The sequence below is a fragment of the Nostoc sp. CmiVER01 genome, from assembly GCF_034531135.2.
Taxonomy (GTDB): Bacteria; Cyanobacteriota; Cyanobacteriia; order Cyanobacteriales; family Nostocaceae; genus Nostoc.
Genome location: NZ_JAVRBU020000002.1, coordinates 345,096 through 391,062 on the forward strand (window position 1 = coordinate 345,096; position 45,967 = coordinate 391,062).

The 45,967-nt window shown below is 41.7% G+C and carries 34 protein-coding genes; 11 read left to right on the forward strand and 23 right to left on the reverse strand.

The genetic code is table 11. The features are described from left to right. Positions 1-294 precede the first annotated feature (294 nt). The gene (locus RMZ43_RS04220; RefSeq protein ID WP_322654554.1) at positions 295-3,870 is read left to right on the forward strand and encodes an NB-ARC domain-containing protein; all 3,576 of its coding nucleotides are present in this window, start codon (positions 295-297) and stop codon (positions 3,868-3,870) included. 46 nt (positions 3,871-3,916) lie between these two features. Here the strand turns inward: RMZ43_RS04220 and RMZ43_RS04225 are convergent, their stop codons facing one another. From RMZ43_RS04225 to RMZ43_RS04240, 4 genes are read right to left on the reverse strand one after another with little or no spacing between them, the layout of a single operon-like run. Further along, positions 3,917-4,600 (reverse strand): class I SAM-dependent methyltransferase, encoded by a 684-nt coding sequence (locus tag RMZ43_RS04225; RefSeq protein WP_322654553.1) that lies wholly within the window; start codon positions 4,598-4,600, stop codon positions 3,917-3,919. Positions 4,601-4,630: 30 nt separating this feature from the next. Further along, complete coding sequence (locus tag RMZ43_RS04230; protein ID WP_322654552.1) at positions 4,631-5,683, reverse strand: SGNH/GDSL hydrolase family protein; 1,053 nt, start codon at positions 5,681-5,683, stop codon at positions 4,631-4,633. Between the two features lie 41 nt (positions 5,684-5,724). Further along, the gene (locus RMZ43_RS04235; RefSeq protein ID WP_322654551.1) at positions 5,725-6,873 is read right to left on the reverse strand and encodes a 3-oxoacyl-ACP synthase III family protein; all 1,149 of its coding nucleotides are present in this window, start codon (positions 6,871-6,873) and stop codon (positions 5,725-5,727) included. Positions 6,874-6,899: 26 nt separating this feature from the next. Then, entirely contained in the window at positions 6,900-8,663 is a 1,764-nt protein-coding gene (locus RMZ43_RS04240) for a ScyA-related TPP-binding enzyme (protein ID WP_322654550.1), read from the reverse strand. Positions 8,664-9,037: 374 nt separating this feature from the next. Here RMZ43_RS04240 and RMZ43_RS04245 point away from each other — a divergent pair, with 374 nt between their 5' ends. After that, positions 9,038-9,736: a haloacid dehalogenase type II gene (locus RMZ43_RS04245; RefSeq protein ID WP_322654549.1), complete on the forward strand. Its 699-nt coding sequence runs from the start codon at positions 9,038-9,040 to the stop codon at positions 9,734-9,736. A gap of 247 nt (positions 9,737-9,983) precedes the next feature. After that, complete coding sequence (locus tag RMZ43_RS04250; protein WP_322654741.1) at positions 9,984-10,853, forward strand: DUF5895 domain-containing protein; 870 nt, start codon at positions 9,984-9,986, stop codon at positions 10,851-10,853. Between the two features lie 57 nt (positions 10,854-10,910). Here the strand turns inward: RMZ43_RS04250 and RMZ43_RS04255 are convergent, their stop codons facing one another. Together RMZ43_RS04255 and RMZ43_RS04260 are read right to left on the reverse strand one after the other, a co-directional pair. Beyond that, a complete protein-coding gene (locus RMZ43_RS04255; protein ID WP_322654740.1) occupies positions 10,911-12,170 on the reverse strand; it encodes a murein transglycosylase A in 1,260 nt (419 codons plus the stop codon). A 3-nt stretch (positions 12,171-12,173) separates the two neighbouring features. Continuing rightward, complete coding sequence (locus RMZ43_RS04260; protein WP_109010830.1) at positions 12,174-12,428, reverse strand: hypothetical protein; 255 nt, start codon at positions 12,426-12,428, stop codon at positions 12,174-12,176. Positions 12,429-12,711: 283 nt separating this feature from the next. Here RMZ43_RS04260 and RMZ43_RS04265 point away from each other — a divergent pair, with 283 nt between their 5' ends. After that, positions 12,712-14,091 (forward strand): serine/threonine-protein kinase, encoded by a 1,380-nt coding sequence (locus RMZ43_RS04265; protein WP_322654548.1) that lies wholly within the window; start codon positions 12,712-12,714, stop codon positions 14,089-14,091. Positions 14,092-14,154: 63 nt separating this feature from the next. Here the strand turns inward: RMZ43_RS04265 and RMZ43_RS04270 are convergent, their stop codons facing one another. Continuing rightward, positions 14,155-15,069 carry a Tll0287-like domain-containing protein gene (locus RMZ43_RS04270; RefSeq protein WP_322647566.1) on the reverse strand — a complete coding sequence of 305 codons (915 nt, stop codon included), beginning with the start codon at positions 15,067-15,069 and terminating at the stop codon, positions 14,155-14,157. A gap of 178 nt (positions 15,070-15,247) precedes the next feature. On the opposite strand from RMZ43_RS04270, the gene RMZ43_RS04275 reads away from it, so the two are divergent. Continuing rightward, positions 15,248-16,102, forward strand: a complete 855-nt coding sequence (locus tag RMZ43_RS04275) for a phosphate/phosphite/phosphonate ABC transporter substrate-binding protein (RefSeq protein ID WP_322647567.1) — start codon at positions 15,248-15,250, stop codon at positions 16,100-16,102. Between the two features lie 32 nt (positions 16,103-16,134). Here RMZ43_RS04275 and RMZ43_RS04280 read toward each other — a convergent pair whose 3' ends face one another. From RMZ43_RS04280 to RMZ43_RS04295, 4 genes are all read right to left on the reverse strand, one after another. After that, positions 16,135-16,905: a hypothetical protein gene (locus tag RMZ43_RS04280; RefSeq protein WP_322654547.1), complete on the reverse strand. Its 771-nt coding sequence runs from the start codon at positions 16,903-16,905 to the stop codon at positions 16,135-16,137. Between the two features lie 513 nt (positions 16,906-17,418). After that, the gene (locus RMZ43_RS04285; protein ID WP_322654546.1) at positions 17,419-20,136 is read right to left on the reverse strand and encodes a GAF domain-containing sensor histidine kinase; all 2,718 of its coding nucleotides are present in this window, start codon (positions 20,134-20,136) and stop codon (positions 17,419-17,421) included. A 569-nt stretch (positions 20,137-20,705) separates the two neighbouring features. Then, complete coding sequence (locus RMZ43_RS04290) at positions 20,706-21,170, reverse strand: NADAR family protein (protein ID WP_322647570.1); 465 nt, start codon at positions 21,168-21,170, stop codon at positions 20,706-20,708. A gap of 421 nt (positions 21,171-21,591) precedes the next feature. Then, positions 21,592-23,109 carry an ATP-binding protein gene (locus RMZ43_RS04295; RefSeq protein ID WP_322654545.1) on the reverse strand — a complete coding sequence of 506 codons (1,518 nt, stop codon included), beginning with the start codon at positions 23,107-23,109 and terminating at the stop codon, positions 21,592-21,594. A gap of 444 nt (positions 23,110-23,553) precedes the next feature. Between RMZ43_RS04295 and RMZ43_RS04300 the strand changes: the two genes are divergently transcribed. After that, the gene (locus RMZ43_RS04300) at positions 23,554-24,303 is read left to right on the forward strand and encodes a fatty acid desaturase (protein ID WP_322647572.1); all 750 of its coding nucleotides are present in this window, start codon (positions 23,554-23,556) and stop codon (positions 24,301-24,303) included. A 202-nt stretch (positions 24,304-24,505) separates the two neighbouring features. Here RMZ43_RS04300 and RMZ43_RS04305 read toward each other — a convergent pair whose 3' ends face one another. Beyond that, positions 24,506-25,192, reverse strand: a complete 687-nt coding sequence (locus RMZ43_RS04305) for a response regulator transcription factor (RefSeq protein WP_322647573.1) — start codon at positions 25,190-25,192, stop codon at positions 24,506-24,508. Positions 25,193-25,342: 150 nt separating this feature from the next. Between RMZ43_RS04305 and RMZ43_RS04310 the strand changes: the two genes are divergently transcribed. Further along, a complete protein-coding gene (locus RMZ43_RS04310; protein ID WP_322654544.1) occupies positions 25,343-25,855 on the forward strand; it encodes a hypothetical protein in 513 nt (170 codons plus the stop codon). A 310-nt stretch (positions 25,856-26,165) separates the two neighbouring features. On the opposite strand, the gene RMZ43_RS04315 is transcribed toward RMZ43_RS04310, so the two are convergent. The 4 genes from RMZ43_RS04315 to RMZ43_RS04330 all read right to left on the reverse strand — a co-directional run bounded on the left by RMZ43_RS04315 (position 26,166) and on the right by RMZ43_RS04330 (position 28,544). Then, on the reverse strand, positions 26,166-27,077 hold the full coding sequence (locus RMZ43_RS04315) for a metallophosphoesterase family protein (protein ID WP_322654543.1): 912 nt from the start codon (positions 27,075-27,077) through the stop codon (positions 26,166-26,168). A gap of 14 nt (positions 27,078-27,091) precedes the next feature. Then, the gene (locus RMZ43_RS04320; protein WP_322654542.1) at positions 27,092-27,511 is read right to left on the reverse strand and encodes a cupredoxin domain-containing protein; all 420 of its coding nucleotides are present in this window, start codon (positions 27,509-27,511) and stop codon (positions 27,092-27,094) included. After that, the gene (locus tag RMZ43_RS04325; protein ID WP_322654541.1) at positions 27,508-27,792 is read right to left on the reverse strand and encodes a peptidase; all 285 of its coding nucleotides are present in this window, start codon (positions 27,790-27,792) and stop codon (positions 27,508-27,510) included. The genes RMZ43_RS04320 and RMZ43_RS04325 overlap by 4 nt, the downstream gene beginning before the upstream one ends. A 395-nt stretch (positions 27,793-28,187) precedes the next feature. After that, entirely contained in the window at positions 28,188-28,544 is a 357-nt protein-coding gene (locus tag RMZ43_RS04330; RefSeq protein WP_322647577.1) for a hypothetical protein, read from the reverse strand. A gap of 513 nt (positions 28,545-29,057) precedes the next feature. Here RMZ43_RS04330 and RMZ43_RS04335 point away from each other — a divergent pair. Next, positions 29,058-29,732, forward strand: a complete 675-nt coding sequence (locus RMZ43_RS04335) for a sigma-70 family RNA polymerase sigma factor (protein ID WP_322654540.1) — start codon at positions 29,058-29,060, stop codon at positions 29,730-29,732. A 4-nt stretch (positions 29,733-29,736) separates the two neighbouring features. Beyond that, entirely contained in the window at positions 29,737-30,468 is a 732-nt protein-coding gene (locus tag RMZ43_RS04340) for an anti-sigma factor (RefSeq protein ID WP_322654539.1), read from the forward strand. 26 nt (positions 30,469-30,494) lie between these two features. Here RMZ43_RS04340 and RMZ43_RS04345 read toward each other — a convergent pair whose 3' ends face one another. From RMZ43_RS04345 to RMZ43_RS04375, 7 genes are all read right to left on the reverse strand, one after another. Continuing rightward, a complete protein-coding gene (locus tag RMZ43_RS04345; RefSeq protein WP_322654538.1) occupies positions 30,495-32,108 on the reverse strand; it encodes an iron uptake porin in 1,614 nt (537 codons plus the stop codon). Between the two features lie 396 nt (positions 32,109-32,504). Beyond that, positions 32,505-33,905 (reverse strand): sugar porter family MFS transporter, encoded by a 1,401-nt coding sequence (locus tag RMZ43_RS04350; RefSeq protein WP_322654537.1) that lies wholly within the window; start codon positions 33,903-33,905, stop codon positions 32,505-32,507. Positions 33,906-34,249: 344 nt separating this feature from the next. Next, positions 34,250-35,248: an ABC transporter permease subunit gene (locus tag RMZ43_RS04355; protein WP_322647582.1), complete on the reverse strand. Its 999-nt coding sequence runs from the start codon at positions 35,246-35,248 to the stop codon at positions 34,250-34,252. Further along, positions 35,245-36,801, reverse strand: coding sequence for a sugar ABC transporter ATP-binding protein (locus RMZ43_RS04360; protein ID WP_322647583.1), 1,557 nt, complete (start codon positions 36,799-36,801; stop codon positions 35,245-35,247). The genes RMZ43_RS04355 and RMZ43_RS04360 overlap by 4 nt, the downstream gene beginning before the upstream one ends. A gap of 275 nt (positions 36,802-37,076) precedes the next feature. After that, a complete protein-coding gene (locus tag RMZ43_RS04365; RefSeq protein ID WP_322647584.1) occupies positions 37,077-38,087 on the reverse strand; it encodes an ABC transporter substrate-binding protein in 1,011 nt (336 codons plus the stop codon). A 670-nt stretch (positions 38,088-38,757) separates the two neighbouring features. Next, positions 38,758-39,081 carry a DUF1815 family protein gene (locus RMZ43_RS04370; RefSeq protein WP_322654536.1) on the reverse strand — a complete coding sequence of 108 codons (324 nt, stop codon included), beginning with the start codon at positions 39,079-39,081 and terminating at the stop codon, positions 38,758-38,760. Positions 39,082-39,219: 138 nt separating this feature from the next. After that, the gene (locus RMZ43_RS04375) at positions 39,220-39,705 is read right to left on the reverse strand and encodes a gluconokinase (protein ID WP_322654739.1); all 486 of its coding nucleotides are present in this window, start codon (positions 39,703-39,705) and stop codon (positions 39,220-39,222) included. Between the two features lie 905 nt (positions 39,706-40,610). Between RMZ43_RS04375 and RMZ43_RS04380 the strand changes: the two genes are divergently transcribed. Beyond that, the gene (locus RMZ43_RS04380) at positions 40,611-41,048 is read left to right on the forward strand and encodes a response regulator (protein WP_322654535.1); all 438 of its coding nucleotides are present in this window, start codon (positions 40,611-40,613) and stop codon (positions 41,046-41,048) included. A gap of 356 nt (positions 41,049-41,404) precedes the next feature. Next, complete coding sequence (locus RMZ43_RS04385) at positions 41,405-45,640, forward strand: chemotaxis protein CheB (protein WP_322654534.1); 4,236 nt, start codon at positions 41,405-41,407, stop codon at positions 45,638-45,640. Positions 45,641-45,967: the final 327 nt, after the last annotated feature.

Here is a 45,967-nt window from a genome sequence, read left to right on the forward strand (position 1 = left end):
TAATACCACACGTAATGAATCTACCATTACCAAGTACAAGATCCTTTTAGCTCAAGAGATGATGTCAGCAATGTCCTACAAGCCAGATTGTCTGTTGAGCAAGCGGTGTTGAATTACCGAGACAAGTGGATCGCCAAAAGTGGCTTTATTAGTGAATATTTTGGTAATATACCTGTTTTAATTCTTCTGCAACATAAAATTATTCGTTTGTTATAGTTATCACCTCATATCTATAGCAACCTAGTAAATAATTCCTTTTAATCAAAGGTGATTACACCAACAGTGAGTTAATACATGACTTTACAGAATTCGAGACGCAAGCGTGGCGTTGCACTTACTAACAAGGGGTTACAGAAAATTAAGGAAGCAAGGCATCAGTCAGAAGCAAAGGAAAATTTTGGAAACAGGTATACTCTTGAAGAAATAAGTGCGCGTTCTGGGTTATATTCAGCTACTATCTCGAAAGTATTGAATCGGGAAGGAGGAGTTGATAAACAGACTATTGAGAAGCTTTTTTCAGCTTTTAAGTTAAAAATAGATAAAGGTGACTATTCAAGCTCAAATACTCATCTAGATTTGGGAGAAGCTATCTTTAACTCAGTTTTTTATGGACGTATAGAAGAACTTAATACGCTAGAGCAATGGATTCTTAATGAACACTGTCAATTAGTCGCATTATTGGGAATAGGAGGGATTGGGAAAACAACCCTTTCTGTAAAATTTGCTCAACAGATTCAGGAAAACTTTGAGTATGTAATCTGGCGATCGCTACGAGAAGCTCCACCTGCTAAAATTATTCTAAGTAACTTAATCCAATTTCTATCTGACGAACAAGAAACAGAAGGTAATTTACCAGAAAGTTTTAGTGAGAGGGTATCGCGGCTACTCTATTATTTACAAAATCATCGCTGTTTGGTAATACTTGATAATGCAGAGTCAATTCTCCGCAGTGGTAGCCGCGCTGGACTTTATCGAGAAGGATATGAGGAATATGGTGAGCTTTTAAGACGGGTAGGAGAAGCAACTCATCAAAGCTGCTTAGTGCTGACTAGTCGTGAAAAACCTAGAGAAGTGGCATTATTGGAAGGACAAGCACTACCTGTTCGCTCATTACGGCTGAGTGGCTTGAAGGTTGCGGAAGGGCAAGAAATCTTAAAACTCAAAGGGCTATATGCGGCAGAGGACGAATGGAAAGTAATAATTGAACGCTATGCAGGCAATCCATTAGCGTTGAAGATAGTTGCCACGAACGTTCAAGATGTTTTTGATGGTAATGTCACTGGATTTTTGCAACAAGACACATTTGTTTTTGGTGACCTTAGTGATGTTTTAGAGCAGCAATTTCGGCGCTTGTCACCTTTAGAAAAGGATATCATGTACTGGCTAGCGATTAATCGTGAGCCGATTACGCTCTTAGGATTGCGAGAGGATATTGTATCACCAGTATCACAAGCAAAATTAATAGAGGCTGTGGAATCTTTAGGAAGGCGATCGCTAATCGAGAAAGCTACGCCTATGCTCATTGAAAAAACTGAATCACTTTTTACCCTCCAGCCTGTGGTTATGGAGTATGTGACTAGTAGCTTGATAGAACTTGTCTGTGAGGAGATTGTCATTCAGAATATTGATTTATTTAGATGTCATGCTCTCATGAAGGCGACAGGTAAAGACTATATCAAAGAGACTCAAATTCGCCTCATAATCAAACCAGTTATAGATCAATTGCTTAATGTTTTAAGAAGTAAAAGAAACATTCAAAATCAATTAACTCAAGTTCTTACAAAACTCAGAGAGACATCGCCGTTAGAACCAGGATATACAGCTGGCAATATTCTCAATCTTCTTTCTTATTTAGAAACAGATTTGAGTGGCTATGATTTTTCTTATCTGACTGTTTGGCAAGCAGATATGCGAAGTATCAATTTACATGATACAAATTTTGCTCATGCTGATCTAGCTAAGTGTGTTTTTGCTGAAACCCTCGGTGGTATTTTTTCGGTAGCCTTTAGCCCCGATGGCAAACTTCTAGCTACGGGCGATACTAATAATGAGATTCGCCTGTACCAGGTTATAGATGGACAACAGATGCTCACTTGCAGGGGTCACACTGCTTGGGTTCGATCCGTTACCTTCAGTCCTAATGGAGATATTATTGCTAGCGGAAGTGACGATCAAACAGTGAGGTTATGGAATGTTAGCACTGGTCAGTGTATTGCAAATTTGCAAGGGCATAGCAGTGGTATCCAATCTATCGCCTTCAGCACGAATGGTCACATACTGGCGAGTAGCAGTGAGGATAAAACTGTAAAGTTTTGGGATATCAATACTGGTCTGTGTTTTAAGACTTTATCAGTAGATGATTATAGTGTATGGTCAATTGCTTTCAGTCCCGATGGTGACACAGTGGTAACTGGAAACGACAATCACACCCTCAATCTATGGGATATCAACACTGATCAATGTATTAAAATATTGAAAGGACATACCAATAGAGTACATTCCGTTAGCTTCAGTGCAGATGGTCGCATTTTGGCTAGCGCTAGTCATGATCACACAGTGAAGCTATGGAATGTTGACACAGGACAATGCTATTTAACACTGCAAGGTCATACTGACTCAGTACATTCTGTTACCTTCAGTTTGGATGGATATATTATTGCTAGCGGTAGTGATGATCAAACGGTGAGAGTCTGGGATGTTGCCACAGGTAAATGTATTAGAACTTTGAGAGGACACAGCAGCCGAATATGGACAGTTGCACTCAGTTCCGACAAAGATAGCTACGTTTTGGCCAGTGGCAGTGATGACCAAAAGGTTATGCTGTGGGATGTAAGTACTGGTGGTTGTATCAGGATTTTTCAGGGTTATTGTGATGGAGTTTGGTCTGTCGCCTTCAGCCCAAACGGTTATATGTTGGCTAGCAGTGGGTCTAACAAAATTGTAAGGCTTTGGGATGCTACCATTGGTACTTGCCTTCAAACCTTGCGGGGACACAATAATCGGGTTACATCAGTTTCTCTTAGTCCAGATGGTCGCATTTTAGCTAGTGGTAGTGAAGACCAAACGGTAAAATTGTGGGATGTCAACACTGGTCAATGTTTCACAACCTTAAATGGGCACAGTAACCGTATATTAGCTGTTACCTTCAGCCCAAATGGTCTGATTTTGGCAAGTAGCAGCGACGATCGCACAATCAAGCTATGGGATACCAGTACAGGTAAATGCATTAATACCTTGAATAGACAAAGCCATCGGGTCTGGTCTATCGCCTTCAGCCCGGACGGTCAGATACTAGCTAGTGGTTGTCATGACCAAACAGTAAAGTTGTGGGATATCAACACTGGTCGATGCCTTAAATCCCTTCAAGGACATACTGATTGGCTGTGGTCAGTTAGCTTTAGTGCTGATGGGCAGCTTTTAGCAAGTGGCAGTAGCGATCAAACAGTGAAGTTATGGGATGCGAAAACAGGTAAACACCTTAAAACTCTACAAGGTCATACCAGTTCTGTCTACTCAGTCAGCTTTAGTGCGGATGGACGCCTTCTAGCGAGTGGGAGTGGCGACCAAATGGTGAAGTTATGGGATGTCAGTAATGGACAATGCCTCAAAACTTTGTCAGGACATACCAAGTGGGTTTGGTCACTTGCCTTCAGTGCCCATGATCAAACTCTAGCTAGTAGTAGCCAAGATGATACGATTAGAATATGGGATGTGAAGACTGGAGAGTGTCTAAAAATTTTGACGAATGATAGGCCCTATAAAGGCATGGACACCACAGGCATTACAGGTATAACTGAAGCTCAAAAAACCTCTCTGAAAGCTTTAGGGGCAGTTATTTATGGAGAAAATAATCATACAGTTATAAGCTGAAAAAACTTGAATGATCATAGAAAAAACTAAATCATTTTTTCAAGACTTAGCTTTTGGATATACTCAAGAACTTGTCTCCACTCTTCTGAAATTCATAGGATGCTTGTCTCATTTCTACTTTATATCCCTGCTTGAGCAGTTGGTTGACAGCTGGGAGTAAAAATGGAGATAGCTTCCCAGATGTGTCTAGCAATGGAAAAATGCGTGTCTCTATAGCAACGCGACACATTTCTACAATAGAAGCAAGATGGAACTCTTCAGATAGGTGTTCAGAATAAACAAATAAAAAATGAGAGCATAAGGCTAAATCAAATTGCCGATCAGCAAATGGTAAAGTAGGCAGTTCACCTATAACATAACGTTTTTCCTGAATTCCTAAAGAAAGGTCTTCAATGAATTCCTGCATTGCGGATCTTCTAATGTTTAGTAATTGGTTTGGCGATTGAATATCCTGCCAAACAAAATTATCTGGATTTCCTTGCACCGCATTCATGACTTCACGATTAGCTTCTTGGATGCGTTGAGCAATCTCAGTTTTACTGAATTTATAAATGGGGTCGCAAGAGACAACATTGCCTCCTCTACGGGTCATCTCAACATTAAAGCTTGCAGGCCCACCTGCACAGTCAATAATTTTCAGTTTGTTATCTTCAAGATTTAAACCAAACATTTTGGTGTATTCTTCAGCAGAACGTCCCCATATAAGGATTTTCTCAAACTTAATCCCCATAACTTTTATCCTAAGAGTTACATTATTAATTCATGACTCTGAACTTTGGCTACCGAGAACTTCAAAAACAGGCATCAGTAGAATTTTTACCCTAACTTTACGCTCATTTTTGTATCTTTCAACCGCGTACCTAACTGTACCTAAAACACCAAGTGCTAACATTCCTAATACAGTAGAAGGTTCCGATACAAGTATTGGCTTCACGGCTGAGAAAGCTAATTCTCCAATTAGTTTGTGAGCGGAAGTTGTAGGATGAACTTGATCCCAGAATAAAAACTTATCTGGTTCACAAACAACTGGCTGCTTGGGAACATTAATAGGCACTACCGATAAGTCTCCAATACAAGATTCGGTAACATTTGCAAAACCGAATTCTTTTGGAGCCGCGATGATTCTATTGAATAGAGAATTAACATCAAGAGGAATAATATTGATATCAGGGCTGAGTTGCTGGCTCAAAAAGCTGAGATTTTTAGTCAAACTGGAGTTGTGTGCATTGATAAAAGTGCTTAGTAAGCTAGAATCTTGATTATTGCCGCCTGTAACTGGAAACTTTCCTAAATCTGGTAAGTTAACTATTACAAAATTTTTAGCACCAACAGCAGCAAGTGATGTCACTGCCATTGATAAGTTGTTGATTGCTTGGGTAGGATTAGGAATAGCATCAAAAAAGTAATCTAAATAATCATTCGTACCAGCCCAGACAACGTAGAGGGCGTTAGGGTTTGCAGAAGGATTTGCTAATGTAAAGCTATTAATCTGTTGCTGCAATCCTGGTAAACTAGCAATACCGATATTCTTAGACCCTGTGGTTGCGCCACCATAGGCAAAGTTAGTGTTTGGATTCAACTTTAATCCTAAATCTAAGGCGAGATATTCCACCCAAATTGGACCATTGGAAAAACGTCCATTAAAGTAAGTTGGACTTGGAGGAATGATTTTGCCTGTGGCGTTGAATACATTGCCTATATCAGAGAGGCTATCACCAAACACATAAATCTCGTCATTATTCTGCGCTGAAACCTTAAGCGGAAAAATGAGAGATAAAATGAAAATTCCGATTGCAAGAATTTGTTTCTTCACAGCCAACTACTTAGGTAAACTTTAAATTTTAGTAAACACCCTTAAAAAGAAAAAGCTTTGTTTCTGTTTTTAGAACTTGTCACCGCTAAGTCAGATTCTATTTTATGAATAGGAGCAGAACCTAGTGCTACTTTGCCCCAACGCATCACACTTGCAGAGGCAGCACCTGCTGCACCAAATCCATAAACAAGAACTAAGTCGTTTTCGCTAATTTTTTCTAACTGTACAGCATGGTACATATTAACTACAGTAAGTACTGGCCCAATATTTGCATATTGTGGATAGAGGTCGATTGTACGTTCTGGATCAATACCAAGTACGCGCGTACAAAAGCGTGCGAACCAAGCTGTGGGTGTGTTGAAAATAAAAAAGTCTATTTGCTCAAGGGTCACACCTGCTGCATTAATAGCACCTTCACAACAAGTACGGAGAAACCCTACAGCCGTTTCGCGAGTTAATCTGTTTGCATCCTTGCTGACCTGCATACGAACCTGCAAGTTGCCGTGTATATCCTTGGCGATCGCAGGGTAAATTAGATCGCACAGCGCACCAGCATGAACAGTCTTAATACCAAGAATACCCTGATTTGGTTTAAGTTTACTTACTACAAAAGCTCCAGCACCATCGCTAAGAAACCATGAGGCAGTATCATGTTCGGGGACAAAGTGAGAATAAGAACATGAAATAACTACTAGTACATTGTGATACTGTTCTGCCGAAACCAAAGCATAAGCAGTCTGCAACGCAATTAGAGTGCTACCACAGCTTGCATCAATATTCCAAGCTGCACCCTGGAAACTTAGTTCGCGCGCCAGAAAGGCAGCATCACCAAATCCCATTTGTTCAGGCCAGGTCGAGGCAACAAGTATCAGATCGACATCTTCTAGAGAAAGCTTTGCAGCCGCAAGGGTATCTTTTACAGCGCGGCATTGTAGCATCAGTGGTGACTCATTTGCACTGAGTACCCATCGTTCGACAGTCCCCCGAAAGGGATCTGATAAATAGGGCACCATCTCTAAGTCAAACTCATTTCTAGGGATGGAGCCATCTAGAGAGAACCACTTTCCTAAACTTTTTTGCTCTGCTTGAGCAACCAATTCGGGGTATTTTTCTCTGTAGTAATCGTTGTTATGTCTAATGCTGGGTAAACTCACCGCCAGTGAGCGAATACCTACTGCGTGTTGTGCCATAAATAACTTCTTCTACTTTCAATAAGTTAACAGTAATAATTTGTACTGCTCTGGCTAATCAAATTCCGAATACGACTTTCAATTGGTGCAGGCTGAGTAGCGTCAATGACTACATCAATCACGAACGGAGCGATCGCCACCATTGCTTTTTCTAGAGCAGCCTTGATGTCAGTCTCTCTCTCGACACGGATACCATCAGCTCCCATCCCGTAAGCAATATTGACAAAGTTGGTTTGTGGAATTTCTGCATCTACATCCTGGAAGCCCAACATTGTCATCCCCCGATCGCACATATTGTAGTGTCCGTCATTAAGTACTATCCAGACAACTGGAATTTGGTACTTCACAGCTGTGCTGATCTCATTATTCATTAGCATGGCACCGTCACCAACAATGGCGATCGCTTTACTATCAAGAGCTAGTGCCGCACCGACAACGCCAGTAGTAATATGCCCCATAGACGCGAAACCGCTACAGTTTCGGTAACGATGTGGCTTGGCAAACCGCAGCATATAATTTCCCCAAGCAGAAGAACTGCTTGATTCGGTCATCACCAATACATCACTTCCCTCAACAATCAGTCTTTGAATAGCATCCATAAGCACTACGGGACGCACTTTCCCGTGTGTACGTGAATTGATTGTACTGTGTTCATATCTAGGTAGCATCGGATTTGCCAGATGAGCAGAATGCTGTAAAAAATGTTTCAACAAAGCTTTCACAAACACTTTGATGTCAGAGAGAATGGCAAAAGTCTCAGCAGATGGATATGCAGTTCCTGGAACTTCTGGGTCTATGTCAACATGTAAAAAGCCTCGCAAGGGTACCATTACGGGGAGCAGGAGTGATGTGCGTTCGCCTAAGCGTGTTCCCAGAACTAAAGTGCGTAAGGGTCGGTACTCCTGTATATACCTAAAAACAGACTCATGCCCACCGAAGCCGGTGACGCCGATAAACTGAGGATGATTTTCAGGAAAAATACCTTTAGCCCGTGGTGAACACATCACCACAGCCCCTGTTTTCTCGGCAAGCTGGCGAATTTCTTTTGCAGCACCCCGTGCCCCGAAACCAACCCAGATGGCAAAGGGCCCCTCAGACAGTAACCGGACACATTCTGCGATTGTTTCTTCACTTGCTGTTGCCAGACTCTGAGAGAGCGTAATTTGTGGCAACGAAGTTTTTAGTGAACTTGTCTGGATATTTGTTGGAATACTTATATGAGCTACGAACCCTCCTGGTTGTCCTAGCCCAAGGGCAAGCCTTCGAGAAACCTCTGTGAGTTCATGACTGGATTCGAGAGTAGTTGCATAATGGAATATTTGCCCGGAAGTAAAAATACCTGTGCTAGGCATTGTATAGGTGCTAGTTTCTTGGCAAGCCCAACGTCCTCGTTGTGGCACTGATGTTGAAGCTGACACCAGAATCACCTTAGCACCCTCCCAACGGGCAGCTAACAGTCCTGTTAAAGCGTTAGTAATCCCTGGCCCGGTGGTAGTGAATACCACAACCGGGCGATCGCTAGCAAAATACGCTTCAATGGCTGCAAAAGCTGCTCCGGCTTCGTGCCGAAAGTGCAGTACCTGGATGGGACTTTGATGTAATGCAGCCCACACTGGGGCGATCGCGCCTCCTGAAACACCAAAGGCATATTGCACTCCCATATCTTTCAGGATTTTTACCATTGCCTGTGCTACTGAAAAAGTTACGGATAACTTGCTATCAAATAGCTGTTTAGTTAAATTTAATGGTTCAGTAGTATTCGATTGTGTATCCTGAAATTTAAAATTCATAGAGAATATACTTAGAAATAATTTCCTCTGGGGATAATATTATCCCACAGCCAAAGTAGGTCAGCGTAAATATTTGTCGTTCTAATAAGCTAGTAAACAGTTATGCTAAAAGGAAGAGATGGAAGGGTTTGAGCCTACTTTATCTCTATTAAGAGAGTTTAGTTTTATTGTGCTGATATATTTGTTTATCTTCAGACAACTCGGTCTTTTCTTGTCTACCTACTTAAACTCTACTTAGATGAATAAATGTTAATAAAGTTTAAGAGTGGCAAATGTAGCAATGCCTGCGGCAGGCTACGCCAACGCAGATGGATGAACCCATCTTTTAGTTTGTGAAAACTGAACACTATTAATCAAGCTCTAGAGTATAAAAAATGATTGACTTCAATCAGTACAAGGCTTTAACTTTCGATTGTTATGGAACCCTAATTGATTGGGAGAACGGTATCTTAGGGGTGCTAAAGCCACTTCTGCTAGCACATAACATTAATTTGGATGACGAGCAAATTCTGGAACTGTTTGCTCAATTTGAAGCAGAACTAGAAAAAGGAGATCATATCAAATATCGGGAAGTATTGGAGAGAGTAGTCCAGAAATTTGGTGAACGATTTGGCTTTGAGCCAACTGCTGACGAACTAAATTCACTCGCTGATTCGATTCAGCATTGGCTGCCTTTCCCTGATACAATTGAGGCACTTAAAAGCCTCAAGCAAAAGTTTAAGCTGGTAATTATCTCAAATGTAGATGACGATCTCTTTGCTTTCTCGGCAAAGCACTTGCAGGTGGAATTTGACCAAATAATCACAGCAGAACAGGCAAAAAGCTACAAACCCTCCTTAAACAACTTCAGACTAGCTATTGAAAGAATCGATTTGCCACTAGAGCAGATATTACACGTTGCTGCTAGTGTATATCACGACATTGTTACAGCCAAATCTCTGGGACTATCAACAGTCTGGGTAAACCGTCGAGCAGACCAAAAAAGATTTGACGCTACAGGTTCAGCAATCAGTCAAGCTGATTTAGAAGTGCCGGATTTAAAGAGTCTTGCTGCTTTAAGTCTAGCGAAATAATACCGGAGAATAGGTACTCAGTGCCTAGCACTGTTTCGACGAGGATCTGTTGTTACAAAACGAAACAGGGATTGCAACATAGATTGATTCTGTCTTAATCTGGAAAAACTACTACTCCAGTTTGACGCAACATTCACCCTTGTTTTTAGGGCGACGCGCAAGGGACGAGTAAAGCTCGTAACAACCCTCTGATTCTGGCTCTTCAGGATCAGCTTGTTCAAGAAAACATTTTGATATGCCTAAAACGATGAAAGCATCTGCTAATTTCGACTTTGAAGACGAGAAATTTAATGCACCGCCTTCTCAAGTCCTTCCCTGGTGTCAGATGATTAATCCTCGATATGGCACAGATGGTATGCAATCCCACGGTTTGGCAATTAAGCTGGATAATGCTAATGCTGTCGGCTTTGTGCCAGATGATAATTGGCAGCAAGTGGAGCATGAATTTACCTCTGGAGTTGAAACGGTCTTTATTACCACTACTCCACACGTGGTTATAGTGCGTCGGGGGCCATTGTCTGTTAAAGACCGGGAAAGTGGTTTAAAATTGGGTACGCTCAAAGAGAATTATGATGCTTTTTTAGCCGACAAACTTAAATTTAAAACCTTTACTCGCTATCTAATTTTTATAGTGGGAGAGAATAAAAAGTTTTTACATGAATCACCACTACAACTAACTCTTAATGGTGCGGCCGGAGCAAGTTTCAGCAAAACTTACTGCGAATATCAACAAGGCAAAGTAGTTAGTGGATTCGTCGCTGAACTAGAAAAGGCTTATGCTGTTTACCGCAAGCAACCCTTGACACCAAAAGGGCCATTGTTCCATGCTCACGGGATTTTTTGTCCGATAATTGAGTGTGAAGAAAGAGGTATTGAACCAAATACAGTTCTGGTAGCTTCAACTGTAGACTACAAACATCCCACAGTAGGGACTTTAACAGAATACTTAATTGCTTCCGATTCTCTTGAGTCTAGAATGATTTGTAAGACTTTTGAAGAATACAAAGATTTTGGGAGGGAACCTGTAAAATCAGAAACGCCTAAATTGGCAATGGCAGGAGTTTCTAACTCTTATGTTTATGCTGATGAAGATGATTTTGCTTATCCGCCATATTAGGTGGGAGTGGGGAGTGGGGACTAGGAAAACTATTCCCTATTCCCTATTCCCTATTCCCTATTCTTTGAGCAGCAAATAATATAGTGAACCATTACCGCCTGTGATGCCAGCGCGATCGCCTGCTAGTTTACCAGACCCCATGAAATAATCCACCCGGCCCGGGCCTTTGATGGCGCTTCCTGTATCTTGGTCAAGCACAAAGCGGCTGACAGTACGCCTCTCTAGTTTGCCACCACCAGCAGGGTAGGGAAATGAGTTGTAAATTAGCGCTAGCGCTCCCGGTGGCATGAGAGACTTATCTGTAGCAATGGAACGTTCTGCTGTTACCGGCACATGAATACTACCAGTAGCTGGTCTACCGCCTGTTTCTTGGAAGAAAATAAATCGTTCCCAGCGTGGCAGATAATTATTCAACTCCTGAGGCTTTTGTCGGAAGTAACTAACCATTCGTGGCATTGTCAATCCTGATAGTGGAAGTTTGCCATCTTTTGCTAGTTCTTTGCCGATGCTAGTCCAAGGGTAATCAGTTCCACCTGCATAGCCAACTGACGTTGTTTTGCCATTAGTTAACTTAATTTGGGCAGAACCTTGGATATGTACCATGTATGCGTCTAAGCGATCGCGGAACCAAAGTAATTCTAAACCGTGCAATTTACTCTTATTCCCTTTTAAACCATCCTTCCCTTCCAAATCAATTCGTTTTGGGTGGGGTTTTGGCCATTGGCTGAAATTAGGTGGTAGCCGATAAAGAGGATATTTATATATTGCAGTCCTGACACGGCTGGCGATGTAAACAGGTTCGTAGTAAGCAGTGAACTTAACAGTACCTCTGCCATCGTTACCCACAGACTGGTAAAAGACAAACTCTCGGCTGACAGCAGCTTGTAATTGCTCTGCTGACTTAGAACTGATAACTAGTTGGCGAAAGCGTAGCAAACTCCTCTGGACGCGATCAAGGGTAATTTCCTTCATCGGATAATTTTGATATGCTGCGATCGCCTCTTTCTTAGTTAAATAAAGCAAACTGTTATCAATGGAAGCCAACAGCGCGTTGCGATCGCCTATCTTACCCCTTTGACCCCAAATTTGGTCATCTAAACCCAAGCAAGTCTGTTGGAACGTACAATTGCTTCCGATAGCAATTGGTTTTAGCGGTGGCGTTATCTCAGGAGTAATTGGTATTGGCTGAGGTGGAAGATCGGGAGTTATGGGTACTGGCAACGGCAGGAAGTTAGGAACCTGAGCAACAGCCGACCAGAGAGGGTTTACAAGGGCAATTCCCAGACTTAAGGAAAGCAAAGCAAAGGTTTTTCTCATCATTTAGTTGAATCTTTCAACACTGGAACTAAAAACGGGTTCTACCCGGATTGCCACAACTCGGGAAGGTCTTACTACCATATATTCCCCTTGAATATTTTTTATCGGCACGCTAATAAAGTCATTTGAAGCAGATTTTGGCACAAGTTCGCCGCTATACCACTTCTGAAACTCTTGAATAGTAGGAAAACGTACTTCTTCTCGGTGGCCGCTTTCCAGTAGGAGGTATACGGCATATTCATTTGGAGTTCTAGCCATAAGAGTTGAATTATTTAAAAAACATTCAACCCATTGTTAACCACGTAACCCCCGAATGCAAAGGGTAAGCATACGGGAGGTTGGAAGTAAAGGGGGCAGGGGAGGATAACCAATGCCTAATGCCTAATCCACAATAACTCTTCAGTGTAGACGGCTAATCCTTTAACCAGTTCCTGAAAAGTAGTAAAGTTACGCACTACCTAGCTACTTTCTATCTCAAGAAACCTTCCTAAAGCTGGTAGTTGTGCCAAGATTAACTTGAGGACTTAAGGCTTGTGACACAATGTTAGGACAATTATTAGACGGACGTTACCAAGTTCTCCAGGTCTTAGGTAAAGGTGGATTCGGTCAAACCTATATAGCACAGGACACCCACCGACCAGGATTCCCGAAATGTGTTGTCAAACACCTTAAGCCCGTCACTCGTAACCCTGAATTTCTTGAAACTGCTAGACGGCTATTTACCAGTGAAGCAGAAACACTAGAACAACTGGGTATTCATGACCAGATACCTCGGCTTTTAGCTTATTTTGAACACAACCAAGAGTTCTTCTTGGTGCAAGAGTTCATTGAAGGACATACTCTAAAAGCAGAACTGTCTCCCAATCAAGCTTGGACAGAAGAGAAAGTAATTCAATTTCTCCAACAGATGTTGGAAATTCTGCAATTTCTTCACAGCCGCAACGTTATCCATCGAGATATCAAGCCGGACAATATAATCAGGCGGCGACAAGACGGCCAGTTAGTGCTGATTGACTTTGGCGCAGTCAAACAAATCCAAACTCAACTGCTTACACTTTCAGGGCGCACGGAGGCTACTATTGCCATTGGCACCCCAGGATATATGTCTACAGAACAGGGTCAAGGTAAGCCGCGCCCCAACAGCGATATTTATTCCTTGGGCATTATCGCTATTCAATCGCTGACGGGGTTGAATCCAATAAACTTTGAGGAAGACCCAGATACTGGAGAAATTTCTTGGCAGCATCAAGCTAACGTTAGTTCTGGGTTGACATTTGTGCTATCTAAGATGGTGCTACACCACTTCAAACAGCGCTATCAGTCTGCGGCTGAAGTTCTACAAGTGCTTAAGTATCTCGATACTAAAATAGAAGCGCAATCATTTCAAGAATCATTTTTTACACAACCGCCTGAAGCTTCGTTTTCTCAAAAAAACTCAACCAAAGATCCGCATACTTCTATCTTGTCACCGGAAAGTTACAGTCGCTTGGAAACAATTCTTTTGGAATTTGTCGGCCCCGTTGCCTCAAGATTACTACGACAAGTTGCAGCATCAGCGCCCAACTGTGAAGAATTAATTACTCAATTGGGCGTTCATCTTCGAGGAAATCAACAAATTGATTTTAAGAATAAAACAAGGTTTTTACTAGATAAACGTACTTCACAACAGGAACTTACTGCTCAATCTGAATTTAAAGCAAATAATTTACCAAAGCAAGAACCTCAAGTAATCAGCGATAGCTTTGTGCATCAGTGCGAACGAGAATTGGCTGATTTAATTGGGCCAATAGCTAGTTTCTTAGTCCAAAAAGCTGTTAGGTCTTCTGGGCAAAGTTCTCGTGCAGAATTTGTGAATGTTTTAGCATCACAAATTCCCGAACCTCAAAAAGCTTTGCAATTTCAGCAACGCCTACTTTCTTAATTTTTTAACCATTCCATTTTTATCTCTGTAAATTACGAATTACGAATTACGAACTACGAATTATTAACTCTGGTTATTCAGCATTTCCATAGCTATTTTTAAGCTAGCTTTCATCCGATTAAATGCTTCTGCTAATCCACCAATTTCATCTTTAGAGCTTTCTTCAAAATCAGCATTCATATCACCAATGCTAACTTTTTGAGCTATTTGCTCTATTCTTCTGATGCGCTTAATCACATATTTTTTGATTAAAAAGTTAATTACAAAAACTACGATCGCAAAAATTGCAATTAAAAGCCCCATTATCAATATCCAAGTTCGTTTGGCATTGGCAAAAATCTCTTCTGAAGGAACAGAGACTATTTGGGCAGTAACAATATCATTTAGCTGCCAGCCAAAACCATTTTCAGAGCCATAAGTTGCCAACTGACTCTTAGGAGCCTGATTTGGTGTAGAATGACACCGCAGACATTGCTGCTGTGTAATCTTAAGTGGTTGTGCAATATAAAATACTTCGCCTTCTGACAAGGTGCGAAAGCCGGTAATTTCTAGAGTATTGGGTTCGTTGCGAAAACGCTCTACAAGTTGAGTTTCAAAATTATCGGCTTTATCTGCTAAATTAGTTGGATTAAGTGTTGCATCTTTATGAAAAAAGTTGCTATATTGCGGGTTTTTACGAAAATTTTCAAAAACCTCTTTAGCAGAAAAAGTCGGTACTACTTCAGGGGTAAAGGTTGAATTTAATTCTACTCTCGGTTCCAAAAGTGGAACTATATGATTTTGTGTATAGTTTCTAACTGCGTTTACCATTTGGATGAGAATCTCCGCTTGGGAAACTACTTCATTTTGCGCCCTTGTTTGAAGTAAACTAGATAAAGCAACGCCACTACCCAAAATACTGATAATGAAAACTAATATTAAAAGTAAGTTAAATTTAGCACCTATTTTTAAGTTTTTTAACGTAATTTTCTTTAACATAACCTAACCAACTAAGGCGATATCTGAGTTTGTCTAATATTTATTTATACCTGTTAGAAATTATTTCAACAATATTTAAATAAATATTAATTTTTTGTTGAAATATAACCTGTTTAGCCAGCAATCAAACTTATCCAAATTAGTCTTGACCAAGTTATTTCCTGAAGCATAATTAGTGATGTTTTTGCGATTTCCCCGTCGTTTATTTCTATTTAATCTGCTAGGTTTAACATTTGCCGCTTGTCAATCACCACGAGAGTTTGAGGGCACATTAACTATTGGTGTTATCAACTATGGTGGAGGCGAGCAAATAATTAACCAATATGCGAAATTTAATAATTACTTGGGCGAGAAGACAAATTCATTAATTCAGCTAGAGCCTGCTTTCAATGAAAACAGAGCGGTTGAGCGGCTTGAGGCTCGTGCTTGGTCGTTGGTATTTGCTCCACCAGGTTTAGCAGCGATCGCGATCGCACGTCACCAATATGTTCCCCTGTTTCCTTTAATAGGTATTAGTAATTTGCGTTCAATCTTTGTTGTTCGCAAAGACAATCCAATATCTGACTTAAAACAGCTAAAAGGTCAAACAATCGCTTTAGGTCAGTTAGGTTCGGCAACAGGATATTATTTCCCACTTTACAATCTTTTTGGTACAACACTAGCACAGATTCTATTTGCACCTACGCCCAAAGCCGCGTTGGAATTGGTCGCTGAGGGAAAAGCGATCGCCTGTGCTGTCTCGGAAGCTGAATTGAGTCTCTACGGTTCACAGTTGGGGTCAACCCAATTCCGCATCCTATTTAAAGACCCTCACTATGTACCCTTGGGTGTAGTCTTAATTGGGCCTAATGTCGAACGTAACCGTCAAGAGTTCATCCGTAAAGTAATGAGCGATGCGCCTTCAGGTTTAGCTGAAGAAGTAGGTTATATACCCAATGGACAAGTACCAGATTACAAGTACATGATTTCTGTGGTTGATCGGGTGAGTTCCATTACTTCCAAGCTGCAAAATAAGCCTGTTCGTTTATTTTAAATACTCATTCAAGGAGATTTTTATAAAATTGCTCAATAAAATAATTTAAATCGTGCTAGCTGATTTTGAAGCGTTCCTGTGAGGATTTTACTTAATTCTGTGGTGTCTTGGAATTGCAAAATTTGCTGTGTGGGTAAATCGAAAGGAAATTGCCCATCAAAATCGGGACGTTGCATCTGCGCTAGTAAAATCTGTTCAGACCGCTTACTTTGGATAGCATAGCCAATTTCAATACAGACATTAGGGCTAGGAATTACTTGGGGAGCTTCTTTACCATCAATACTAGCAATGGGCGTTGTGTCAGCGATAAATAACAAACTTTTACGGATTTTTCGCATAATTGTGCGGTTAATCCGTACAGTAGCATCACTGGGGCGAGAGGATTCTACTAATGTTAAGGGAAGGCGCGATCGCTTGTTTAAACTGTCCAAACTTTTTCGCAGTTCTTCTCTTAAAACATTTGTGGCTTCGGCATACTCTGTTTGATACGATAAAAAAATCGTTGGCTCTAACTGAGCCAATAGCGCCTGTTTAGTAAAATAGATTTCATGACTAATTAAGTCAATGTTAGCGACGCAATAGCCACCACTACCTTCAATATAAAATTCAATATCTTCTCCTTCCAGATAGCGTCCAAACCAAGTTGATTTTCTAACTTCGTCGCTTTCTTCTAAAAAATCTGCTCGCAATGCTGATCTCAGCAGGCTTTTTTTGCTTAAGCGAATGTCTGGCGGACGTTTTTCCAGTTCTAGAATCGGCTCGTAATCTTGTAGATACCACGCTCTGAGCGCAATAATTGACATAAGGCGCTATTTAAACTATTTTTCACTATTTAACTTCGTATAATCTTACACCAAGAGGAGTCCTGATCTCAGACTTCTCTTTTAACACGACAACACCCAAACCTCTACTCGCTGAACTATCTCCTCTCATTGTTTATCATAGCCAGGGATGTACTAACTTTCATCGCTTGTGTAAACAAGTTATAAAAACTAGTTACAGTGCCCCCTAATATTCCATCTTTGAGGAAATAGCAGTTTTCGCGTTGGGTGTTGCTGTGTTTTGACGAGACAGATTTAAGTTAAACAGCGTCTTTTACCTCTTATTACATTCCAAATGCAGCTGTTATATCTGCCAGGGAGGCTTTATTAGCTTCAATTATTAGATTATCACTTCTTAAATGAGAAAATTTTTTTTGCAACTAAACTTTACTTTTGTCATTTGTCTCAGTCAGGGTTTAAATCTCCGTCTAAAATGTCTTTAATTTAGAATTTTAAATTGTTAACGATTTCTCTAAGTTTAGCAATCTATTTTGACTAAAGGCTGACGGGAATTTCAATCCAGAACTCTGTACCTTTGCCAAGTTCTGAGATGCACTCCATTATTCCACCATGTTTTTCGACAATAATTTGATAGCTGATTGCCAATCCCAATCCTGTACCCTTACCTACAGGTTTGGTAGTGTAAAACGGATCAAAAATCCGCTTTTTCACCTCTTCAGTCATACCAGCTCCATTGTCGCTAATACGAATTAATAGACGAGAATTGTCTGCTGAGACTCTAGTGGAAATGTGGATAGTAGGCACTGGGTATTGGGCAATCTTTTTGTCGTCCCTCTTACTTCGATTCTCCATTTCTAGCGCATCTATAGCATTGCTGATAATATTCATAAATACCTGATTCATTTGACCGGCATAGCATTCTACCATTGGTATGTTGCCATAGTCTTTAATGACCTCAATGCCACGGAATTCACCATTACCTTTGAGCCGATGTTGCAAAATCAATAAGGTGTTTTCAATGCCTTCATGCAGGTCAACGCGCTTGTTTTCAGCCTCATCCAAGCGAGAAAAACTGCGTAACGACAGCACTATTGAACGGATGCGATCGCTTCCTACTTGCATTGAGGTGATGATTTTCGGGAGGTCTTCTACCAAAAATTCAAAATCTATCGCTTTGATCGCTGTCTTAATTTCGCTATGAGGTTGGGGATAGTATAACTGATAGAGGCGTAAAATTTCTAACAGTTGTTCAGTATAATCACTAGCGTGGCAGAGGTTCCCGTAAATAAAGTTAACAGGGTTGTTGATTTCGTGGGCGACACCCGCCACTAACTGTCCTAAACCAGACATTTTTTCGGTGTGAATCAATTTTGTCTGTGTTTCTTGGAGTTTATGTAGGGTATGCTCTAACTGGGCAGCTTGATTTCTGGCTTCAGCTTCGGCATTACAGGTTTGTTCATAGAGTTGCGCTTGTTGAATAGCGATCGCAGCCTGATCTCCTAGCTGTTGCAATAAATCAATTTCTGCATCCTCCCAATTTCTAGGAGTCTCACACTCATGGGCTATTAGTAACCCCCATACTTCCATACCTATATTAATCGGAACTATTAAGGTTGCTTGTATTTGCAAACTCTGCAAAAACTCTCGATGACAATTATTTAAAGAAGCTATCGAAACGTTGTTAATTACCCGTACTCTGCCCTGACTATATAGATGGGTATACTCATCAGGAAAGCAATCGGCTGGTGCATTCATTCCCAAAACTGACTGCCAATTGCCATTAATCTCTTCGACAATCACCGATTTACTCTTCAGTTCAAAAATCACCACGCGGTCTGAGTTTAGCAGGGCACGGACTTCCCGAACGATGGATTGCAGAGTTGTCTGCAAGTCTAATGTGCGGCGAATATGCTCTGTGACTTGCTTGAGTACCTTGGTAAATAGTAATGATTTTTCGAGTTCATAAGTTTGCTCTTGCACCCGCAGTTCTAAATTGCCATTCAGGGTTTGTACCTGTTTAAACATCTGTTGCTGCTGAATTGCCATTGAGAAATGATCGTACAAGGCTTGCGCTAATGAGATGTCTTCTGGTTTCCACTCAACTGATTGCCCCTTTTTTTGCTCTCGCCAAAGCTCAAAGGAAAGCTGGGGTAATAGTTGCCGCCGATTTTGTTCACATCGTCCCGCCCACAAGATTTCCGTTTCAAATTCACAGCGAAAAATGCTTAATACACCAATAAATTTTTCCCGATAATGTAGGGGAATTACCATAAGTCCGCGAATTGGAGTTGAACGGAATGCTAAAGCCAAAACTCGCAAATGGGGTTCTTTATACAGGTCAGATGTTGCCCAAACATTACCTTGTTTAAATTCAGCCATCCAGTTTTGCCATAAGGGATGCTGTTCGATGATATCGTTGTCTAACTCGTAGGCGAGTGTCGGTTGTTCGCCCCAGGTGTATAGTTCCTGACTCTGTTCAATGTAAAGCCTGCCACCTGTTCCATTGAAGGCTGTAATAACTTCTTCTAGCGCCCCCTGTAATTGGACTGTCGGCAGTTTATGTAATAGTGTGGTTACTCGGTTAATAGTAGCTTCTCGCTCTTGCTTGGTACGAGCTACCGTGAGTAGATTACTTTGAGCGATCGCGATCGCTACTTGGTCAGCTACTTGCTGCAATACTTTTAGTTCCCGCTTCAAAATTTTTCGCGGTTCACTTTGGTGAGATACTAACAATCCCCACAATTTAGGCTTTGCTGATTGTTCTTGTGGATCGCAATCTAAAATTGGCACTACCAACGAAGACTGCACGCCCATTGCCTTTAAGTATTGAATATGGCACGGGTCTACCTGCCGATAGTGGATATTAGTTTCTAGACGTTTGCCAGTTTCTTTTGACTGTAGAGGCGATAGCCCGATCTGACCGTTTGCCACATCCACAATCGAACGTTGCCCCACTAACAAAAACATCTCCCTAGCTTCTTGTGGAATATCATTAGCAGGGAAGCGCTGCCCCAATAAGGATGGCAGACGTTGCTCATGGATAGATTCAGCAATAACTTCACCGCTACCATCGGTATCAAAACGATACATTTTTACCCGATCTGCACTCAAAAATAAACGCACCTGGCTAACGGTAGTTGTTAATATTTCCTGGAGGTCGAGCGAGCGCCTGATCTGGTTGATCATCTGGTGCAGTAAACTTTCTTGATCTAAGCTTTGCTGCAACCCTTTTGGTTTATCGGTAAATGTCATTGCTTACATACACCATGACTGAAGTATAATTTTTTTTATAATTGATTGTCGCTGTTCAGAGTTTTAAACTTAACAATGCCTTGATCTTCGTTCCATTTCTAAAAATTCTTGCTACAAATGTGTTGCTTGGGGCGTACATCTGGTGCAAATATTTTTGAAAATGGATTTAGAGGATATTTGAAAAGGATCAGATATTTTGCTTGTTCTCTCGAACCCTTCTAAAGTGGATTTAGGTAGATATAAAACTATTTGCTTGTATTATTAGATACTGTCCAAACATCCTTTCAAGGCTAAAGTTAAGAAAATCTTAATCATTAACATCTATTAATTTTATATTCTCAATGATTAAACTATTTCAGTAATTTTACTTAATTTATTGACTAAAAAACTGCGTTAAATTAAAAATATTTTTTCACCCTTTTTACTCATTAATGCAATTAATTAAAATTTTTTCAAAGAATAACTAAATTATTGGCAACTGTTTCAAAGATTTTTGGCTGGGGAATTTTACTATTCCCCGTCGAATTACTGATTTTATGTTGAATGTAACTATTTTGATTAAATTATTCCTAAATTATCGTTAAAGATAGTAAGTTACGGATTTCTTCACGTACACTCATGAGAGTTTTACCGAGATGGTTTTGACCGGTTCTATTAGCACCACAGCCCCAAAAAGAATCGGTTGGAGAGTTTTCAACCAAAATCTCATCACCTGTTTTTAGGAGAACTTCTCTAATATCAGTATGAGTGATAAACTTTTTGAGGAGAGCTTCTCGCATAATTTCAGTTTTGACCAAATCCCAGTCTCGACGGAGTTGGCGAGTGCTACATCTTCCCAACGCGGCAGCTTCTTCCGGGGTTGCGGCAGCATGGATGACGGGTATGATTCCCGCATCTGTGCTGCCAACAAACTTTTGAGCTTGATAATAATGCTCAACCGTTGGCCAATAAATACCCTGAATATGGATTCCGTGGGGAGAAAAGTTAGAAAAACAGCCATAAGGCTGCCAAACCTTATAAAAGTAAATGGTCATTTGAAAATTGCTCTTTTATATATTCAATTTCAGGGTAGCTGAAAGATCGCACCCGCAACCCAAAATCGTTATCAGACAGATTTTCTCTCGGTTCATATCATTAGGGATTCTTCCCAACGGCTTAACGAAGAAGCAGGGGGCAGGGGGCAGGGGGAAAAAGGCTTTTGGGATTTTTGCACAGATACGGTAATCATAAGTGATTCACCGGACTTGATATGATTTCCCCACTTCTACTAAGTGGTTCTCGAATTGATGGGGTCAAATCCAATACGCTTGGGTTAAGGAACGAAACCCAATATTATCAAGGCTTTGTTGGGTAACACTAAAGTTCAAGCCAACTTAGTTTTATTTTTTAGCTTTAACTGAACCGTATTGGAAAATCCCCATTCTTTTCCATCCCCCCTGCTCCCTTGCCTCTTCTTCAATTCTGTAACTTCATTGGTAAGGTGAGGGTGAATGCTGTTTGACCAAAAGATGTTGAGTCAAGGGTAAGATTGCCATGATGGGCCCTGGCAATTTCACGGGCTAGGCCCAGTCCCAGTCCGATGCCTTCTACCTTGCGGGTTCGAGCCGGATCGCCGCGATAAAAGCGGTCAAAAATGCGATTACGATCGCTCAGGGGAATATCTTTGGATGCGTTGGCAATGGTGATATGGAGAGTTGTTTGAATTTGATGGGCGCGAATTTGTATCCAGCCGTTAGCGAGATTGTATTTGATGGCATTACTGAATAGGTTTTGCAAAACTTGAATGAGAAGATCGCGATCGCCCTGTACCCGTAGCCCGTCAGTGAAATCAGTTTGTACACTCAAGTGGGGAGCTAACATTTCCACATCTTCTAACATCTCCATCAGTAACTCAGACATATCCACCTCAACCAAATACAAACTCATTTTTCCCGCATCTGCTAGAGATAGCAGCAAGAGTTTTCGCATAATTCCACTCAGGCGGCGCACCTCATCCAACAGGTTACTTAAGCGTTGTTGTACTTCACTTCCAGGATCGACCTGTTGCAGGGTTCGTTCCAGTTCGCCTTGCAAAATAGTCAGTGGCGTTTTCAGTTCATGAGCCGCATCACCACTAAAACGGGAAGCTTGGGTAAAACTGCGTTCCAAGCGTTCCAGCATTTGGTTAAATACCTGAATTAGTTCGACAAATTCCACATCAGTTGTCCCAATGGGAATCCGTTGATCTAGCCCTTTGACAGTCACCTGTTGAATCACGCCTGTTAATTGCCGGATAGGACGCAAAACACTACCAGAAACCAACCATGCACCGATCGCAACCAGCAAAAGCCCTCCCGGAATTGAAATCAGAAAGATATTCTGAATCGTTGCCATTTCTTGATCGACGGCTTGGAGATTAACAGCAATGGCAATCTGAACATTAGGAAATTTAGCTGCCCCAATCCGCCAAGCTGCTGTTTTTGTCTGCTCAGTGACTAATTGAGTTGGACGAGGACGAAGAAAAGGTGGTGGCTGAACGGATGGATTTGTATTGGGGGGTGGCGGTGGTTCTCGCTGCAAAAGTGGTGGTATAGGTATCAACTGAAGACGCTTAAGCAGCAAACGATTCATCTCAACGTCGCTAGTTAGAGAGTTGGATTGATAAAGTATCTTGTTGTTTGCATCAAGCACCAGTAGGGCAATGGGAGTTTTTGTATTGGTTCTATAGGCATAAGATAATGAATCTTCGTAAAGCTGCCATCGTGAGCGCTCGGATGAGAGTTGACTTCCTTTGCTGAGAAATTCGGGAGGTTCTTGGCGTGGAGGCAAGTTTGGAGTTGGCCGCATCAAATAATTTAATAGTTCTGCATCAAGACGGCTAATTTTTGCATTGTAAATCTGAAACCAGGAGATTGCGCCAAAGCCTACTAATGTGGTTCCAGCTAGAGCCGCAGACAACAGGGCAATTCGGAGGCGAAACGAAGAGAGTTTCATGAGCTAGAATCCATCCATGAGAGGTTAAGATGAAGCGTATTTTGCCAATTAGTTAAAATACTCAAAATAGTCTTAAGAAAAATGATAATCTTGCGTGGGCGAGGCTGAAGTTTCGACTTCACCCGTCTCAAAGGAAAGAAAAATGGTCGAATGTTGCGATCGCTGCTAGATGTGCCGCGCCAAGAGCCAAGATAGAGAAAAGAGAAACTCAATCGGGCAAGGATTGTGAGCAGTAATCCTGGGTTTAAGCTTTTGAGAGAATATTGGAATGATGATTCTGCTAAAGCAGATTCTGATCGAGAAGGTGAATCGATTGTTTGAGCCAGCTAAGAAACAGAAAATTCTGCTGATCTCTGAAATTCAGCCTGGTGTAAAATGCCAAAAGCATAACTGCATTTCAGAGATACAATGCTCAAAAACACCAAAAAATGTCCAATAGAGTACATGACTACCGATGATGATGCCAGTCAATATCTCCGTCATTGTGCTGTAGCTGCTCTAATCCTAGTAGGGGCTTATGGTTTATTTGTAGCTGATTTTATTTCTAGTTGGATTTTATTTGCGATTGTTGCTGTTACACTGCCTCGCTGGATTATTAGCGTACATGAACTTATTCATGTAAAAAGCGACAAACAGATAAACAGGATAATTAGTTGTTTGGCTATTAGTCCTATTCCTCTTTCTATTTTGACACTAAGTTACCTACAAATCTGTGAAATTCATCTATCTCATCATCGGAGTCCAACAACAGAATCTGATTTAGATGCTTATCATATTCGAGGAAATTTATTTGTGGTTATTTTAAACGCCTTGAGTACGCCAGAACAAAGTTTTATTCGTTCAATTCAATTGAATGGATTTAATCTTCAACTAGGGTTAGATTTGCTCATAAAACTATTGATTTTAGGGATATTGATATTCTTTGGTAAAGAAAAGTTTTTTTTGTTTTGGTTATTTCTGCGAATTGTGTATGGGCTAGGAGATATAGTGTTTTTTCGTCTTGTACATCACCAAAAAGGGAAATACGGGACATTTGAGATTAAACTTCCCAGTATTCTTGAAACATTAGGAGAACTAATTTTTGGTAAAACGGTGATTCAAGCAACAATTAATCATGATGTACATCATCAAAATCCTGGGATTGCCGCACATAATTTAGCAATGGCGAGACCCTACATTAATGAAAGTTTGTAACACTTAAGACTTACACACTTTACAAACTGAATATCATGTGGATATTAAGCTTATTAACATAAAAGTCTTGCCCTACCTCCTTCCTGGGCTGCTGCCTGGGAATGTGATACTTGGAGGCAGAGCCTCCCTGAATAGCATTACAAGGCTCTGCCTTGTAACGAGAACTAATGCACATTGATATTATTGCAATTAGCTTAACCTCTCACGGATGGCTAGAATCTGGCTTGCGAAATCGGTATCCAACCCCTCGAATGCTTTCAATCCAGACTGCTTGATCGATGGGGTCAATTTTTTTACGAATTCGCTGGATACAAACATCTACAACGTTGGTGTTGGGGTTAAAGTCGTAGCCCCAAACGTGTTCTAAGATTTGAGTACGGGTGAAAACTCTTCCGGGAGAGCGCATGAGATACTCTAGAAGATTAAACTCGCGGCTAGTGAGTTCTATCGCTTGGCGATCGCAAGTAACTTCCCTGGTGATGCGATCGAGTTTGATAGGGCCTACGCAAAGCAGATTTTGGCGCTCGCTCACACTCCGGCGGACAACGGCATGAATTCGAGCCGCTAACTCTTCCACAAAAAACGGTTTAGCGATATAATCATCGGCTCCTAAATTTAGTCCTTCTAAGCGATCATCTAGTTCATTCCGAGCCGTCAACAAAATTACCGGAGCATTTCGACCTTGCCGCCGCAAGAGTTTCAGAATCGATAGTCCATCCTTTCCCGGCACCATAATGTCGAGTACGATCGCATCATATTCATTTTCTAATGCCCGCAGATATCCTTCATCACCGTTGTCGCAGTAGTCTACAACAAATCCCTGCTCCTTCAGTCCAGCCCGGACAAAGTTAGCAATTTTTGCCTCATCTTCGACAAACAGAACGTTCACAAGCCTTCACTACTTTACTTACTGTTTCAGTATAAGTTCTTCATCTTTGTGCTTAAATTACAAAACTGTAATTTAGAAAGCAGGTGGACTGTAATTTTAAGTTGGCTTAATTAGAAATATCAACACCCTACCTTTTGAAGGTTGATTTTTATGAATATTCGTCGAGTACTAGTTGTAAGTGCGATTCCGGTTCTGGTTGGCACATTTGGTTTTATTTCACTCAATCAAGCAAATGCCGCTAGTAAATTCTCTCAAATTGCACAAGCGCAACTACCGCCCAACCAAGCACCGGATGAACAGGGACGACCACCTCGACCTGATTTTGCAGCAGCTGCGGCGAAGCTAGGAGTTACAGAAGCTAAGTTAAAAGATGCGTTGGGAGTTCCTGCTAATCCTCCCAATCCAGGCGATCGCAATCAACGCCCACCTCGACCTGATTTTAAGGCGGCGGCGGCAAAGTTAGGAGTTAGTGAACAACAGTTAAAGGATGCATTGGGAGTTCCTGCTAATCCTCCCAATCCAGGCGATCGCAATCAACGTCCACCTCGACCTGATTTTAAGGCGGCGGCGGCAAAGTTAGGAGTTAGTGAACAACAGTTAAAGGATGCACTAGGCGTTCCTCCTCATCCTCCTGGTGTTGATCGCCCTAATCCACCACAATAGCTAATTATCTAGATTCAGTGTTTACTGTTAACTGTTCATTGATTTAAAAAGGGGAATTTCTATCTCTTAAAAATTAATAGTTCCTAGAATTCAGTTAACTCACGCGATGTGCAGCTTATTTCTTGGGAACCAATGGTTTTTAGAATTCAGATAACTCACACGATGTGCAGCTTATCTGTTGAAAACCAATGGTTCCTAGAATCAAGATAATTCTCGGTTGTGCAGAAAATCAAGTTTCAACTTATACCAAATACCCGCTCGAAAAATTATTCCTTTGTCTAACAGAGCATAATGTTGTTAAACCATATTTCTACAAGAGAGTATGTTGGTCAACTCTAGTATCTTTAAGAGAAACTATTTCAACTGTGCGGAATCCGAGTACCGCTAAGAGATTATTTTCGGGCAGTTTGACGGGAGCAGGCTGATCGCCGTGACCTGGAGCAGGGAGGGGATAAGCAGTCGCCGCAGCAGTGTGGAAGCGAATATTGCCTTCGCTATGCTCAATCACTTGATGGATATGTCCCGTTAACACTGTTACCGATGCAAAACGAGATAGCAGTGAAAGCAACTTTGACGAATCGGCAGTTGCCCATCCCCATTTGGGATAAAGGTCATACAGGGGAATATGGCTGAAAACAACTAGAGGCTTATCCTGTTTTTGCGCTGCTAAATCTTTTGCTAGGTAGTCCAATTGCGCCTGACCCAGTTTACCCGTACCGGTTGCCCCAAAGTCTAGGACATTAGTTAAGGAGACAAAGTGTATTCCCGCCTGATCCCAAACCTGTAAGCCTTCTTTGACATCCTTTCGGTTAAAGGCTTCTTCATAGGCTTTGCCGCGATCGCCAATTGTATCGTGTTCCCCTGGTAGGGTAAACAGTGGGACTTTCAATTGAGAAAGCAGTTGTTTGGCTTGATCAAATTCTTCTGGTTTAGACAAATGAGAGATGTCTCCGGTGTGAATTACAAAGGCGGGTGGAGTGGGTAAAGCATTGATTGCATTGATCGTTTTCTGGAGCGTATCGGTTACATGTTCATTTGCAGGTTTTTTGAAACCGATGTGCGTATCGCTAATTTGAACGAAGGAAAACGGTAAAGTCGTGGATGATTTTTGAGCATTTGGTTCTCCTACCTGACAGGCAGTCAATAAGCCATTTCCGCCAACAGTCCACATAATGCCGAGTCCTGTCCAACCTACATGTTCAATAAATTTTCTGCGTTGCATTGGTATTCCTCTGGTTATTTCTTTTGTGTTACCGTCAACGTCCCTTTCATAAAGGGATGAACTGAGCAAATATAGGGATAGACACCTGGTTTAGTAGCGGTGTAGTTCCAGGTTTGATTGGTATCTAGTGCTTTAGAGTTGAAAGTACCATCCGTAGACGTAGCCGTGTGGGGTTCTTCATCGACATTGAGAAATTGAACAGTTTTACCAACAGCGATCGCCAAATTCGCTGGCTCAAATTTGAAATTACGAATTTTGACCGTAGCATCGGCAGTTTGTTGGCTAGTTTGGGGTTGGAACTTGGCTTGTTTCATCACCATTGGTTGGCTATGGCTAGTCATTGCCTTATGGTTCGGACTACAGGATGACAACGACAACACGATGACCAAGAAGGCACTAGCGATCGGTATGAAAAAATAAGAAATGTATTTCATGAGCGTCCTCCCATTCGCTTTGGTTGATGACGAAACAGTCCTGTCATCGAGAGTCCGGTAGCCACTAAGCCAATCAGACCTAGCCCATTCAAAACTGGCACAATGGCATCGAGTTTGAAGATTTGCAAGGTGTGAACAGTGATTAAAAATGCAGCAAGCTCTTCTTGATGCAACCATGTGTCGGCGATAGCAACAAAGCAGCCAGTCACAGCAGTAAAGAGTAACGGCAAACAAAAGAGTGTGGCAATTAGCCGATGGTACTTGCGAAGTGTGTTTTTCATCGTTTGAGTATTCTTGTAAGGATGTTCATCAACATTTAATCGGTAGAGGTAAAGCATTAGGTAATCAAGTGCTGGAAAGGACGCTAAAATGAATGTCCGAATGCTTTCCTATAGGATTTGAATTGCGGCGTTGTTTCACATCTGAGTCAAAGAAGAGGAAAAGGGGCAGGGGGCAGGGAGCGGCGGGGAAACCCCATAAATAAATGTAGGGCTGCTGAAACAAGGACGTATTATTTCTCGTGCTATGCATCGACGCTCGATGACTCGCTAACGCTGCGCTATCGAAATAAATATTTTTGCTGGGGATTAAAACCCTTTTTGCAGGGGAATTTCAATATCTTTCTACCCTGCCCCCCTGCCTCTTCGGTCATGAATGATTCAGTAATGCCAGTTTTTTAGTCTGCTGTAAATCCTTTCAGTTGCTCTTCAAGGTTATGGCGATAGCCTTGATCGTTTAGCGTTTGCTTAGGTAGTCGATTCGTTTTGACAGCAGCTTGAATAATATCTTGAGCCGTAATTGATCCAGATGCGATCGCGTCAATCAGGACACCATTGCTGGGAATGCCTTGGTCTTTTAAGTAACCTTGATAAGCCAGATAAGCCAGATTAAAAGGTCTGATCTGGTTTGCTCTATGTTGATTTGCTGCATAAAGATTAAGGCTGATTGGTGCGGTTTGGGACTGCGCCGCAGCAGGCAAAATGGCAGCGCAAAGAAGCAGTGTTGTTAACATCGTAGAAATAGAGCGTCGCATAGAATTACCTCTGGGATTGGTTATTTAACTACAGCAGTTTTACTGACCTTCAATGCTTGGATGCAGCACAAACTTTCAGGCAAATTGGTTGAATCCAAACTGCCAAAGGTGCAAAATTATGACAAGCTAAAGAAGAACTTTGCGGGTTGACGATATAAATTTCGTCGGGACATTGCAGTGCAATGCCCAGTTTTAAAAGCTGTAGGAGTGGGCAGGTAAGCAATTAGCGTGATTTCAGAAATTCAGTTGCAACTTCTGCCTGAAAAGAATGCTAATTGGGTTACTTACTTGTCTCTACTTTTAAGACGATTGAGAACCAATTTTGGATTTAAATTCTTCAAATGCTCTCGCTGGCTGATGTTTACGGTTCGCTTGGTTTATGGTGCGAGCTAATCTTAAGAAATCAAAACAAAATAACCCACTTCGACAAAATTTTGAGGCTACGCTCATCCAATTAGCTTCACCAATCGTTTAAGAGATGAAAGTAAGTTTGCTCTATACTCAAAAGAAGTTGTGAAATCAGGATTGGCACTCACGTTGCAAGATGCATTAGGCATTTTTGCAGAGAAATTAGCCCCGGTCTATTCACCTGAATCTATGGATCTAAGTTCTCCCGATCGCCGTTCATCGGAACCGTCATCCAAGAGTGATGCCGCACTCTTGGATGACTTGAAGGCACATCTTCCAGCGGCCTTAGGGTGTCTCTACGATCGCTATGGCAGCGTGGTGTATGGAGTGGCGCTGAAAGTGTTGCAAAGCCAGCCGGAAGCAGAAGACCTGACTCAGGAAATTTTTCTATCGCTATGGCAGCGCCCGGTTGACTCTGCCAAACACGGTCATTTGATGCGCTACCTGATTGTCATGACTCGATCGCGGGCGATTGACAAACTGCGATCGCACAGTCGCACCCTTAATTTGGTGCAACGTTGGGGGCAGAACGTCACTGCTGCAACCCCCGCCCATACTCCGGTTGAGCAGGCTGTTTTCAATGAGCGATCGCAGCAAGTGCGGCAGGCATTAGCTCAACTTTCCGCTCAACAACGGCAGGTGATTGAACTGGCCTATGATGCTGGACTAAGCCAATCAGAAATTGCCCAACAACTGCATAAACCCCTGGGAAGCGTCAAAAGCTGGACTCGCCAGGGACTCCTGAAACTGAAGCAACTTTTACGAGACTCAATTGACTAAGGTTATGACTGAACCTCTCACCCCTGAAGCAATCGAAACCTTAGCAGCAGGCTATGTAGTGGGCGACCTCGATCGCACTGAAGTCGCAGCTTTCGAGCAACTGCTGATGGAAAATCCGGCATTGGTAGTACAAGTGAATCAGTTGCGAGAGGTCTTAGACCAGGTGGCTCGTGACTTAAACAGCGTTGAACCCCCTCCCCATCTCCGGTCTGTCATCCTGGCAACAGCTACTACCACTCAACTGACCTCCCGACACAAACAGCCTCGGCTCTGGTATACCGTCATGGGTAGTGTCGCGGCACTCTTAATTCTGTGTTTAGGAGTAGATAACTATCGCTTGCGACAAGATTTGGGTATGGCTCAAAACATCAATACCTTACTGCAACAGTCCCAGACGCAACTTTTCTCTCTCAAGGCTGTGAATGCGTCAAATACTGCTACGGGTAGCTTTGTTGTGAATTTAGGACAACGGCAGGGAATTCTAGTCGTGCAAAATCTGGTGGCTCCACCTACAGGTAAGGTTTATCGACTTTGGGCGATCGCTGATGGCGAAAAAATTCCCTGTGGTACTGTAAAAATTAATCCCCAAGGAAAGGTGCTAGATAAGTTTTGGATGCCTGCTGACTTTTATGACACAGGTATCTCTGGGTTATTCGTGACCTTGGAATCGTCTGAAACTAGCCGTTATCCAACCGGAGCTATTGTGATGCAGACTAACTCATCGACCAAAATCTAACCTCAACAACTCACAATTGATCTCAGTTAAAAATCGAAGGTTGTGCGAATCACACCCACATACTGCGTATCATTCCTGCTGTCGTTTTCTGGGTTGAGAATCACCCAAAAACCAGGAGTAACTGAAATATTGTCGTTTAGGCGATAGCGATAGAATGCTTCGATATGGTAGGCGTTATCTCGGTCTTGACGGACATCACTGTTAGAGACACGCGGCGGTATACCAAAGAGAATTCCTGGCAAGTTACCCTCACCCCCCACATCGGGAAACGACATACCGATCGCCCCAAACCAGACGTTGGCATTGTCACCATTGTTGACAAATAGAGAATCTGTTCCACCCCTGCCATTAGAAACATCACTCAAACCAGAACTCTCGGCATTTGCCCAAATATATCCACCCCAAGCGTGGATTTGGAAATTCGGGGAAAAGCGATAAAATCCCTGTGCGCCGACAATATCGTTGGAAGTAGCAATGTTGTTTCCAAAGGGAGCATTTGATAGGACGCTACCCGTTCCAGCTGCGACATTGGCTGTTCCAGCAGGGCTATAGCCATGAGAGTAGGCAACACCGATCGCTCCTCGTTCACCATAATAAGCTAAGTGCGCTAAGGCGTTGTAGCCACCATCAAACAAGCCGTTGCTAGGCGATGGCACATTGGGACTGCTTGCTAAATAACCCAAGGTGAGAACCAAGTCTTTGGTAATGTTCCAGTTAGCGGCTGCACCACCACCACCTCGCCGGAATAAGGGACTGTATGATCCAAATAGTGAGGGAACCCCATTACCGTCGTCTGCGATCGTGGGGGGAGTGACGGTGGTTGAAATATCGGTGTAACCAATACCTGTGGGCCCAACAACGAAGTTAAGAGAATCACTGACTGGGAAGTAGTAACGGATGTGGGGAATAAGAAGTGTCTCGTTGCTATCATAATCGAAGTTCAGGCGGGTCATGCCTGTACCTGTGGCGGCGGCAATTTGGCTTGTACCATTAGAATTAGCAAAGTTGCCAAACTCTAGCCGGACTCGCAACAAATCTTTCCCGGTAAAGCTACTCTCTAAGTTGAGACGACCCCGGTTTGCAAAGTAAGGGCGAGAATCATCGCGATCGCCACCCACCCTATTACCAAAAGTATCACTAACGGCGGTAATAATTTGAGCAGTCAGCTTGGTAGTAGTAGAAAATTGCTGTGCCTCCAACGTTGCTGTGTGTGCCTCCAGTGTATCCACCCGCCCACGCAGAGTTGCTAATTCTGTCGCAAACTCTGTTTGCAAATTTTGCAACACTGTCAAATCTTCTTTTTTAACTAAATCATTAGTACCCGCAGCAATTAATTCATTCACCCGGTCTAAACAGGCATTTAAACCAGCTGCAAATTCATAACGACTCAAGGCGCGATCGCCGCGATAGGTTGCGTTAGGATAACCTGCAATACAGCCATAACGTTCCACCAGCGATTGCAATGCCTGAAATGCCCAATCGCTCGGTTTGATATCAGAAAGTTGGGAAACAGAATTAACTTGTCCCTCTAAATTTCTATTAGCATCTGCTGCATTAGAATCATCTTTGGGAGGTGCTGCCCAAACTGCTGGAATTACCAAAAATAAGATAAAAAAGCTATGAAAAATAATTTTTAGCATTGATTTATTGCTTGATAATGGTTTTTTTATGATTTTGTAGATAAAAAATAGCATTACAATAAAAGCTTTTATCTTCTAAAATAATCAGCGTTAAATTTACATATTAGAAGCTGATATTTAGTTTAATTAAAACAATTTTATGAACGATTGATTGATTATTAATTGATAATTAAACAATACTTAAAACTGTCTAAAATTAATTTTTATACGATTTCAATTGATGATTGCAACACATCATTGGGTAAAGACGCGATGAATCGCGTCTCTACAAGTGGTCTATTTGTCGCATTCTTTTTTTTAAATTATTTGTGAAAATCTTTCTTTTCTCTGCGTCTCTTTTGCCTCTGCGGTTGGTCGATGCGTAGGTGCTTGCCGCAGAGGATACAGAGATACGAATTACATATCTTCTAACTCAATTCCCTTGGTTTCTCTAATAAAAAAGAGAATAAAAAAGAATGAGGTAGCTGCTGCAATTGTATAGAGTCCATAGGCAGAACCTAGACCAAAATTTTTCAGTATAGGAGGAAATGTTGTGGAGACAAGGAAATTTGCAACCCATTGCATTGCAGCAGCAATTGAAAGTGCAGCCGCTCGGATTTTATTATTAAACATTTCTCCTAACAGTACCCAAACCACTGGCCCCCAGGAGAAACCGAAGCAAAATACATAGAGGTTGGCTGCAATGAGAGCCAGAGTCCCGGCGCTTCCAGTGAGATTGGGGTTCCCAGCAGCATCTAGGGGAGCGTTGCCAAAAAGATAAGCCATCGTTCCCAAGGTCAAGGTCATGCCAATCGACCCTAGTATAAGCAAGGGCTTGCGACCAAATTTATCTACAAAGGCGATCGCAATCAGTGTTGTAATAATGTTGACGGCTCCTGTAATCACTGTGATCGTTAGGGAATCTTTTTCTGAGAACCCAACTGAACGCCACAAAACACTGCTGTAGTAGAAGATTACATTAATACCAACGAATTGCTGTAATACAGATAAGCCTATTCCTATCCAAACAATGGGGAGGAGTGCGCCACTTCTGCTTAAAAGGTCAGAAAATTTAGGCTGGCGTTCTTGAAGCACTGTCTGCCGAATTTCTTCAATTTTTGGCAGCACGTCACCCCCCAAAATCTTGGTCAGAACGTTAGCAGCTTCTGGCTCTCGTCCTTTGGCAACTAAGTAACGGGGAGATTCAGGAATTGTGAAAGCGATCATTCCGTAAAATACTGCTGGTGGAACTGCTGTCCAAAACATCCAGCGCCAAGCTGCAACCCCAAACAAAAACGGCGAGTCTGCGGAACCTGCTGATACAGCGATAAAGTCGTCGCTCAATAAAGCGACGAAAATTCCTACTACGATCGCTAATTGTTGCAGAGATCCTAACCTTCCCCGCAAATGGGTAGGAGAACATTCGGCGATGTAAGCTGGCGCGATGACGCTAGCAACGCCGATTCCAATCCCACCCAATAGTCGCCAAAAGATAAAATCCCAGATAGTGAAGGCAATCCCAGAGCCAATGGCACTAATAGTAAACAATACTGAAGCGACCACCATTGCCTTGACTCGACCATAACGGTCTGCAATCTGTCCAGCAAAGAAGGCTCCTATGGCAGACCCCAGCAAAGCTAAGGATACTGCTAGTCCAGTTACCCAACTACTGGTATTAAAAGCTTTTGCTAGAGATAAAACCGCGCCGTTAATTACAGCAGTGTCAAAACCGAATAGAAAGCCGCCGAGGGCAGCAGCACCAGCAATCAAAATGACATAAAATGTATTGGATTTACGACGAATAGTAGTGGAAGACATAGTTTATATATTGGGAGTGGGGAGTGGGGAGTAGGGGCAGGAGAGTAGAAACCAATTAATGGAGTTCAAAGACTCGTTCACGAGTATCAAAGACTGGTTGGCGAGTATCAAAGACTCGTTCACGAGTATCAAAGACTGGTTGGCGAGTATCAAAGACTGGTTGGCGAGTATTAAAGACTCGTTCACGAGTATCAAAGACTGGTTGGCGAGTATCAAAGACTCGTTCACGAGTATCAAATACTAGTTGGCGAGTATCAAATACTCGTTAGCGAGTATCAAAGACTAGTTGGCGAGTATTAAATACTCATCCCCTATTCTCAATGCCTAATTCCCCAAGAAATTCTTTACCGTCTGGAACGTCTGCGGAGTCTATCAATTACAACTGCCAAAATAATTACTAGTCCTTTGACAACTAGTTGCCAGAAGTAAGATAGGTTCAACAAGGTTAAACCGTTGTTGAGAATAGCAATAATTAATGCACCTAGAAGTGTGCCGCCAATAGTACCAATACCGCCTGTAAAGCTGGTTCCACCTAGAATAACAGCTGCGATCGCATCTAATTCGTAACCTTGACCTAAGATGCCACTGGCACTATAAAGACGGCTGGCACTCATGATTCCTGCTAAACCTGCCAGTAATCCACTAATGCCATAGACAAATAGCAAGACACGATTCACTTTAATGCCTGTTAATCTGGCTGCCCGCTCGTTACCTCCAACGGCATATATCTGCACTCCTAAAACAGTTTGCCGCAGCACAAACCAACTAACTATTACAGACAGTAGCGCAATTATCACTAGCCAAGGAAAGGGGCCGAGATATGTATTACCCACCCAAGCAAAATTTATATCCAGGTTAATCAGTGTTGTTCCTTTGGCAACTAAAAAGGCCAGACCCCGCAAGGCTGTAAGTGAACCCAATGTGACAATAAAAGGTGGTACATCCAAAAAGGTGATGATAGCGCCGTTGATTAAGCCTAAAAGCAATCCTGCTAGCAACGCAGCAGGCACGGCTGCCCAACTCAAAGCTGGCAGTAGCGATACTAATAAGGCAACTACGGCAGAAACACCTAAGATTGAACCAACAGAAAGGTCAATACCTCCGGTGAGAATTACAAAGGTCATTCCTGTCGCCAGCACAATATTGATTGATGCCTGACGCAAGACATTAACGATGTTACCGGCTGTAAGGAAGTTGGGAGAAAGAAATGCAAATAAGATGCAGATAATTATTAGGATTGGCAGAATACCTGCAACTTCCAAAAGACTGCTAATTGATTTCCGGTTACGGGATGCAGGATCGTTGGCTAATTTATTCGCAGGCGGTCTAACGGTCTGACTCATGATTCTAATACCTCCGATGCTCCGGTTGCGTAGTGCATAATTTTTTCTTGGGTAATTTCTTGACCAAGACTGCCGTCCAGTTCGCCTACTAGCTGGCCTTCTCGCATCACTAAGACGCGATCGCTCATGCCAACAATTTCCGCTAGTTCGCTGGAAACCATTAAAATAGCTACACCTTGTGCTGCCAATTCGCTCATAATTCGGTAAATTTCGCTTTTGGCACCGATATCTACACCGCGTGTAGGCTCATCTAACATCAAAACTCTCGGTTTAATGGCTAACCAACGCGCTAGCAGTAGCTTCTGCTGATTACCACCAGAAAGATCCAATGCTCTAATTTCCAAATTGGCTAGGCGGATATTAAAGTTTTCCACTGCGTCTGTTGACAACTGATTAACTGAACCCCAGTTAACAACTCCAGCCTTTGCATCCTGCTTGAGTGTATTGATAGCAATATTCTTGCGGGCGCTCATCTCCAGAAATAAACCTTGGTCTTTGCGGTCTTCTGGAACGTAGCCAATTCCTGCTGCAATGGCATCACTGGGTGTATTAATTTCCAGTTTTTTGCCGTTTAAGAATACTTCACCACTGGCTTTGCGGTCTGCACCAAAAACCAACCGAGATAGTTCTGTGCGTCCTGCACCAACCAGCCCGGCTAAACCAACTATTTCTCCAGCATGAACTTTAAAACTAGTCGGCTCAACTTTCTTTCGCGTATCGCTCATATTTCTGACTTCCAGCACGACTGGGCCCGGATGCATTTGTCGTTGATGTTCGTAAAAGTCTTGCATGGAGCGACCGACCATCATCTGCACCAATCGTTGGGGAGAAATTTCACTGCGTGTCAGACTGCCAATATATTGACCATCGCGCAGTACACTAATCCTGTCAGCTAGGGCATAGATTTCTTCCATCCGATGGCTGATGTAGATAATGGCTATGCCATCACGCCGCAGTTTGCGAATTACCTCAAATAAATGTTCACTCTCGCGGTCAGACAGGGCTGCTGTTGGTTCATCCATTACCAAAACGCGGCTTTTGTCTTTCAACGCCCTAGCAATTTCTACTTGCTGCTGTTCTGCGATCGATAAAGTACCAACCACAGTCTGCGCTGTAAAATTGGCTCCAAGGCTTTCCAACACTTGCTCTGCTTCCAGTTGCATAGCTTTGCGGTCTAAAAGCTGACCTCGCCGCAACTCGCTACCCATAAATATATTTTCGGCAACGGTTAAATTAGGTGCAACATTCAGTTCTTGATAAATAAGATTAATACCCGCCTTACGTGCTGTGGCCGGATCGGTAATTTTCAGGGGTTGACCATTGATGCGAATTTCTCCTTCATCGGCAATGTAAGCCCCAGCTAGGATTTTCATCAATGTGCTTTTACCTGCTCCGTTTTCACCCATCAGGGCGTGAACTTCTCCTGGATAAATTGTCAAATTGACATTTTGAAGTGCAGATACACCATGAAAGCGTTTCGTAATCCCCTGCATTTCTAACACCGGAGTAGTGGTTGGTGTATCAGAAAATGAGTTTTCAATAGTTGTTGTCATGAGCAGAACGTTTAAAAAGAATTGAAAATTTGCAACTGTGAGTTATCAATCAATCAACTCACATTTGTTTGATGTGAAATTAAAATCATCACAAAATCATCTTTTAAAATCGACCGCTATCTTGGAAACTTCTAAAGTTCGTCTTCCAAAATTTAGAGCTTTTTGCAGATGTATCTATATACATCATGAGTATGTGCAAAAAGTCTGTCAATGCACCAAAAGACTCAACTCAGAGTAATAATAATTGTTAATAAAAAATTCACAATTATTATTATCTACCAGCCTTTTTCTGTGCTGACATTATCTTTTGTGATCAATTTAACGGGAATCAAAATGGTGGGTGACTGAGGTCTTTTACCATTTAAGATGTCGTTTCCAACTTGAACTGCTTTTTGGGCCATTCCTCGGGGATTTTGAGTAGCAGTTGCGGCATATAAACTATTTTTAGCAGCGATCGCAGTGATTGCTTCTGGCGCACCATCAACCCCGACAATAAAGAATTCTTTGCGTTGTGCTTGGTTTGCTGCTAGTTGTGCGCCAAGTCCACTCGGATCGTTAATGGCAAAAACAGCATCAATTTTGGGAAAGGTTGTGAGCAAATCACTCATAACTCTGAGTCCTCCATCCCTACTACCCTCTGCATTCTGGTTTTTAGAAAGGATTTTGATATCGGGATATTTGGATAATACATTCTCGCAGCCATTAATTCGCTGAATCACCGAGTCTACGGGCGGCCCATTAACTATTACTACATTACCTTTACCTTTGAGGCGGTCAGCAATATATTTGCAACTAACTTCTCCAGCTTGGACATTATTAGTGGTAATGGTGGCATCCACACCTCCCTCAGCGCCTGTGTCTACGGCAATAACAATTCTACCTGCTCGTTTCGCGTTTTCAACTATTGGTCTAATTCCCCTTTTATCAGCAGCATTCAAAACAATGATGTCAGCATTCGCAGCAGTAAAATTTTCAATTTGATTGGCTTGTTGATTGAGATCATAGGCACTAGAAGCTACAATAACGGTGACATCTTTTCCGCCAATTCTCCTCGCTTCTGCCTCAACTGCTTGTCCCATAACCACGAAGAAAGGGTTACTTAGATCGCCAACGGTGAAGCCAACTGTTCGTAATTTTTTAGTTCCAGTAGGAATTTTAGTTTCTGCACTAGTATTAATTGCAGTGTTAGTACCAGTATTAATAGCTGTGTTGTCATTTTGAGCGCCATTTGTGCAACCAACAATAGCAAAACCTAATATGCCAGCTATGATCGAAATTCTTTTCATTTTTATCTATTTTTAACAACGGATTTCAATCTCAAAAAGGTTATTACAATGTGTTTTTGCCAAGTTATTACAATATGAGCTAAGTCTAAAAAATTCAGACATAACCTAGTACTACTGCTAGTTTTGGCAACTTAAACTACTTTCAAATGTTTCTAATAATGTGATATAATTTAAGCTAGTGCTATTAATTGCTCTAAATTAGATGGTTTCTTTTTAAAGCAAAACAATATACGCTACACTACCTCAACAAATCACATTGTTGGCGAAACTATATTTGGAAGTGTGTAAGCTAAAAAGAGCTTTTAATCAAACTTACTAGAACCTGATTTTATCAAAATTGGAAATTTGTATTTCCTTTTAGATTGTTTTAGTTTAACCTGCATTACTGCAAATATGATTCCGGTTTATTGAACTTTACAAATCAATAAAACTATTCTTATCTCTATGTGGTTAATATTTCACTACTAGAGAATTTGCAAAAATTAAGTAATGTTTAGCTCAACTCGAATTAAGTAAAATTAATACTATAGGAGTAAAAAATCTGATTTTAAATCTATCTTATAGGAGTAGAAGAATATAGCCGTTCCCATATATGAAAATCATTTTGTCTTTTTTTGAGAACTAACTAAAAGTGGAAAGTTAATGTTTTGTCAACCTTAGTTAGGAAGTGTTAATTTGTCAATTGTATAGTATGAGAATACTTGACAATATTAGCTAACTCTTGTAACTTGTTTATGGCTTCTGCACCCTCTAACTTCATTAATTCGCGATCGTCCCATAACTCCATCCAAGTAATCCCATAATCAGACACTAAAAACCGAATCAGGTGCTTTTCTCCCAGGCTAACCATAAATGAAGCACTCTGCATTTGGTCACCGCATGTATAACAAGACGCAGTATAACCACGCCCATCAAGGGTAATTGTCAAGGCTTGCAAGTTCATTACCAAGTCTTGAATGAATTCCTGATGTTGTTGCGCTAATCTTAGAAACACTTATTTTCTCCTACCACTCCAGTTATGTGGTTACTTTTAAAATTTCTTTAGATTTACATCTGATGTAATTTGGTTGCTAAAAGTTCGTGTTTTCATAAAGATGTGATTAATCTTAATCTTCCGGTTATAAGCAATAAACTAAATTCTTAAAGCCGTTTTAATATTTTGGACAATAACCTGGGGTGGTTGTGCAACATCCATAGATATGGTGTTTAATGGTTCTTCAAGAGTATCAAACTGGCTGTTGAGAAGTTTTTCGCTCATGTAATGATTGCTACGCTCTTGCAACCGTATTTGAATCAACTCATAAGACCCTTTAAGATAAACTAGCTTGATGCGTTCGCTATCCAATACCAAAAATTGCCGATAACTGTCTTTTAGAGCCGAACACGCCAGCACCACATTTTTATTTTCTTGCAGCCAATGTTTTATGGCTGTTTGCAAATCTTGTAACCAAGGCATCCTGTCAGCTTCACTCAGAGGGATACCCCGCCGCATTTTCTCAACATTCTCTGGCGAGTGGAAAGTGTCAGCATCACTAAACTCCCATTCTAACGATTCTGCTAGCAGTTTTCCTATAGTGGTTTTGCCAGAGCCGGATACACCCATTAGGATAATAATCATTGACTGCTTAATCATATTTTTCTTCAAAAAAGTTAAGTTATTGAAATGGAGGCTGAATTTAAATACGGTTTGGATAAGACTTGATCCCCCAACTCCTCTTAAAAAGGCTTGCTCATAATGGCTCTATTTTCCCCTTTTTAAGGGGGGCTAAGAGGGATCTTTAAGGACTATGCACCTAAACCAAACCGTATTGGGCTGGATTTAAGATTTCTTTCTACACAACATGTAAGTCGAAGTCGCAAGTGCAAATTTTATAAGAGAGACTGAACTCATCTATAAAAACCAAGTATATATTTAGGACTTACGTAAAAACTCTCTCAAACTCTTATTCCTACCCTTCAAGAACGCTAAGGGCGAACGTGTCCTTTGCGTCCTTTGCAATTCGTTTTTTCATAATTTTGCATAAGTTCTAATATTATTGAAAGTTGTTTTAACTACTCCCGAACGATATAAAAACTCTACTTCTTTAGACATAATTAATAATTGTTGCTAGTAGTTACTAGGCATCAGAATAATTTGAATGTTTATTTTAATAAAAATTCTTGCTAAATTTATACAAAATATACAACTTATACATTATCTAAAACCTCAGCTTTAACAATAGGATGTTAAAGTAAAAAGTGTTAATAAAAATTATTTTTATGTATCAAATAGATAGTTGAAATTAGCAATGCTGCCATGAAAGCTAGTATCTGTAGGGTAACTAGAAAAAATAAATTATCCAATTTAATGTATTGCGTAAGTAATACGGTTCGGTTAAAGGGGAAAGGTTTTGAATACATCTTTTACCCTTTACCCCTTACCCTTTACCCAGACCACAAGGAAAGTAAAAAATGCTTATCCGAACCGTATTGATTGCGTAAGGACATTCTAAAGCTCAAAAAAACCTCAATTGTGAAAATTTGATGTATAAAAATAATCAATTTCCTACTAATCCTTCATCCCTAGAAGGGCTACGAGTACTGCTTGTAGATAATGATGTCAATTTCTGCAATTCGTTGATGCCGATGTTGCAATTCTATGGTGTAAGTGTGCAAGCGGCATTTTTAGGACAAGCTCTGGAAATATTTGTGCAATGGCAACCTGATGTTCTCTTAAGCGATATTTCCACGCTAAATGATGATGGCTATGCTCTAATTCAGCAAGTGAGAACACTTACGGGAGAGCGAGGCAAAGTAGTACCAGCGATCGCTCTAACAAACACTGTAACAGAAGATATGTATCAACACGCTCTTTTAGCTGGGTTTAGTCTATGTTTTGCTAAACCCGTAGTTGTTGATGATTTTGTTGCGGTACTTGGCATTTTAGCAATTGCTAATAATCCTCATCCTCATGCTAACTAGCTTTAATGAATGTCTTAGATATAGTAGTCTAACTCTTTAGAAGTAATGATATGGGTCATTTATTTGTGGAGATAATTATTTTTAAACCGCTATTAATGAACTTGATAAACGATAAGATTAATCTCACGAATTATCAAATGTCGATTTTGAATCAATTAGTTTTGCTTTTAAGTAGTGGAATTATTGGTATTGGATTTATTCTAGTTTCTTATTTATTGGCACTGACTTGGATTTAGGAAACTTAGATTGCTTATTTAACTTGTATTTAAACTATTATTATATACAAGGCAAGTATGTAAACTGCTCTAAAATACAAACTGAATCTGCCAAATTATTGCAGTCCTAAACTTCATCCTATGACATCCGATCAAGCCTCTGACCAACCTGTATCTGAATCTACCGCTAATGAAGCGTTCGACGTAGAGCAACAAGATAGTGCAGATGCTTTATTTCCTATCGTTGGTATTGCCGCCTCTGCGGGTGGATTAGAGGCGTTTACGGAGTTGCTCAAATATTTGCTTACCGATACAGGGATGGCATTTGTGCTGATTCAACACTTAGACCCTAACCACAAAAGTCTGTTGAGCGAGATTCTGGCAAGAGAAACTCAAATGCCCGTCATTGAAGTCCAAGACGGCCTGACTATAGAACCTAACAAAGTCTACGTTATTCCGCCTAACACAAAGATGATCTTATCTAGTGGAGTGTTGCAACTCACGCCGCGAGAGAAAGTTCAGGGTAAATATATGCCTGCTGATGCGTTTTTTAGTTCGTTGGCAGCAGATCGAAAGCACAAAGCGATCGCAGTGGTTTTATCTGGAGCTGATGGAGACGGTTCACTAGGGCTAAAGGCAATCAAAGCAGCCGGAGGCGTGACTTTTGCTCAGTGCGAAGACACAGCAAGATTCGATAGTATGCCCAATACTGCTGTTGCCGGTGGGAATGTTGATTTTATTCTGCCGCCTCAAAAAATTGCCGAAGAACTGATAAACCTCAGTCGCAATCCTTTTATTTCTGAATCATTATCAGTGATTGCGGTTGAGAAGCTGCCGTCCGAACAGGGTGATGCCCTTGCGACTATTTTTATGTTATTGCGATCGCTAACTAGCGTTGACTTTAGCCACTACAAGCCCAACACCCTCGATCGCCGAATCCAACGCCGAATGCTGTTGTATAAACTAGAACGCTTGCAGGATTATGCCAAGTTTTTGCAAGAAAATCCGAGTGAAATCAGAGCGCTCTATGAAGAAATTCTGATCCACGTTACCTATTTTTTCCGCGACCCCGAAGCATTTCAACTGTTAAAAGAGCAAGTCTTTCCCACTATCATCCAAAACAAATCAGTAGAGTTGCCGATTCGGATTTGGGTAGCTGGGTGTTCCACGGGCGAAGAAGTCTATTCCATCGCCATCTCCTTGCTGGAGTTTTTGTCGGATAAAATCACCCCGCCGCCAATCCAGATTTTTGCCACAGACATCAGCGAGATCGCTATTGACAAAGCAAGATCGGGCATTTATATAGAGAATCAAATGGTGGAAGTCTCACCAGAGCGCCGCCGCAGATTCTTTAATGCTCTTGAAGGTGGTGGGTATCAAATTAGTAAAGTTGTCCGCGAACTGTGTGTGTTTGCTCGACAAGACTTAGGTAGCGACCCCCCTTTTTCTAACTTAGATTTAATTAGCTGCCGGAATGTACTGATTTACTTAGACGAAACGTTGCAAAAACGGATATTGCCCATCTTCCATTACAGTCTCAACTCGACTGGCTTTTTGCTGCTAGGGACTTCAGAAAGTACTGGTAAATATTCAGAGTTGTTTACTCAGATAGATAAAAAGAATAAAATCTATGCCAAAAAGCTAACTGCAAATCGTCCAATTCTATCGTTCGTTACCAGCAATTATCCGATCACAAAAGTGGACGAACCCAAGCTGACCAATGAGAATCCATCAAATGAGTTTGATTTAGACAGAAAAACTGACCAACTGATTTTGAATCACTATGCCCCAGTGGGTGTAGTAATCAACAACAAAATGGAAGTGCTGCAACTTCGGGGAGAAATCGATCTCTACCTAAAACTTTCACCTGGAAAACCGAGTCTCAACTTATTTAAAATGGTGCGCCAAGGCTTGCTTGTAGAGCTACGCGCCACAATTTATCAGGCACAACGGCAAAAAACTCTAGTTAAAAAGCAAGGGTTACGAATTGAAGAGGGCGATCTTTCAAGAATCATCAATATTGAGGTAATTCCATTCAAGGGTTCCACTGACGAAGAATTATACTTTGTGGTTTTATTTGAAGAAGCCCCACCCGTAGTTAAGAATCTCAACGCGGTAAATCCTGAGAGCCTTGAGCAGCTAAACTTAGAGCAGGAGATTGTTCGACTAAGGCAAGAACTCGCAAATGCCCACCAAGAGAAGGCTGCGACTCAAGAGTATCTGCAAGCGGTGATCCAAGATCAAGAACACATCAATCAAGACCTGAAAGTTGCTAATGAAGAAATCCTCTCCAGCAATGAAGAGTTGCAAAGCACCAATGAGGAGCTAGAAACTGCTAAAGAAGAGATTCAAGCAACCAACGAAGAACTCAACACAACCAATGAAGAACTTCGCTCTCGAAATCTGGAATTACACCAAGTTAACAACGATCTGACGAATTTGCTTGCCAGTATCAATATTCCTATTTTGATATTGACTTCGGACTTACGGGTTCGACGTTTTACGCCAATGGCGCAACGGCTTTTCAATTTAATTCCCACCGATGCTGGACGACCTTTGAGCGATATCAGAGCGAATCTGAATATTCCTGATTTAGAAGCTCTAATTTTAGAGGTACTTGACACACTCGGCATTAAAGAATTAGAAGTCCAAACCTTTGGGGGACATTGGTATAACCTCCGCATCCGTCCTTATCGCACCACAGAAAACCAGATTGACGGAATAGTGTTGGTGTTAATAGATATTGATGGTCTTAAACGCAATGCCACAAGCTTAGAACAAGCCCGGAATTACGCTGAAGCGATTGTGGAGACGGTACAAGTGCCGTTAATCGTGCTTGATTCTAATTTGCGAGTGAACAAAGCCAATCGCTCGTTTTATGAAACATTTCAGGTTTCACCATCAGAGACAACGCAATCTCTGATTTTTGAACTAGGGAACGGTCAGTGGAACTTACCTGGACTACAACAGATCCTAGAAGACATTCTCGCCAATGATACCACTATTCAAAACTTGGAGGTAGAGCATCGTTTTGAGCAGATAGGGCAGAAAACTATGCTGCTTAATGGTTGGAAAATTGCTCAACAGGGAGAGAGCCAAAAGATTTTGCTAGCGATTGAAGATATTAGCGATCGCAAGCGGTTTGAGTTAGAGCGAACCGAGTTGTTGGCACAGGAGCAATCAGCCCGTCAAGAGGCGGAAAATGCCAACCAAGCTAAAAATGAATTCTTGTCGAACTTGTCCCATGAACTTCGTAACCCGCTTAATACTATACTCGGCTGGGCGCAACTCGTCCGCACCCGTGATTTAGATTCTTCAGCAGTCGCTCGTGCCTGGGAAGTGGTGGAGCGGAGTGCTAATGTGCAGGCTCAGTTAATCGATGATATTCTGGATCTCTCACGAATTACGAGTGGAAAGCTTCATTTAAACACTCGTCTCATCGATCTAGTCTCAGTAGTGAATGCCGCCATTGAGTCTATCCAATTTTCCGCAGAGGCGAAAGGTATTCAAATTGTTTCACAGTTGAACTCGGCGATAGTTGTCGGAGATTTTGACCGTTTACAGCAAGTTATGTGGAATTTACTTTCTAACGCGATTAAGTTCACTCCAGCCGATGGGCGAGTGGGAGTTATGCTCGAAGCTGTATATAGTCACGCCGAGATTCGAGTCAGCGACACAGGAATTGGCATCTCGGCAGACTTGCTGCCGTATGTGTTTGAGCGCTTCCGTCAAGGAGATTCCAGCAGTAGCAAAACGAGTCAGGGGCTTGGATTGGGCTTGTCAATCGTTCGTCATATTGTCGAACTTCACGGTGGAACAGTTCAAGCGCAAAGTCCAGGCCAAGAACTAGGAACCACAATTATCATCAGGCTGCCTCTGCGCTCAATGCCGCCGGAGATTACACCGCCAACTTATTTAGAGCCGAGCATTTTATCTGAGACTCCAGATTCATTAGATGGTAAAAATTCATCCCTTACCCTTGAAGGGTTATGCATCTTGGCTGTAGACGATCAAAAGGATAGCCGCGACTTAATCCAGTGGATGTTAGAAGATTTCGGGGCTGAAGTAGTGGTTGTTACATCGGCAAGGGAAGCGATCGCGGCTTTAACTGAATCTCCTGGCAGATATGATCTGCTTCTAGCAGATATTGGGATGCCAGAGGAGGATGGTTACTCTCTAATTCGTCAGGTTAGAGAGCTTGAAACTGAAGCCGAGCGACAAATTCCAGCAGCAGCAATCAGTGCTTATGTCACCGAGCAAGAACGCCAAAGGGCGATTGATGCTGGTTTCCAAATGCATCTAGCTAAACCGATTCAACTGACTCAATTGGTATTGATGATTGCAAATTTGAGTGGACGAATCACAGATAATTCGTAATGACGCTCGAATACTCGCTAACGTAATTCGTAATTGTGGGTACTGTTATCAAATACAGCAGATTGCGCTCTAATCGAATACATGTAGAGACGCAATACTACTCGGTTAAGGTGCATAGTCATCAGAGATCCCCCTTAGTCCCCCTTAAAAAGGGGGAAAATAAGGCATTTTTAGCCCCCCTTTTGAAGGCTACGGTGTATACACAAGTCTGAACTGGCTCAATAATCTGGGTTTTTACCCCCCCAAAACCACACCCATTAAAGGGGAGGGGCAAATATTTTCCGGGTTTACCCCCGTACAAGGGGGGGGTAAGGGGGGGGATTCGAC

Bases quoted from the DNA above. Each gene is read 5' to 3' on its own strand.
- RMZ43_RS04350 (WP_322654537.1), bottom strand. From the start codon at position 33,905: ATGTCTTCCACTACTATTCGTCGTAAATCCAATACATTTTATGTCATT.
- RMZ43_RS04280 (WP_322654547.1), bottom strand. From the start codon at position 16,905: ATGTCAATTATTGCGCTCAGAGCGTGGTATCTACAAGATTACGAGCCG.
- RMZ43_RS04290 (WP_322647570.1), bottom strand. From the start codon at position 21,170: ATGACCATTTACTTTTATAAGGTTTGGCAGCCTTATGGCTGTTTTTCT.
- RMZ43_RS04360 (WP_322647583.1), bottom strand. From the start codon at position 36,801: ATGACAACAACTATTGAAAACTCATTTTCTGATACACCAACCACTACT.
- RMZ43_RS04310 (WP_322654544.1), top strand. From the start codon at position 25,343: ATGAATATTCGTCGAGTACTAGTTGTAAGTGCGATTCCGGTTCTGGTT.
- RMZ43_RS04380 (WP_322654535.1), top strand. From the start codon at position 40,611: ATGTATAAAAATAATCAATTTCCTACTAATCCTTCATCCCTAGAAGGG.
- RMZ43_RS04385 (WP_322654534.1), top strand. From the start codon at position 41,405: ATGACATCCGATCAAGCCTCTGACCAACCTGTATCTGAATCTACCGCT.
- RMZ43_RS04255 (WP_322654740.1), bottom strand. From the start codon at position 12,170: ATGAGAAAAACCTTTGCTTTGCTTTCCTTAAGTCTGGGAATTGCCCTT.
- RMZ43_RS04225 (WP_322654553.1), bottom strand. From the start codon at position 4,600: ATGGGGATTAAGTTTGAGAAAATCCTTATATGGGGACGTTCTGCTGAA.
- RMZ43_RS04355 (WP_322647582.1), bottom strand. From the start codon at position 35,248: ATGAGTCAGACCGTTAGACCGCCTGCGAATAAATTAGCCAACGATCCT.
- RMZ43_RS04220 (WP_322654554.1), top strand. From the start codon at position 295: ATGACTTTACAGAATTCGAGACGCAAGCGTGGCGTTGCACTTACTAAC.
- RMZ43_RS04235 (WP_322654551.1), bottom strand. From the start codon at position 6,873: ATGGCACAACACGCAGTAGGTATTCGCTCACTGGCGGTGAGTTTACCC.
- RMZ43_RS04330 (WP_322647577.1), bottom strand. From the start codon at position 28,544: ATGCGACGCTCTATTTCTACGATGTTAACAACACTGCTTCTTTGCGCT.
- RMZ43_RS04340 (WP_322654539.1), top strand. From the start codon at position 29,737: ATGACTGAACCTCTCACCCCTGAAGCAATCGAAACCTTAGCAGCAGGC.
- RMZ43_RS04285 (WP_322654546.1), bottom strand. From the start codon at position 20,136: ATGACATTTACCGATAAACCAAAAGGGTTGCAGCAAAGCTTAGATCAA.
- RMZ43_RS04265 (WP_322654548.1), top strand. From the start codon at position 12,712: ATGTTAGGACAATTATTAGACGGACGTTACCAAGTTCTCCAGGTCTTA.
- RMZ43_RS04300 (WP_322647572.1), top strand. From the start codon at position 23,554: ATGACTACCGATGATGATGCCAGTCAATATCTCCGTCATTGTGCTGTA.
- RMZ43_RS04315 (WP_322654543.1), bottom strand. From the start codon at position 27,077: ATGCAACGCAGAAAATTTATTGAACATGTAGGTTGGACAGGACTCGGC.
- RMZ43_RS04320 (WP_322654542.1), bottom strand. From the start codon at position 27,511: ATGAAATACATTTCTTATTTTTTCATACCGATCGCTAGTGCCTTCTTG.
- RMZ43_RS04325 (WP_322654541.1), bottom strand. From the start codon at position 27,792: ATGAAAAACACACTTCGCAAGTACCATCGGCTAATTGCCACACTCTTT.
- RMZ43_RS04345 (WP_322654538.1), bottom strand. From the start codon at position 32,108: ATGCTAAAAATTATTTTTCATAGCTTTTTTATCTTATTTTTGGTAATT.
- RMZ43_RS04240 (WP_322654550.1), bottom strand. From the start codon at position 8,663: ATGAATTTTAAATTTCAGGATACACAATCGAATACTACTGAACCATTA.
- RMZ43_RS04295 (WP_322654545.1), bottom strand. From the start codon at position 23,109: ATGAAACTCTCTTCGTTTCGCCTCCGAATTGCCCTGTTGTCTGCGGCT.
- RMZ43_RS04260 (WP_109010830.1), bottom strand. From the start codon at position 12,428: ATGGCTAGAACTCCAAATGAATATGCCGTATACCTCCTACTGGAAAGC.
- RMZ43_RS04275 (WP_322647567.1), top strand. From the start codon at position 15,248: ATGTTTTTGCGATTTCCCCGTCGTTTATTTCTATTTAATCTGCTAGGT.
- RMZ43_RS04270 (WP_322647566.1), bottom strand. From the start codon at position 15,069: ATGTTAAAGAAAATTACGTTAAAAAACTTAAAAATAGGTGCTAAATTT.
- RMZ43_RS04375 (WP_322654739.1), bottom strand. From the start codon at position 39,705: ATGATTATTATCCTAATGGGTGTATCCGGCTCTGGCAAAACCACTATA.
- RMZ43_RS04250 (WP_322654741.1), top strand. From the start codon at position 9,984: ATGAAAGCATCTGCTAATTTCGACTTTGAAGACGAGAAATTTAATGCA.
- RMZ43_RS04245 (WP_322654549.1), top strand. From the start codon at position 9,038: ATGATTGACTTCAATCAGTACAAGGCTTTAACTTTCGATTGTTATGGA.
- RMZ43_RS04365 (WP_322647584.1), bottom strand. From the start codon at position 38,087: ATGAAAAGAATTTCGATCATAGCTGGCATATTAGGTTTTGCTATTGTT.